Annotated in this window: 31 protein-coding genes; 12 read left to right on the top strand and 19 right to left on the bottom strand. The window is 70.9% G+C overall.

What is annotated here, in order from left to right; all coding sequences use genetic code 11:
- Positions 1 to 1,394: glycosyltransferase family 2 protein (locus AB0B89_RS09950; protein WP_358550571.1), on the top strand; the 1,394-nt coding region annotated here is incomplete at its 5' end.
- 138 nt (positions 1,395 to 1,532) lie between these two features.
- On the opposite strand, the gene AB0B89_RS09945 is transcribed toward AB0B89_RS09950, so the two are convergent.
- The 9 genes from AB0B89_RS09945 to AB0B89_RS09905 all read right to left on the bottom strand — a co-directional run bounded on the left by AB0B89_RS09945 (position 1,533) and on the right by AB0B89_RS09905 (position 15,742).
- The gene (locus AB0B89_RS09945) at positions 1,533 to 3,395 is read right to left on the bottom strand and encodes a glycosyltransferase (protein WP_358550569.1); all 1,863 of its coding nucleotides are present in this window, start codon (positions 3,393 to 3,395) and stop codon (positions 1,533 to 1,535) included.
- Positions 3,392 to 4,507, bottom strand: coding sequence for a glycosyltransferase (locus tag AB0B89_RS09940; protein ID WP_358550567.1), 1,116 nt, complete (start codon positions 4,505 to 4,507; stop codon positions 3,392 to 3,394). Before AB0B89_RS09940 ends, AB0B89_RS09945 begins: the two co-directional genes overlap by 4 nt.
- A 93-nt stretch (positions 4,508 to 4,600) precedes the next feature.
- The gene (locus AB0B89_RS09935; RefSeq protein ID WP_358550575.1) at positions 4,601 to 5,887 is read right to left on the bottom strand and encodes a homoserine dehydrogenase; all 1,287 of its coding nucleotides are present in this window, start codon (positions 5,885 to 5,887) and stop codon (positions 4,601 to 4,603) included.
- Positions 5,888 to 5,988: 101 nt separating this feature from the next.
- A complete protein-coding gene (gene lysA, locus AB0B89_RS09930) occupies positions 5,989 to 7,371 on the bottom strand; it encodes a diaminopimelate decarboxylase (protein WP_358550565.1) in 1,383 nt (460 codons plus the stop codon).
- 127 nt (positions 7,372 to 7,498) lie between these two features.
- Positions 7,499 to 8,353, bottom strand: coding sequence for an anticodon-binding protein (locus tag AB0B89_RS09925; RefSeq protein ID WP_358550573.1), 855 nt, complete (start codon positions 8,351 to 8,353; stop codon positions 7,499 to 7,501).
- 125 nt (positions 8,354 to 8,478) lie between these two features.
- A complete protein-coding gene (locus AB0B89_RS09920) occupies positions 8,479 to 9,066 on the bottom strand; it encodes a hypothetical protein (protein ID WP_358550563.1) in 588 nt (195 codons plus the stop codon).
- Positions 9,067 to 10,691: 1,625 nt separating this feature from the next.
- Positions 10,692 to 11,354: a hypothetical protein gene (locus tag AB0B89_RS09915; protein ID WP_358550561.1), complete on the bottom strand. Its 663-nt coding sequence runs from the start codon at positions 11,352 to 11,354 to the stop codon at positions 10,692 to 10,694.
- Positions 11,355 to 12,311: 957 nt separating this feature from the next.
- Positions 12,312 to 13,520, bottom strand: coding sequence for an ice-binding family protein (locus AB0B89_RS09910; protein ID WP_358550559.1), 1,209 nt, complete (start codon positions 13,518 to 13,520; stop codon positions 12,312 to 12,314).
- A gap of 230 nt (positions 13,521 to 13,750) precedes the next feature.
- On the bottom strand, positions 13,751 to 15,742 hold the full coding sequence (locus tag AB0B89_RS09905) for a hypothetical protein (RefSeq protein ID WP_358550557.1): 1,992 nt from the start codon (positions 15,740 to 15,742) through the stop codon (positions 13,751 to 13,753).
- A 113-nt stretch (positions 15,743 to 15,855) separates the two neighbouring features.
- On the opposite strand from AB0B89_RS09905, the gene AB0B89_RS09900 reads away from it, so the two are divergent.
- Entirely contained in the window at positions 15,856 to 17,598 is a 1,743-nt protein-coding gene (locus AB0B89_RS09900) for an asparagine synthetase B family protein (RefSeq protein WP_358550555.1), read from the top strand.
- Between the two features lie 307 nt (positions 17,599 to 17,905).
- Positions 17,906 to 19,594 carry a maltose alpha-D-glucosyltransferase gene (gene treS, locus AB0B89_RS09895; RefSeq protein WP_358550553.1) on the top strand — a complete coding sequence of 563 codons (1,689 nt, stop codon included), beginning with the start codon at positions 17,906 to 17,908 and terminating at the stop codon, positions 19,592 to 19,594.
- A gap of 39 nt (positions 19,595 to 19,633) precedes the next feature.
- Here the strand turns inward: treS and AB0B89_RS09890 are convergent, their stop codons facing one another.
- The 3 genes from AB0B89_RS09890 to AB0B89_RS09880 form a co-directional block, all read right to left on the bottom strand.
- Positions 19,634 to 21,910, bottom strand: a complete 2,277-nt coding sequence (locus AB0B89_RS09890; protein WP_358550551.1) for an FtsX-like permease family protein — start codon at positions 21,908 to 21,910, stop codon at positions 19,634 to 19,636.
- 28 nt (positions 21,911 to 21,938) lie between these two features.
- Entirely contained in the window at positions 21,939 to 22,685 is a 747-nt protein-coding gene (locus AB0B89_RS09885; protein ID WP_358550549.1) for an ABC transporter ATP-binding protein, read from the bottom strand.
- Between the two features lie 99 nt (positions 22,686 to 22,784).
- A complete protein-coding gene (locus AB0B89_RS09880) occupies positions 22,785 to 23,291 on the bottom strand; it encodes a PadR family transcriptional regulator (RefSeq protein WP_358550547.1) in 507 nt (168 codons plus the stop codon).
- 131 nt (positions 23,292 to 23,422) lie between these two features.
- Here AB0B89_RS09880 and AB0B89_RS09875 point away from each other — a divergent pair, with 131 nt between their 5' ends.
- From AB0B89_RS09875 to AB0B89_RS09850, 6 genes are all read left to right on the top strand, one after another.
- Positions 23,423 to 24,682 (top strand): ABC transporter substrate-binding protein, encoded by a 1,260-nt coding sequence (locus AB0B89_RS09875; RefSeq protein ID WP_358550545.1) that lies wholly within the window; start codon positions 23,423 to 23,425, stop codon positions 24,680 to 24,682.
- Positions 24,683 to 24,772: 90 nt separating this feature from the next.
- The gene (locus tag AB0B89_RS09870; protein ID WP_358550543.1) at positions 24,773 to 26,092 is read left to right on the top strand and encodes an ABC transporter substrate-binding protein; all 1,320 of its coding nucleotides are present in this window, start codon (positions 24,773 to 24,775) and stop codon (positions 26,090 to 26,092) included.
- An 11-nt stretch (positions 26,093 to 26,103) separates the two neighbouring features.
- Positions 26,104 to 27,645 (top strand): ABC transporter permease subunit, encoded by a 1,542-nt coding sequence (locus AB0B89_RS09865; RefSeq protein ID WP_358550541.1) that lies wholly within the window; start codon positions 26,104 to 26,106, stop codon positions 27,643 to 27,645.
- Positions 27,642 to 28,544 (top strand): carbohydrate ABC transporter permease, encoded by a 903-nt coding sequence (locus AB0B89_RS09860; protein ID WP_358550539.1) that lies wholly within the window; start codon positions 27,642 to 27,644, stop codon positions 28,542 to 28,544. The genes AB0B89_RS09865 and AB0B89_RS09860 overlap by 4 nt, the downstream gene beginning before the upstream one ends.
- A 90-nt stretch (positions 28,545 to 28,634) precedes the next feature.
- A complete protein-coding gene (locus tag AB0B89_RS09855) occupies positions 28,635 to 29,114 on the top strand; it encodes a hypothetical protein (RefSeq protein WP_358550537.1) in 480 nt (159 codons plus the stop codon).
- Between the two features lie 41 nt (positions 29,115 to 29,155).
- A complete protein-coding gene (locus AB0B89_RS09850; RefSeq protein ID WP_358550535.1) occupies positions 29,156 to 29,833 on the top strand; it encodes a uracil-DNA glycosylase in 678 nt (225 codons plus the stop codon).
- A gap of 134 nt (positions 29,834 to 29,967) precedes the next feature.
- On the opposite strand, the gene pgm is transcribed toward AB0B89_RS09850, so the two are convergent.
- Positions 29,968 to 31,626: a phosphoglucomutase (alpha-D-glucose-1,6-bisphosphate-dependent) gene (gene pgm, locus AB0B89_RS09845; protein ID WP_358550533.1), complete on the bottom strand. Its 1,659-nt coding sequence runs from the start codon at positions 31,624 to 31,626 to the stop codon at positions 29,968 to 29,970.
- A gap of 280 nt (positions 31,627 to 31,906) precedes the next feature.
- Between pgm and AB0B89_RS09840 the strand changes: the two genes are divergently transcribed.
- The gene (locus AB0B89_RS09840; RefSeq protein WP_358550531.1) at positions 31,907 to 32,677 is read left to right on the top strand and encodes an SAM-dependent methyltransferase; all 771 of its coding nucleotides are present in this window, start codon (positions 31,907 to 31,909) and stop codon (positions 32,675 to 32,677) included.
- Between the two features lie 7 nt (positions 32,678 to 32,684).
- On the opposite strand, the gene AB0B89_RS09835 is transcribed toward AB0B89_RS09840, so the two are convergent.
- Together AB0B89_RS09835 and AB0B89_RS09830 are read right to left on the bottom strand one after the other, a co-directional pair.
- Positions 32,685 to 32,987 (bottom strand): MTH1187 family thiamine-binding protein, encoded by a 303-nt coding sequence (locus tag AB0B89_RS09835; protein ID WP_358550529.1) that lies wholly within the window; start codon positions 32,985 to 32,987, stop codon positions 32,685 to 32,687.
- Positions 32,984 to 34,279: a deoxyribodipyrimidine photo-lyase gene (locus AB0B89_RS09830; protein ID WP_358550527.1), complete on the bottom strand. Its 1,296-nt coding sequence runs from the start codon at positions 34,277 to 34,279 to the stop codon at positions 32,984 to 32,986. Before AB0B89_RS09830 ends, AB0B89_RS09835 begins: the two co-directional genes overlap by 4 nt.
- Before the next feature lie 209 nt (positions 34,280 to 34,488).
- Here AB0B89_RS09830 and AB0B89_RS09825 point away from each other — a divergent pair, with 209 nt between their 5' ends.
- Both AB0B89_RS09825 and AB0B89_RS09820 read left to right on the top strand, forming a co-directional pair.
- Positions 34,489 to 35,430: a MerR family transcriptional regulator gene (locus AB0B89_RS09825; protein WP_358550525.1), complete on the top strand. Its 942-nt coding sequence runs from the start codon at positions 34,489 to 34,491 to the stop codon at positions 35,428 to 35,430.
- A 144-nt stretch (positions 35,431 to 35,574) separates the two neighbouring features.
- On the top strand, positions 35,575 to 36,099 hold the full coding sequence (locus AB0B89_RS09820) for a sigma-70 family RNA polymerase sigma factor (protein WP_358550523.1): 525 nt from the start codon (positions 35,575 to 35,577) through the stop codon (positions 36,097 to 36,099).
- A gap of 103 nt (positions 36,100 to 36,202) precedes the next feature.
- Here AB0B89_RS09820 and treZ read toward each other — a convergent pair whose 3' ends face one another.
- The 4 genes from treZ to AB0B89_RS09800 all read right to left on the bottom strand — a co-directional run.
- Positions 36,203 to 37,927 (bottom strand): malto-oligosyltrehalose trehalohydrolase, encoded by a 1,725-nt coding sequence (gene treZ, locus AB0B89_RS09815; RefSeq protein WP_358550521.1) that lies wholly within the window; start codon positions 37,925 to 37,927, stop codon positions 36,203 to 36,205.
- A gap of 80 nt (positions 37,928 to 38,007) precedes the next feature.
- Positions 38,008 to 40,275 carry a malto-oligosyltrehalose synthase gene (gene treY / locus AB0B89_RS09810; RefSeq protein ID WP_358550519.1) on the bottom strand — a complete coding sequence of 756 codons (2,268 nt, stop codon included), beginning with the start codon at positions 40,273 to 40,275 and terminating at the stop codon, positions 38,008 to 38,010.
- A 42-nt stretch (positions 40,276 to 40,317) separates the two neighbouring features.
- Positions 40,318 to 42,423 carry a glycogen debranching protein GlgX gene (gene glgX / locus AB0B89_RS09805; protein ID WP_358550517.1) on the bottom strand — a complete coding sequence of 702 codons (2,106 nt, stop codon included), beginning with the start codon at positions 42,421 to 42,423 and terminating at the stop codon, positions 40,318 to 40,320.
- A gap of 171 nt (positions 42,424 to 42,594) precedes the next feature.
- On the bottom strand, positions 42,595 to 45,044 hold a 2,450-nt coding region (locus tag AB0B89_RS09800), incomplete at its 5' end, for a hypothetical protein (RefSeq protein ID WP_358550515.1).

The raw sequence follows: 45,044 nt of genomic DNA, 5'->3' as shown, positions 1-45,044 counted from the left end.
GACTTCGGCGATTGGGCCGCCTACGTCAGCGAACTCGAAGGGAAGAACATGTCGTCCTACGTCAACCTGGTGAACACCGCCTACGACCGCTCCTCGACGCGGACATGGTGGTCTGCCGGGAGCACATCGAGGCCCTCATGCGCTGGCACCACCTCACCGACTACGTGGTGACGATCGGCGCCAAGGTCTTCGTGAAGGAGCCCGCCCTGACGGCGGCCGAGGTGCACGCGGCAGTGCGTGAGGGAGGGCTCGACACGCTCTTCGACATGTCAGGAGCCGTGCCCAGCTCGACCGAGTCGACCATCCGCCGCCTGGACGGGCTGCGTGCCAGCAAGAACCCGTACCACGTCTGCACCGGGCCCACGGTCTCGTTCCGCCGTTCCCTGTTCTACCAGGTGGGCGGCCTGGACCCCGAGGTCCTCAGGGGCGAGGACACCGAGTTCGCCTACCGGCTCGCGATGAGCGGCGCCGTGTTCGTCCCCGACATGGAGGCGCGGGCCGTCCACCTCGGGATCCCGGCGCAGCGCGTCGACAAGGAGGCGACCGTCCGGGTCGTGTCCCCGTTCCTGGCCCATCGGATTCCGCTCCGCCGCGACCTGCGCAAGGAGGGCGGCAGGAGCTGGCTGGTGCCGTACGTCGAGGTGGTGCTCGACGCGGAGGGCTCCACCGAGCCGGAGGTGCGCGCGGCCGTGAGCGCGGCGCTGGGCGGGAGCCTGCCCGATGTGGCGGTCACGCTCGCCGGCCCGTGGCCCGAACTGACCCAGGACCGCCACCCGGTGCTCGACGATCCTCACTTCGAGCTGCGACTGGTGCACGAGCAGTTCCGGTATGACAAGAACGTCCGCATCGCCCCGGCGGTCGTCCCCGACCCGGCTCCCATCCCGTTCCGGTACACCGGTCCCGTGGACGTGCCGCTGGGACGCCGTTCGCTGGAGCTGATGATCAAGGCGGTCACCGACGAACGGGCCGGGCTGCTCGTGGTGGAGTTCCCCGACGGCCGCACGGCGCGGCTGGAGCGCACCGACGCTCTCAACCGCGCCCGCCTGCTCGCCGCGCCCGGCGAGGATCTCGCAGAGGTGATCGAGCGGACCCACGGGGTACGCCGCGGCGAGGCCGGCCGATTCTGGCCCCTGGCGAACAGGCCCAAGACCAGGCCCGCCGGGGACGACACGGCTGAGGCCGCGCGGACCACATCGGCCGGAGAGCCGACGTCCGCACCGGCGGGAGAGCCTGCGGCCACGCCGGCCGGGGAGCCGCAGGTCAGCGATGCGGCCCCCGGTGACCGGCCAGGGCCGGAGTCGGCGGGGCATACGCGCCAGCCCGCCCGCGCCGCCTCGCGCCCGGCACGCGAGAGGCTGGCCAGCCGCCTGCGTACGGCCCTCCGCGGACGCTGAACACAGACGCCGGCCGGCAGGGGCGCTCACAGGCGGACGCCCGGCGGGCGGGACGCTCACAGGCAAGCGCCGGCAGGCGGGACGCTCACAGGCAGGCGCCGGCAGAGGTTCGCTGATCGGGGTCGGAGCGGTGAGGCGCTAACCGGCGGGCCGCGGTGAGGGGCCCTCGGTGCTCGGCGAGGTCTGCGGGCCGGTCTCCCCCTCGGGCGGCAGGGACGGCGCGGAGCCGTTGTCCAGGCGCGATGATCCGGCCCGCCTGGCGGAGATTCGTTTGATCATGGTGCGCAGGCGGCTCGCCTTGAGCGCCGCGACCTCCCTCCGCAGGCCGCCGACCTCGCGGCGAAGATCGACGGCGGTCTTGCGCCACCGGCCGGACTCCTCGCGCCACTTGCTCACCTGGCCGCGCAGCCGTTCGACCTCCTTGGTGAGCTTGACCACCTCGGCCTCGGTCTCCAGCCTGGCGCGGTAGGCCATCCGGCGGCCCTTGCCCGGGGAGCTCTCCGAGGCGGGCAGGAAGCCCAGCGTCTCACCGTCGATCCAGAGCGAGCCGAAGACGTCGTCCACCGCTTCGTCGTACCGCCGCGCGTCCGCCTCCCCGTACGGGCCGAGGTCCGCCTCACCGTACGGACGCGCGCCCGCCTCACCGTACGGGCCGGCGTCCGCCTCACCGTACGGACGCGCGTCCCCTTCCCCGTTCGGACGCGTGGCGGGGGCGGGGGCCGGGTGGGTGACTAGGGCGGCGCGGGCGAAGGCGGAGCGGCGCTCCAGCCGGGCCTCGGCCACGCCCTCAGGAGCCTCGGCGAGCAGCACGCTGACCAGGCCGTACCCGCCGTCCACCGCGAGGTCGAGCAGGCGGGCGAGGGTGTCCTCCCCCGGCACCCAGCCCGCCGGGAGGCGGAGCCGGAACGGCGCGAGTCGCTCGGCCTCGGACGGCATGAGCCGTACCCGGCTCTCGTGGGCGTAGTGGCCGTGGACGAGGGTCAGGTCGAGACGGGGGTCGGTGAGGGGGGCCCGGCGCTCGGGGACCAGGGTGTCCCAGGGGCCGGTCAGCAGCACCGAGACGTCGGGGACCGTGCCGGCGAGGACGGCGTCCACGGTGGCACGGGTCTCCTCGTAGCCCTCGGCCTCGACCACGACCTCCAGGTACGGCACCTTCCACTGGCGCGTCGGATGGGCGCGGAGCCAGCGGTACTGCGGGACGCGGTCGCCGATCAGGGCGTGGCTGACCCGGTCGATGGGCTGCTTGTCGCGCATCCGCATCGACGGCCCGAGGTGGAACCCCCTGGCCAGCGGCTCGGGGACGAACACCGCCCCCGCCTGTGCCAGGCGGTAGCCCATCTCGGTGTCCTGGCCGAGGATGAGCTCCTCGTCCATGGGCCCCGCGGCGTCGATGAGCCGGCGGTTCACGGAGGTGGCGCCGCCCACGTGGAGGCTGAAGGCGCGGTTGGGGGTCTCGGTGAGGCCGTTGGTGCGCTGGACCAGGTCGACCAGCCACTCGTGGGGCTCGGCGGGCTCGAAGAGCTTGGCGAGGTCGTCCGCCGCCGCCACGACCTCCGGCGGAGGCAGCGCGGCCGTCGTGAACCGCAGGTAGCTGGTCACCACCAGGTACGGCGCGAGGTGGTGCCAGCGCATGTGCGCCTCGACCTCGTGCCGGTCGGCGACCACGTCGGAGTCGAGCCAGTGGATCACGTCGCCGGTCGCGGCGGCGAGCCCGGCGTTGCGCGCGTCGGCCCTCCCGGGCGTGTCGCAGACGATCAGCCTGGTGCCGGGCGGGCGGATCTGCGGCAGGCGCAGGGCCGGGCTGCTGCCGTTGTCGACGACGACGACCTCGACCAGTTCCCCGGGATAGCTCTGGACGGAGAGACCGGCGAGCGCCAGGTCGAGCTTCTCCTGGCCGTTGTGGGCCGGAACCACGACGCTCACCCGCAGGGCCGGCGTCCAGGCGCCGAGCGCGGGCGGGTCGAGCACCGTGTAGTCGTTACCGCGGATCCGTGGTGTCATGAGGCTTCCAGGATCCGGCTCGGGCGGAAACCGCGCCACTGGTTCGCCGCGACGCGCAGGAAATGCGCGAGGGGAAGCTGCCAGGTGTGGCCGGCGGCGAGCGATCGGCGCAGGACGTAGCCGAGGCCCTGGGTTCGGTAGATGCGGGCGCCGGCGGCGTGGGCGGTCTTCAGGAACTGGGCGTCCACCGCCCGCGGCACCCCCTCAAACCCGCCTATTTCATGAAATTTCGCCCGAGCGAGGAAGATCGTGCCGCCGGCGACGTGGTCCGACCAGATCTCGCTGGTGTAGTCGGTGCGGCGGACCGTGACGTTCAGCGGCTCCAGGTAGAAGAACTCCGCCGTCGTGCCCACGATGTCGGCCCCGCTGTACCCTCGGGCCAGCAGCAGGTCGGAGAGGTGCTCCGGGGAGTACCAGTCGTCGTCGTCCCATTTGGCGATCTCGTCGCCGCTCGCCCTGGCCGCCGCCTGGTTGAGCACCTCGCCGAACGGCGTGGCCTCGTCCGCCTCCACCACCGTGACCGGCAGCGGGAAGCCGTCGAGCGCCCGGCGCACGTCCTGCTGAGAGGCGGGGACGCCGTGCAGCCCGAGCAGGACCTCCACCTCGACGTGGCGCTGGCGGGCGATCTGGTCGAGCGCCGACCCGAGCAGGTGCGGCCGTTTGCTCGACATCACCACGCTGACCTTCGGCACGGAGGCGCCGGACGGGCGCACGGGAGGCGTCGCGTGACGCCGCAGCCGCAGGCTGTGCTCCTCCCTGCGCAGGTCGCTCACCGACCGGAGCGACTCGTCGCGCGGGCCGGGTGCCCAGGAGGTGAGCAACCGGGCGAGCCCGGCATCGGCCTGCCCGACCCAGGCGGGCACCTCGCCGGCGTACACCGGGACCCCGGCCGAGGCCAGGCCGTGGATGGTCTCCAGCACCCCCGCCCGTCCCTCGGGCCAGCGGACGCGCAGCCCGTCGAAGGGACGGAGCCGTACGATGTCGGCCGCGCTCAGGGGGAGACCGGCGGCCTCACCGGCGAGCAGGGGCCGCCCGTCCTCGAAGGCCAGGTCGGCAGGGCCGGCCGAGGGAGTGCGTACGTAGCCGAGCGGTGTGGGGTCGCCCTCTCCCAACACGCCACCTCTCAATCCGGCCCCGCGGGGGGCGGGGGAAGACGGCCGTCGTCACCCAGGCCCGCCGTCCAGACCTGGCACCCGAGCCCGAGGTCAGCGCGTGTCGTCGCCCTCGACGCGCATCATGCTGGTCACGCCTCTGACGATGTCCAGCTCGCGCAGGTCGTCTATCGTGGCGGACAGCGCGGCGTCGTGTGCCCTGTGCGTGACGAGCACGAGCTGGGCGTCGTCGCCGTGGCCCTCCTGGCGCACGGTCTGGATCGACACGTCGTGCTTGGCGAAGATGTCGGCGACCCTGGCCAGCACGCCCGGCTTGTCGGCGACGTCCAGGGACACGTGGTAGCGCGTGACCGTCTCGCCCATCGGGTGCACGGGCAGGTCGGCGTAGGTCGACTCCTGCGGCCCGTGGGTGCCCGCGAGGCGGTTGCGCGCGACGGCCACCAGATCGCCCAGCACGGCCGAGGCGGTGGGCGCCCCCCCGGCGCCCTTGCCGTAGAACATCAGCTGGCCCGCGGACTCGGCCTCGACGAACACCGCGTTGTACGCCTCGCGGACCCCGGCCAGCGGGTGACTCCTCGGGATCATCGCAGGGTGGACGCGGACGCCGACCGAGCGGCCGTCGTCGGACCTGGCGCAGATGGCCAGCAGCTTGATGACGTACCCCATGGCCTTGGCGCTGGCCACGTCGGTCGCGGTGATCTCGGTGATGCCCTCGCGGTGCACGTCGGCGGCCGTCACGCGGCTGTGGAAGGCCAGCCCGGCGACGATGGCGGCCTTCGCGGCGGCGTCGAAGCCCTCGACGTCGGCCGTCGGGTCGGCCTCGGCGTACCCGAGGGACTGGGCCTCGTCGAGCGCGTCGGTGAACGAGGCGCCCGAGGTGTCCATCTTGTCGAGGATGTAGTTGGTGGTGCCGTTCACGATGCCGAGCACGCGGTGGACGCGGTCGCCCGCCAGGGACTCGCGCAGCGGGCGGACCAGCGGGATCGTCCCGGCCACGCTGGCCTCGAAGTACAGATCGACGCCGTTCTCCTTGGCGGAGCCGTGGATCGTGGCGCCGTCCTCGGCGAGCAGGGCCTTGTTGGCGGTGACGATCGACTTGCCCGTGGACATGGCGGCCAGGATGAGCGACCTGGCCGGCTCGATGCCGCCGATCACCTCGACCACGATGTCGACGTCGTCCCTGGTCACCAGGGCCTCGGCGTCGGTGGTCAGCAGCGCCGGGTCGACGTCGCCCTCGCGCTTGCGGCCGAGGCGCCTGACGGCCACCCCGGCGAGCTCCAGCGGGGCGCCGATGCGGGCGGCGAGGTCGTCGGCCTGCTCGTGCATCAGCCTCACGACCTGCGAGCCGACGACTCCGCAGCCGAGCAGCGCGACCTTCAGCGGCCTGCCGGCCTCGCCCGGCCTCTCGTGCCTTCCGCGCTTGTCGGAGGCCGGCTCGTGGACCTCCTGAGCGCCCTCGGACCCTTCCGGTGCGAAAGGTTTCACGCTTGCCCCCTCAACAGGTCGTCCTCGGTCTCCCTGCGGACGATCACGCGCGGCACGCCGTCCCTCACCGCGACCACCGCGGGCCTCGGGAGGTAGTTGTAGTTGTGCGCCAGCGACCGGCAGTAGGCGCCCGTGGCCGGGACCGCGAGCAGGTCGCCCGCCGCGATGTCCCTCGGCAGCCACACGTCGCGGACCACGATGTCACCGCTCTCGCAGTGCTTGCCCACCACGCGGGACAGGACGGGGCGAGCGTCGCTGGTGCGGGACGCCAGCACGCAGGTGTAGTCGGCCCCGTACAGCGCGGTGCGGAGGTTGTCGCTCATGCCGCCGTCGACGCTGACGTACGACCGCAGGCCCTCGACGTCCTTGACCGTGCCGACCTCGTAGACCGTGACGCCGCCGGGCCCGGCGATGGCCCGTCCGGGCTCGACCGTGAGCCGGGGGACGGGCAGGCCCGCGTTCTCGCAGACCCGGGCGACGATCTCGCGCAGGCTGTCGGCGATCACCTTGATGTCGGGCGCGTCGTCACCCTCGACGTAGGCGATGCCGTAGCCGCCGCCGAGGTCGAGCTCCGGCAGGACGACGCCGTGTTCCCGCTTGATCTGCGTCAGCAGCACCGCGAGGCGCCGGGCGGCGACCTCGAAGCCCGCCGTATCGAAGATCTGCGACCCGATGTGGGAGTGCAGGCCGACCAGCTCAAGCTGCGGCAGGGCCAGGATCCGGCGCACGGCCTCGGCCGCCGCGCCGCTGTTGAGCGAGAGGCCGAACTTCTGGTCGTCGTGGGCCGTCGCGATGAACTCGTGCGTGTGCGCCTCGACGCCGGTGGTCACCCGGATCTGGATCTTGGGCCGCACGCCCAGCTCCTCGGCGAGGTAGCCGACGCGGGCGATCTCGTCGAAGGAGTCGACGACGATGTGGCCGACCCCGGCCCGCAGGGCCCTCTCAAGCTCGGCGTACGACTTGTTGTTGCCGTGCAGGGCGATGCGCTCGGGCGGGAAGCCGACGCTCAGCGCCACGGCGAGCTCGCCGCCGCTGCAGACGTCGAGCCCGAGGCCCTCCTGGTCGACCCAGCGGGCGACCTCCTTGCACAGGAACGCCTTGCCCGCGTAATAGACGTCGTCGCCCTGGAAGGCGGCCTTGTAGTCGCGGCAGCGGGAACGGAAGTCGTCCTCGTCGACCACGTACAGAGGGGTGCCGAACTCACGGGCGAGATCGCGGACGTCCACGCCGGCGATCGTGATCGCTCCGTCCACACGGCCGGACATTCGCGGCCAGATGGTGGGGACGAGCATGTTGAGGTCGGCGGGGGCCTGCGGAGGCCGCTCCTCGGGCAGCACCTCCGCGTGCCGGTCACCGGCGGGATGGGCGAATCGACTCACCCGCATGAGGCTATCCGACCCCGTGATCCCACCGCGCCCGTTGCCCAACCAGCGAGACGACGACCTGAAAGATCTCCAGAACGGTAAGCCGCCAGGCATACCGCTTCCGGCGTTTTGCCCGCTTTATTCATATTTTGTGGGGAGCGGTCTGACGCAACTCCGTCAACCCCTCGCCGATGACCCGTCGTACGGCCGCCGCCATCCACAGCCGGGCTCCGTGGGCGGCGGTCGGCGCCTCGTCTCCCTTGGGAAGCGCGGGCGCGTGCTCGAAGGCGTCGTGGTAGGCCTCCGCCAGCCGCTCCAGGTACGCCTGCCAGCCCGGATCCCGGCTCTCGCGCCTGCTCGGCAGCTCGGCCAGCACCCTCAGCACCGCCCGATCACGAGGATCGGCGAGCGCCTCGGGCCGGAAAACGGCGGGCTTGCACGCCTCGGCATCGTGTTCCGGCTCGCTCAGGGCATGATCGTCGAGCCGCCCGTGGTCCGGCGCTCCGGCGCTCTCACCCGCCGTGAAGCCGTGATCGTCGTGCTCGTACCCCAGATCGTCGTCCCGCGCCCCCGTCCGGCGGCCCTCCACCCCCCAGAGCCCCAGATCACGCGCCCAGCGCAGTACGGCTCCCGCCCGTACATAGGCGTATCTGACGACAAATCCAGGGTTGTCCCATGTACGGGGGAAGTCCGGCCACGGACCCGCCTCATCGGCACCCTGCTCACAGGCTCCCCGTGGCGGGGAGAGGGGTTCGGCCAGGATCTCGCGCACGATCTCACCCGGTACGGCCACCTCGATGACCAGGAAACCGTTAGCCCGGACGTCGACCGCCCGGACCCCGGCCAGCGGGCGAAGCCGTACCGCCAGCTCCTCCGCCACCTCGCGCGGGGCCCTGTCAGCCCTCCGGAGCGCCACGGCGGAGACGTACTCCGCCCGGCGCTCCCAGGAACCCTGCGGAACGGGCGGCGACCCGAGCACCACGCCCAACGCGCGCATGAACACCCACGCAGCCTATTAGGACCCACCGAGATGCCCGGGGTCAGCGCACCCCTCCCCCCGGCGGTTCGGCCGGGGAAGGGGTGGGGGGGTTCGGCCGGTTCGTGGATCTATGCGCTGATCTTTCACCTTTTCGACGCGGGTTTCGCGGCCTCGCCCGGCACCGGCGCGGGCACCAGGGCCGTCTTGCGCACTCCGAAAGGCTCGAAGTCATAGATCGTGTTGTTCACCTGCAGTCCGTCGATCGCACCTATGAAGGGGCTGCCCATGCCCTTGGCGAACCCCAGGCTGAGGGTGATCACCGCGTCCGGCAACCTGGACTTGAGCACGTCGAACGAGCATGGAGAGGAAATGGTGCAGTTGATCAGGCTGCCCGTCGCTCCGCTGGCGTACCACTGGCTGCCCGCCGCGCCGGTGTCGTACTGCTGCCAGGTGTTGGGAAGCTGGGGGGCGGGGGCCGAGGGGCTGGTAGAGGTATCGGGCAGATAGATCAGGGTCGCGTAGTCCGTCGAACCCACATTGGGGTCCACCTCTATGTTGATCCCCGGTGGTGAGACGTCAGCGGGAGAGTTGGTTCCGGCGAACGCCCAGTACTTCAGGATGGTGATGTCACTGATCGGCAGCTCCGCGAAATCCGTCTCGTTGCCGAAGGCGATCGTGTCGGTGTCGCTGACGATGATTCCCAGGCTGCCGACGCCGTAGGGCGGCGGCACGGTGGCCGCGGAGTTCCCGGCAGGGTTTCGGCCGTACGGGCCGGTGCGGTAGACGGCGCTCGGCCCACCCGACGAGTTCCGGCCGATGACACCCCACTTGTCGCCGGCACACGTCAGCTGACAACTCCCCGGCGGCCCCTGCGGCCCCACAGGCCCCTCCGCCCCCGTGGCACCCGTGGGACCAGCAGGACCAGCAGGACCCTCCGGCCCCAACTCCCCTGTCGCACCGGTTGCCCCCGTCGGACCCGTCGGACCGATCGGACCCGTCGGACCAGCTGGCCCAATAGGACCCACCGGGCCCACCGCTCCTGTCGCACCAGTGAGACCTGTCGGACCAGGAGGACCCGCAGCCCCTATCGGGCCCTGCGGCCCCGTTTCGCCCGTTGCGCCTACTGGACCCTCAGGACCTGTTGCACCTGTTGCACCTGTTGCACCCGTTGCGCCTACTGGACCCTCAGGACCTGTTGCACCTGTTGCACCTGTTGCACCCGTCGCGCCCACCGGACCCGCAGGCCCTGCCACACCCTGAGGCCCTGCTGGCCCGACCACACCCTGCTGCCCGGCAGGACCAACCGGCCCCGCAGGGCCGGTGGCACCTGTCGCGCCGACCGGCCCCGCAGGACCAGTCTCACCCTGCGGCCCCGCGGGACCAACAGGGCCCGTCGCACCTGTTGCACCCACGGGGCCCGGATCGCCGGTCTCACCCTGAGCACCCGCAGGACCCACCGGCCCTGCGGGACCCTCGGCACCTGTGGCACCCGCAGGCCCCGCCGCACCCACCGGACCCGCAGGCCCTGCCACACCCTGAGGCCCGGCCGGACCAACCGGACCCGTCGCGCCTGTCGCACCTGTCGCGCCGACCGGACCCGCAGGACCAATCTCACCCTGCGGACCCGCAGACCCCGCCACACCCTGAGGCCCGGCCGGACCGACTACACCCTGCGGCCCAGCCGGACCAAGCGCACCCGGAGGACCGGCCGGACCCGTTGCACCTGTCTCGCCCACTGGACCCGCAGGGCCTGCCACACCCTGAGGCCCTGCTGGCCCGACCACACCCTGCGGCCCAACCGGACCAACCGGACCCGCAGGACCAATCGGACCCGTCGCACCTGTCGCGCCTGTCGCGCCCACCGAACCCGCAGGACCAATCTCACCCTGCGGCCCAGCAGGACCAAGCGGACCCACAGGACCGATCGGACCCGTCGCACCCGACGCGCCCACCGGTCCCGCAGGACCACTGGGACCCGTCGCGCCTGTTGCGCCTGTTGCGCCTGTTGCGCCGACCGGGCCCGCAGGACCAATCTCACCCTGCGGCCCAGCCGGACCAAGCGCACCCGCAGGACCAATCGGACCCGTCGCACCTGTCTCGCCCACCGGACCCGCAGGGCCTGCCGCACCCTGCGGCCCTGCTGGCCCGACCACACCCTGCGGCCCTGCTGGCCCGACCACACCCTGCGGCCCAGCCGGACCAACTGGACCCGTCGCACCCGACGCGCCCATCGGTCCCGCAGGCCCAATGGGACCCGTCGCGCCTGTTGCGCCTGTTGCGCCGACTGGGCCCGCAGGACCAATCGCACCCTGCGGACCCGCAGGCCCCGCCACACCTTGAAGCCCTGCTGGACCGACTACACCCTGCGGCCCAGCCGGACCAACCGGACCCGCAGGACCAATAGGACCCGTCGCACCTGTCGCACCGACCGGACCCACAGGACCAATCTCACCCTGAGGCCCAGCAGTCCCCGCCACACCCTGAGGCCCAGCCGGACCGACCACACCCTGAGGCCCAGCCGGACCAACCGGACCCGTCGCGCCTGTTGCGCCGACCGGGCCCGCAGGACCAATCTCACCCTGCGGCCCTGCGGGACCAATCGGACCCACAGGACCCTCGGCACCTGTGGCACCCATCGGCCCCGCCGCACCCACCGGACCCGCAGGCCCTGCCACACCCTGAGGCCCTGCTGGCCCGACCACACCCTGCGGCCCAGCCGGACCAACCGGACCTGGGGGACCCTGCGCACCTGTGGCACCCGTCTGACCTGCAGGACCTGCGGCTCCCGTTGCCCCGGTCGCACCTGTGGGACCCGCAGGTCCGGTGGCGCCTTCGGGTCCCGCAGGGCCGGTCTCACCCTGAACACCTGCAGGACCGATCGGTCCAACGGGACCCACCGGACCCGCTGCACCCACTGGCCCTGCCGGCCCTGCCGGCCCTGCCGGCCCTGCCGGGCCTGCCAGGCCTGCTGGGCCTGCCGGGCCTGCTGCACCTGTCGCACCTGTCGGTCCGGGGACACCCTCTGGTCCTGGCGGGCCCGCAGGTCCAGTCGTACCTGCCGGGCCTTCTGGCCCTACGGGTCCTGCCGGGCCTGTCGCGCCTATCGGGCCCGCCGCGCCTGCCGGCCCCGCCGGCCCTGCCACGCCTTGTGGACCTAGTGGGCCCGCCACCCCTTGTGGACCTAGTGGTCCCGGCAGGCCTGCGGGTCCTTCTGGTCCGATCGATCCTTGTTGTCCCGTAGGTCCTTCGGGTCCGATGGGTCCTTCGGGTCCGATGGGTCCTTCGGGTCCGATGGGTCCTTCGGGTCCGATGGGTCCTTTAGGGCCTTCGGGTCCCAGAGGGCCTTCGAGGCCAACGGGGCCTTCTGGTCCGATCGGACCTTTCGGACCGATCGGACCTTTCGCGTTTTTTGTTCCCTTTGGGCTCTTCGGGCTCTTCGGGCTCTTCTTGGCTGTAGGGAGGCGGGGGCCGCGGGGGCATGCGCAGTGGGCCTTTTTGCCCTTGCATCGTTTACAGCAGGTCTTCCGGCAGTGGGGCTTCACATGGAGGTGCGGCTTTTGGGAGGTCGCGCCGGAATGGCGGTAGGGAACCGTCTCGTCGTATTTGGCATCTGAATTGAGTCGAATGGTTCCCGGCTTCTCCGTGAGGGTGTACTCCCGACACGATGCCGCGAGGAAGGACCCGACCATGGCGGCGACGACACCCCACGTCTGGGCGCGCCTGCCGGACTGCGCGATCAGAATATGCCTGTTACCACTCGAATTCATTTCATTCCGTGTCTATTGGGGCCGCGAGGGCGGCCTCTGTGACGCTTCAGCGATGGCCACAGCGAGATACCCGATAGATCCTTTGGAATGCGCCCGCCCGATGCCCGGATGTTAAATTAACACCATGAAGACGGAAAAAGCCGATATTCTATCGCACATAAACGGGTTTATGCCGCATTCCTCGATAGGTGCCACAGAGAGTTCTCGGCCTAAAGGCTGCCCGTACTCCGAGTAGCGCCGCCCTGTCCGAGGAAGGGCCGGCCGGAAGAGAGGCCCGTACGAGGCGCCGGCCGGCTGCTCGCTTTGGTGGACAGGCCCGTTGCCGGCGACGTGCATGTCTGGCACCCGCAGGGCTGTATCAGGCAGAAACCCTGGGAGTCCACGCCCTGGACGAACACCGGTGAGGTGCTGGGATCCAGGTCGGCCGAGCCGGAGTAAGTGGCGACGATCTGGTGCGTGCCCTCGGCGAGGTTCGCGACGGTCAGCGTGGCGTGGCCGGTCGCGTCCACCGGGGCCGTGCCGATGCTCACTCCGTCGCTGAAGAATTCGACCGAGCCCGTCGGGATGGTCGAACCGGAAGACGTGACCGTCGCGACGAAGGTGATCGGACTGTTCTGGTTTATGGCGCACGTCGAGTTCAGCGTGGTCGTGGTGGACCTGTCGGGAGGGGCCTGGCAGACGGCCAGGGTGACGGTGTTCGTGTCCAGGGTGACGACCGCGTCGCGGGCCAGAGCCCGGCCGTTCACGGTCGCGCCGCTCGTGACCGTGATCGAGGTCTGGGCGAGGATGTCGCCGGCGAGAGCGCTGCCGACTCCAAGGGTGGCCGAGCTTCCGACCTGCCAGAAGACGTTGCACGCCTGCGCGCCGCCGATGAGGGTGACCGTGCTGGCGGCTGCGGTGATGAGCGTGGAGGCTGCCTGGAAGATGAAGACCGCGTTCGGGTCGCCCTGGCCGTCCAGCGTCAGGTTTCCGGTGATCTGGAAGGTGCCCGAGGCGGAGTTGTAGACGCCGGGCGTCAGAGTGGTTCCGCCGAGTTCCGTCGGGATGGTGGCGTCGGGAGTGCGGGAGGCGGCGTCGTCGTAGGCGACGCCCAGGTCGATCCCGGCCTGCACAGCCGTTGCGTCGGCGGTATGGATGGTTCCGACCACGACGCCGGGCGGGAAGCCCGTCACCGCCGCGCTCGCGGTGAGCCCCAGATCTCCGGTGACGACGCTCGCGCCGCTGTTCGTCACGGCCGTCTGGGCCAGTACCGCGAAGTTCGCGGCCGTACCCAGCGCGACCGGCGGCGTGGCCGCCGCACTCGCCGTACGAGGGCTCGCCGTCACCGCGCCCATCGCGACCAATACCGTGAGAGCTCCCGCCAGCGTGGAACGGACGATTTTCCTCGGCACGACGCGAGGGCGACCGGAGTCCAGCATCGAACTCCCCCTTCTTTCGGTATTGCCCAGTCCAGACGCATTACCGATGCCGCGTCACACCTTCCGACCTTACTGATCACTCGCCAGGCCATCGTCGTCCGACATGCGGAAGTCCTGAGCCGGGGGCCGTTTCTGGAAATACACGAAACGATCCTGAAACAGCAGGTTTTTCCGTACGGACCGACATAGAAGAATCGGCGCATGAGGGGCTCACGCCGAGCACGGGAGAATCAGATCATGGCAAGGGGTTCGGCGGGGAGATAGCCGGTGAGGGTGGAGGAGGCCAGGAGCCTGCTCTCGGCGGCGCCTCGGACGCACACATACGAATAGCGGTCGGCCGAGTAGACGCGGATGCCGTCAGTGCGGCACTGGCGCATCAGCACGTCGTCCCATTCTTCCGAAACATCGGCGATGCCCAGATCGACCAGAGTCTGGCGGCGGCCCAGCAGCGTTCCGCCGGCGAGCTCGGGCAGGAAGCGGTGCTCGGCGCCGGGCCGGCGCAGCAGCGTCGCCCCCGTGGCCGGGATGTGCGCGTAGAACGAGGCCTTGCCGAGGATCTCGGCCTCCACCGCCGAGAAGTACCGCGCCAGGTCGGCCAGGTGGTGCTCGCCGTACAGGTCGCGGGGGTCGAGGACGGCGACGAGGTCTCCGTCGGCCAGCCGGAGCGCCCGGTCGAGCGCGGCGCCCCGGGTCACCGGCGAGCCCGTGTCACGTACCACCACCTCACCGCCGTACACCGCTCGCGCGGCCTTCTCGACTACGGCGGCGTCCAGGCCTTCGGCCACGATCACGAGCTGGCCGGGGGCATGGGCCTGCCGCCGGAGCTGGGCGAGCAGGTGGTCGAGCTCCGTGGCGTTCGTGACCGCCGTGACGGCCGTGACCGTGGCGGAGTTCCGTACGGAGGGCAGCCCGGCGGTGTCGAGCAACGGGTCGAGCAGCGGGGTGACCGGGACCGTGGCACGCCAGGCCACGTGGGCTTCCGACGCGCACTCGAAGTCGGCCGCCAGGTACTCGCCGATCGAGTCCACGGCCCGCCGCAGCGAGGCCTCGTCCCCGGCGACCGGGGCGGCGAGCTGCATGATCGGGGTGCCGCAGGCGTACAGCTCCTCCACGGTCCGCGCGTCGGCGTCCGGGCCGGCGAGCACCATCGAGACCGAGCGGTACGCGGTCAGCAGGTCGTCATAGGTCGCCTTGTCGGTGATCAGCGGTCGCCATCCGGTGTCCGGCGGCGGGTAGCCCAGGACGGCGGTGCCGAGCAGCCCGACGCCGGCCCGTGCGGTGGCCGCGGGGATGAGGTTGTGGACGCGGGGTTGCACGGCGTGGGAGAGGATCCCGACGCGGTCGTGGCGCAGCGCGGCCCGCCACTCGCGCGCCCTGGCCTCCGAGGTCGCCAGCACGTGGTCGAAGAGCGAGGCCACGGGCACGCTGGTCGAGATCGGGCCGCCGGAGTGCCAGAACATCGTCCGGATGCCCCTGCGGCCGCACTCCTCGACCAGGTCGCGCAGGCCCCGGGACCGTCCGGCGAGCTCCTCCAGCCACCGCCCGCCGTTGCCCTGCCGGGGCCCCGGCCGTACGGACTCGACGAACAGCAGGTGGGGCCGGTGCTCGTCCAGCATGGCCCGCCAGTTGTCGGGCCCGAAGTTGGTGACCTGGCGCCACTCGTAGCGGAACAGGGCCTCGGACTGCCGGTCCACGATGGCGGCCACGGTGAGGTACGGCCGCGCGAGGGGTCCCTTGGGCACCACGAAGCCCTCGGCCATGGCCGTGGACACCACCGGCCCCGCCGTCTCGGGGACGACCGGAGCGACGGGCGGGACCTCGACGGGCGGCGGGACCGGCGAGAAGTCGGACCGCCTCGGCGCCGGGCGCTTGCTGACAGGGGTGCGGAGGGTGCGGGCGACCTCGCCGGGCTTCTTGGTGTGGATGGCGTCGCCCAGCTTGGACCACCGGCTGGCCTGCACGGATTCCAGGCGCCACTGGGCCACCTCTGTCTGGTAGCGCTGCTCGGCGAGGCTCTTCGCCAACTGCGCCGCCTGCCGCTCGGCGGCCTTCAGCCGGGCCTCGGCCTCCCGCATGCGCGTCACGGCCTCGGCCTCCGACACGGCGGCCCGCGCGAGCCGTTCCTGGTAGTCGGCCAGCAGGCGGGTGAGCTCGGCGGCGCCGGAAGCCGCCGCCACGGCCGCTTCGAGAGCCGACCGGGCGCTCTCCAACTCTTCACTCATGCCATCACCGTGTCCCCAGACGTCGAGCAAGAATAATCGCAGATCTGGGCCGACCATCTCGAACCCCGACAAGTCCGTACACTCGGCAGGTACTCGCTGAGGGGGGAGATCCAGTGCGCAAGGGCAAGTGGCCGGAGTACGCGGCGCGGCCGTACGTCTGCGGTGCGATCGGGGCCTACGACCCGGCCAGGCTGGAACTGCTCCGTGAGGCGGGCCCCGAGGTGCGCGAGGTCCACCGTGCGCCGGACGCGGCGCTGCTGAGCTCCTCGCCCCTCGCCCCTTACGGCGACGACAGGCGCCTCCCCCCGGACGGCGGCGGCGATCGCCCCGCTCCGGACGGCGGCGACAGGCGCTTCGCCGCGGACGGCGGCGGCAGGCGCTTCGCCTGGGCGGAGCGGCGGCCGGCGGAAGCGATGTCCTGGTGGGCGGCGGGCGAGACGTGGGAGACCCCCGGGCTGATCGACGAACCCGGTGCCGTCACCCTGCACACGGGCGCGTTCGGGCTGATCGACGTCTACTACCTGTCCGACGGCGACGCGATCTACTTCGCGGGCAACATCGAGCCGCTGCTGGCGCTCGCCCGCAGGCCGTACGAGGTCAACTGGGACGCCTGGGCGGCCATCCTCAAGCTGACCTACCCGCTGCTGGAGGACACGCCCTACCGGGAGGTCAGGCGGCTGCCCGGTTCGACCGCCCTGATCTGGTCGCGCTCGGCCCGCAGGATCACCGTGGAGAAGCGGACCCCCCGGTGGGTGCGGGAAGAGCCGTTCGACCGGGGCGTCACGGCCGGGGACATCGTCGCGCTGCTGCACGAGGCGCTCAAGCCCTTCGACGACCGGCCGCTGCTGGTGCCGGTGAGCGGCGGGTACGACTCGCGGCTGCTGGCCTCGGTGGCGACGGCCCGCAAGATGGACGTCGAGTCGTGGACGACCAGCCCGGACGACGGCCTGGACAACGACATCGACTTCGCCCGCTACATCACCCGCGAGCTGGGCATCTCCCACCGGATCGTCCCGCAGGACCCCTCCGCCTACCCCGGCGAGGCGCGGTGGGCGGCGCGCAGGCTGGAGTACCTGACCAGCCACCACGCCTGGTACTCCCCCTTCGCCAGGGAGGTGCACCAGGCGGGGCGTGCGGTCGTGGACGGCCTGGCGGGCGGGCCGCTGATGAAGAACTTCCTGATCACCGCGGACGCGGTGGGCGCCGGATCCTCCGCCGACAGGCAGGCCGCCCTGCTCGCCGCCCTCGCGACCGGAGAGCCGCACCTGCCGATGCTGTCGGAGCCCGCGCTCGCCTTCGTGGACGACCGGGTCGGCGCGGCGTTCTCCCAGGCGACCTCGATGCTGCGCGGCCACAGGTCGGAGCTCCCGCTGAGCGTGCTCCACACCCGTACGGCCCGGGGGATCGCCCGCTCCCCCGTGAACCTCGTCGGCCCCGAGGCCACCCCGGTCTTCCCCTTCCTGTATCCGGACTTCTTCGACGCCACGCTGTCGGTACCCGTGGAACGGAAGGAGGGCGGGAAGTTCTACCGCGAGATCCTCCGCGCGGCGAACCCGCGCGTGGCGGCCCTTCCTTCCACCAACGGCGCGCTGCCGCACCGCCGGGTGCCGCTGCGGTCCAGCGGCCCGGCCGCCCGCGAGTGGAACCACCGGATGCTGCTGAAGGCCGCGACCGTCCGGGGGCTCATGTCGGAGGGGATGCTCGACGTGATCGCCGGCGGGCCGGACGCGCTGACCGCCTTCGGCTCGTGGAACTCGCGTTTCTGGCTGCGGGGTCTGGTGCTTTTCGGTTCCTGGCTGACGGACTACGAGGACGTGCTCGGCGACCTCACGCCACCGTGGCCGGGCACGCCGTGAACCCCTTTGCCACCCGCCCCGGAACCGCCTTCCGACCTGCGGAGACACGGAGGGTACGCGGGGCGTTACGTGGGCGATCTCGGGACTGTGACCGATTACGCGGTTGGGACGCTGCCCGTCCCAGGCTGATCGTCTTCGGATGACCCTTATGGCCTGCTAGTCTTCCGCGAAACAGCGCCGAAACACGCTGCGCACCGAGCCACCCCTTCGGTGCCGACGTGGGGCGGGAGCCGCAGGGATGACGGCTCCGACGGCGCGAGCCCCCTTGTGTTTGCACCGCCCTACTCTCTTGATGCGAGCGATACCTATGAGCGCTTCACCATGCCCGGAATCCGTTTCTGAAGACTTCATCTCGTCCGACCCCCGGTGGTACAAGAGAGCCGTCTTCTACGAAGTGCTCGTGCGCGGCTTCCGTGACTCCAACGGCGACGGGACCGGGGACCTGCGGGGTTTGATCGAGAAGCTCGACTACCTGCAGTGGCTCGGCGTCGACTGCCTGTGGCTGCTGCCGCTGTACGAGTCGCCGCTGCGCGACGGCGGCTACGACATCGCCGACTACATGAAGATCCTCCAGGAGTTCGGCGACCTCGGGGACTTCGTGCAGCTGATCGAGCAGGCACACCAGCGGGGCATCCGCATCATCACCGACCTGGTGATGAACCACACCAGCGACAAGCACCCCTGGTTCCAGGCGTCCCGGCACGACCCGGCCGGGCCGTACGGGGACTTCTACGTGTGGTCGGACGATCCCACCCGCTATCCGGACGCTCCCATCATCTTCGTGGGCGCCGAGGAGTCCAACTGGACCTACGACCCGGTGCGCGGCCAGTACTACTGGCACAGGTTCTTCCACCACCAGCCCGACCTCAACTACGAGAACCCGGCCGTTCAGGACGCGATGCTTGAGGTTCTGAGGTTCTGGCTCGACCTGGGCATCGACGGCTTCCGCCTGGACGCCGTGCCGTACCTCTTCGAGCGCGAGGGCACCGCGTGCTCCGGCCTGCCGGAGACCCACGCCTACCTCAAGCGGGTCAGGGCCGAGGTGGACCGCCTGTACCCCGACCGGGTGCTGCTCGCGGAGGCCAACGGCTGGCCCGAGGACGTCGTGGAGTACTTCGGCGACCCGACCGTGGGCGGCGACGAGTGCCACATGGCGTTCCACTTCCCGCTCATGCCGCGGATCTTCATGGCGGTGCGCCGGCAGTCGCGGGAGCCGATCTCGGAGATCATGTCCCGCACCCCCAAGCTCCCCGAGACCGCCCAGTGGGGCATCTTCCTCCGCAACCACGACGAGCTGACGCTTGAGACGGTCACCGAGGAAGAGCGCGACTACATGCACGCGGAGTACGCCAAGGACCCGCGCATGCGGGCCTACCTGGGCATCCGGCGCAGGCTCGCCCCGCTGCTGGAGAACGACCGCGACCAGATCGAGCTGTTCACCGCGCTGCTGCTGTCCATGCCGGGCTCCCCGGTCATGTACTACGGCGACGAGATCGGCATGGGCGACAACATCTGGCTGGAGGACCGCGACTCGGTCCGCACGCCGATGCAGTGGAGCCCCGACCGCAACGCCGGCTTCTCCAGCGGCGACCCCGGCCGCCTCTACCTGCCGGCCATCATGGACCCGATCTACGGCTACCAGGCCGTCAACGTCGAGGCCCAGATGAAGAGCGGCTCGTCCCTGCTGCACTTCACCAAGAAGATGCTGGAGGTGCGGCGGAGGCACCCGGTGTTCGGCACCGGCGCCTACACCGAGCTGTGGTCGCCGAACTACAGCGTGCTGGCGTTCGTCAGGGAAGAGGGCGACGACCGCATGCTGTGCGTCAACAACCTCTCCAAGCACCCCCAGCCGGTGGAGCTGGACCTGCGGCGGTTCGCCGGCATGACGCCGGTGGAGTGCCGGGGCGACGTGGCCTTCCCCGTGATCGGTGAGCTTCCCTACCTGCTCACCCTGCCGGGGCACGGCTTCTACTGGTTCTCGCTCACCGAGCGCTGAGACGGCGCGCGGAAACGCGACGCACCGGCCCGGTGACCCTCAGCGGGGGGTCACCGGGATCCGGGCGCGGGCGGCCCTGCGAGCGGGGATCAGCGCGACCAGCAGGGCCGCGCCGACGACCGTCACGATCGCGACGAGCAGGGCCAGCGGCGCCGGCGAGCGGCCGATGCCCGCCCCGATGCCGCTTGAGGCGCCCTGCAGGTCGATCAGCCCCGACGACACCAGGGCCCCCGCCGCCGCGCCCGCGCCGACGCCGAGCACGGCGAGGAGCCCCGTGCCGGTCACCAGGGTCGCCATGACCTGGCGCGGGGTCAGCCCCATGGCCTTGAGCACGGCGAGGTCCAGCGCGTGGTCACGCAGTCCGAGCGCGCTCGCCGTCAGCAGGTTGGCCAGGCCGAGCAGTGCCAGCACCACCACGAGCGCGACGATGATCACCCGGATGACCGAGAGCCGGTCGGCCGGGTTCACCACCTGGGACACCTCCAGCGACTGCGCCTGGAGCCTTGACCGTACGGCCGCGGGGTCGGCCCCCTGGCGCAGCACGAGGCCGTAGAACTGCGGCGGGAGGGCGTCCTTCGGGGCGAGGCTGTCGATCGCCACCGAGAGCACCTCACCGTCCTGCTCGGGCTCAAGGACGCGCCCGACGATGCGCACGATCAGGGGCGTGCCGCCGATCGTCAGCCGCGTGCGGTCGCCGATGCGCACGTTCAGCAGGTCGAGCAGGCCCTGGCCCGCCACGGCCTCTCCCCGGTCGCGGTACGGGCGTCCCTCGACGACCGAGAAGGGGTAGGGGTCGGTGATGGTGCCGATCGCCCTGGTGCGCACGGTGCGGGTCTGGCCGGGGACCAGCGCGTCCACCTCGGCCCCGGGGTAGGCGGCCACCACGTCCGCGTCGGCGAGCGCCACCCGGTTGGCCCTTTCGGAGGTGAGGCTTCCGGGCCGTACGGTCAGCGCGGCGGCCTGGCCGACCTGCTCCGGATGGCTCTTGAAGGCGTCAAGCGACGCCCAGCAGCCCAGGCCGATGGTGATCATCATCATCGGGATCGCGAGGCCGAACGACGTCAGCAGGGCCGGGAGCCTTCGCGTGAAGGCGTCCCTGGCCCCGAGCACCAGCGCGGGCGGCAGCCGTACGAGAAGGGCCAGCCGGGCCATGCGCGACAGGTGCCCGCGGGGCGGGGCGGCCGGGGCGGCGGGGATCGGCGGCGTGCGGCCACCGCGCCACGCGGGCAGCCAGACGGCCACCAGCACCATCAGGGCCGTACCGAGGGCGATGGCCAGCAGCGGGGCCGAGGAGAGCGGGACCACCACGGTCTCGGCCATCGCGTACACGGTGATCAGCCGCCCGCAGACCACGCCGAGCACGATGCCGGCCAGCCCGAGGGTGCCGTGCTCGGCGAGCAGCATGCGGACGACCTGGCGCCGGGTGAATCCCAGCGACTTCAGCGTGGCGATGTCGCGCTGCTGAGTGAGCACCCGGCCGCCGGTCGCGTTGGCGATGGCAAGGGCCGCGGCCACGAGCCCGGCGACGCCGAAGAGCGCGAGCAGCACCCCGAGCAGCCGGTTGTCCAGCGCCATGGAGGCCTGGACCTCGCGCCAGGTGGACACCCGCTGCACCTGGCCCGCGAGCTTGGTGATCGTACGCTGGACGATCAGGGAGGTCGCCGCCGGGTCGGCCAGCCGCAGCCCGGTCACTGACTCGCTGCGCCCGAGCGCGGGCTCCACCTGGTCGAGCGTCCCGGCGAGCGTCCAGGCGAGCCCGGGGGTCCACTCGGGGTAGAAGCCCTGGTCGCCGCTCTCGGCGAGCCCGGTCACCCTGAGCGCGTGCGTGGCGCCGTTGAGGCCGATGACCGTGAACGAGCCGCCGGGGCGCAGGCCCGTCGCCTGCGCGAACGACCGCTCCACCACCACGCCCTCCGGGTCGCCCGGGTCGAGCCAGCGGCCCTCCCGCACGAGGGGACGACCCACCGCGGGAAGCACGGCCGCCATCTCCTGGAGGGCGACCGGGGTCTTCTTCCCGCCCTGGACCAGCGTCGCGGGAGCGCTGCGGTACGGCCCGGCCACATCGGTGACGCCGTCGAGGGCCCTGAGCGTCGCGGGGTCGGGGGCGTCCTTGGTGTGGATCCACACGTGGGCGCCGTCGCCACGTTCGAACAGGCCGCGCCAGGGGTTGGTGCCGTCCTCCAGGAGGGTGGCGGCGGTGATGAGCGCGCTGACGATGCCGGCCACCGCGAGCACCGTGAGCAGCGCCTGTGCCCGCCTGGCCCGCAGGTCGGCCCGGATCCACCGGTACTCGGCCCTGGTCGTGCTGTAACTCATCGAGCCTCGCCGTGCCTCATCGTGTGCCCTATCCCCGCAACTCGACCACGTCGCCGGCCCCGCCCTTGGGGCGGCGGCGGACATGGCCGACGGCTCCGTCGTCGACGATCTGGCCGTCGAGGAGGGTCACCACCCGGTCGGCCAGCCCCGCCACCCGGGCGTCGTGGGTGACCATGACGATCGTCTGGCCCTGCCGGTGCACCTCGGCGATGAGGCGGAGCACGTCGCGGGTGTTGCGGCTGTCGAGGTTGCCGGTGGGCTCGTCCGCCAGCAGCACGTGGGGGTGGTTGGCGAGCGCCCTGGCCAGCGCGACCCGCTGCTGCTCGCCGCCGGACAGCTGGGCGGGGGCGGCGTCGGCCTTGTCGGTCAGCCCCAGCTCGCTGAGGAGGTACTCCCTGCGCTCGCGGGCGTGCTTGGGGGACGCGCCGCCCAGCAGCGCGGGAAGCTCGACGTTGTCGGCGACCGTCATGTTGTCGACGAGGTTGAAGAACTGGAAGACGAAGCCGATCTTCTGGCGGCGCAGGATCGCCCACGCGCTCTCGTTGAGGGTGTCGGCGCGCCTGCCCTCCACCCAGATCTCCCCGCTGGTGCGCGTGTCGAGGCCGCCGAGCATGTGGACGAGCGTGGACTTGCCCGAGCCGGACGGGCCCATGATCGCCACGAACTCCCCGGGCTCGACCCGCAGGTCGATGCCCCGCACCGCGGGCACGGGCAGGCCGCCGGTCTGGTAGATCTTCACCAGGTTCACCGTGTGGATGGCACTGGGCGCGGTCACCGCGGTGGTTCCCTGTGCATGGCGTGCATGGTGTGCATGGCGATCGCTCCGCTCACGCGGGATGAGGGCGCCGTTGCCCTCACCCGCGACTTCACTCAGTCAGGCCAGGTCCTCCTGGCAGCGTTCCAGCCAGTCCAGGTCCGCTTGGAGATGGAGCATGGCACCTTCGATCAGCAGCTGCGCGGGGCGGTTCTCCCGGTCGGTCTGCTGGGCGAGTTCTACCAGATCGCGCATGATAGCGAGATAATGTCGGCGCTGCCGGTTGATCAGCGCCATGCGGTCGGCGATACCGGTCAGGGGCGCGAGCACGAGCTTCATGAAGAACTCGTCCCTCACCCTCGGCCCCTCGGTGGGCGAGTCGACCCACTCGTCCAGGGCCTCACGGCCCTCGGCCGTGCAGTAGTAGACCTTCTTGTTCGGGCGGTTCGACTGCTCGACGTCGACGCTGCGGACCAGGCCGTCCTTTTCGAGCCTGCCCAGCGTGACGTAGATCTGCCCGATGTTGGGGGAGGGGTAGGCGGAGCCGAACACCTGCTCAAGGGCCTGTTTGAGCTCGTACCCGTGGGCAGGTTCCTTTGACAGGAGCGCCAGCAAATGGAGCCGCACGCCCCACCTCCCTCGGGCTTCACGTTACCTGAGTGTTACGGGGTAATCCGTTGACGTTCACATTATCGCTATGCATAACATGCATGCATCTACATAACACGCATGTAACCTAATCAAAACCCGGAGGACACGTGCGACGCTTGGCTCCCCTTCTGCTGGCGGCGGTGCTGCTCAGCGGCTGCGCGGGGCTCGGCGAGCGCCATGAGGTCCAGAGCGGGGACACGGACGGCACAGGTCCGATGACCTTCGCGACCGGGCGTGACACGACCGGCTACATCCAGCCGCTGATCGACCGGTGGAACCGCGCGCATCCCAGGGAGCAGGTCACCCTCCTTGAGCTTCCCGAGGCCGCCGACGAGCAGCGCGCGCAGATGGTCGCCAACCTCCAGGCCAGGAGCGAGCGCTACGACGTGCTCGGCCTGGACGTGGTCTGGACGGCGGAGTTCGCCGACGCCGGCTGGATCGTGCCCCTCGACCGGAGCATGTTCCCGCTCGACAAGTTCCTTCAGCCGGTCGTGGACACGGCTCTCTACCAGGGCAAGCTCTACGCGGTGCCGTACACCAGCAACGCGGGGCTGCTCTACTACCGCAAGGACATCTTGGACGCCGAGCACCTCAAGCCGCCCAAAACCTGGGCCGAGCTGCGCGACCAGGCCACACGCCTTGGCAAGAAGTACAAGCTGGAAGGCTACGCCGGCCAGTTCCTCCCCTACGAGGGCCTGACCGTCAACTACGCCGAAGCCGTGCAGTCGGCGGGCGGCCAGATCCTCAGCCCGGACGGCACCAGGGTCACCCTCGACCTCGCGAGCGCCAGGACCGGACTCGACTTCCTGGTCGACGGCGTCCGCCAGGGCTGGATCCCGCAGGACGCGCTCTCCTTCAAGGAGGAGGAGTCGCGGCTGGCGTTCCAGCAGGGCGAGCTGCTGTTCGCCCGCAACTGGCCGCACGCCTACGGCCCCGCCACGCGGTCGGGCATCGCGGGCAAGTTCGCGGTGACGCGGCTACCCGGCCTCACCGGGCCGGGGTCGAGCACGCTGGGCGGCCTGAACCTGGCCATCAGCGCGTACTCCAGGCACCAGAAGTCGGCGCTGGAGTTCATCCGCTACTTCACGGGCCTTGAGAACGAGCGGAGCGTGCTCACCGACGGCTCCTTCCCCCCGGTGTGGTCGGAGCTGTACGACGACCCCGCCCTCATCAAGCGTTATCCCTATCTCCCGGTGCTCAAGCAGAGCATCATGTCTGCCCGGCCGAGACCGGTCAGCTCCAAATACGACCAGGTCAGCCTGGTCATCTCAAGCGCCGTCTCCGACGCGCTCAACCTCAGGAAACCCAGCGACGAGACAGTCGCATCCCTGAAGCAGGAACTCAGCGAGATCATCCGCACCCAATAGGCGGGGGCGACCCCCCCGCCCATCATCCCGAATCACCTCATCCCAAAAAACTCATCCTTCATTTCGGGGCCTTCAACAGGAGGTAGCACCATGCGTGCCAAGACGACTGCGGTGGTGGCCGGGCTCATGCTCGCGGCCGCCGCGTGCGGCGGTCAGTCCAGTGACACCACCACCCCCTCGGGCAGCGCCAGCGCTCCGGCCGCCAAGTCCCTGGCCGGCACGACGATCGAGATCGCGGCCAAGTGGACCGGTGACGAGCAGAAGAGCTTCCAGAAGGTGCTCACCGCCTTCGAGGAGAAGACCGGCGCCAAGGTCACCTACGCCTCGACCGGTGAGGACACCGGCGCCTACCTCGGCCCGCGCATCCAGGGCGGCAACCCGCCGGACGTCGCGGTCCTGCCGCAGCCCGGCCTCGTGCAGCAGTACGCCGACCAGAACTCCCTCAAGCCCCTGTCCAGCGAGGTCCAGGCGCAGATCGATCAGAACTACACCCCGTACTGGAAGAGCCTCGGCTCGGCCAGCGGCCAGGTGTACGGCGTGCTGGTCAAGGCCGCGCACAAGTCCCTGATCTGGTACCGCGCCCCCGCGTTCGACGACGCCGGCACCCAGCCCGCCACCACGTGGGACGAGCTGATCGGCAAGACCGCGCAGGCCCTGGCCGACTCCGGCACCGCCCCGTTCGCCCTCTGCGGCGCCTCCGGCTGGACGCTGACCGACCTGTTCGAGAACGTCTACCTGTCCACCGCCGGCCCGGAGAACTACGACAAGCTCTCCAAGCACGAGATCCCGTGGACCGACCCCTCGGTGACCACGGCCCTGGAGAAGATGGGCCAGATCTTCGGCAAGAAGGAGTTCATGCTGGGCGGCTCCTCCGGCGCCCTGCAGACCGACTTCCCGACGTGCGCCACCCAGGTCTACGGCCAGAAGAAGGCCGCCATGGTGATCGAGGCCGACTTCGTCGCCTCCTCGGCCGCGCAGTCCGGCGCGAAGATCGGCGAGGACGCCAAGATCATGCCGTTCCCCAAGGCCGGCGACACCGCCCCCGTCGTCCTCGGCGGCGACGTCGCGGTGGCGATGAAGGACTCCAAGGGCGCCATGGCCCTGCTGGAGTACCTCGCCTCCTCCGAGGGCGGCTCGATCTGGGCGAAGAACCCCGGCTACCTCTCCCCGAACCGCAACGTCTCCCCCGACAACTACCCGGACGACCTGACCAAGCAGCTCGCGCAGACGATCATCTCCGCGGGCGATGCCGTCCGGTATGACATGTCCGACCTGGCGCCGAGCGCCTTCGGCGGCACCGACGGCAAGGGCGAGTGGAAGGCCCTCCAGGACTTCCTGCGCAACCCCAAGGACATCAAGGGCACGCAGGAGAAGCTTGAGGCGGACGCCGCCAAGGCCTGGAAGAAGTAGGGGCGAAGGCCGTGACCGAACGGTTGGACGGCCCGCAGACCCCGCGTGGCGACGGCGAGACCGCCGTCGCCCGCGGGGCCTCCCCCGGACCAGACGCGACCACAGAGGCGACGGGTGGCACCACGTCCGCCGAAGCGAGACCATCCGGCACCCCCCACCCCGTCCTTGAGGACGTCGCCACCGGCGAGGACGGGACCACGAGCGGCGCTCCCCCGGCGATCGTCACCGGCGGCCCCGCCACGGCGAAGGCCGCCTACGGCGGCTCGGGCAACCTCGGTCCCTCCCCCAAGGTCGCCGTGTTCTTCCTGCTCCCGGCGTTCATCCTGCTCGGGGCATGGGTGGTCTATCCGATCATCTACTCGATCATCCGCAGCCTGTACGACGCGAACGGCGGCACCTTCGTCGGACTGGACAACTACGGGGCCATCTTCAGCGACTCGGGCACCCTGAGCACGATCAGGAACAACCTGATCTGGGTCGTGGTGGCCCCCAGCCTGGTGACCGTGCTCGGCCTCATCTTCGCGGTGCTGACCGAGCGGATCCGCTGGGCCACCGCCTTCAAGCTGATCGTGTTCATGCCCATGGCGGTGTCGCTGCTGGCCTCCGGGGTCATCTTCCGGCTGGTGTACGAGCAGGACCCCGACAAGGGCGTGGCGAACGCCATCATCACCTCGGTGCACGACGTGTTCGCCCCGAGCAGCGGCTATCCCGGCGCCCGGCCCCGCGAGAACGACCAGGCGCCCGTGCTGGTGGACAAGGGCGCGGTCGTCAGCAGGCAGCCCGCCCAGGCCGGGCAGCAGGTGCTCATCCCGCTGGTCGGCATGAAGCCGGACGCCCTCCCGTCCGGCGCCGCCGCCGCCAAGCCCGCTTCCGCGGCGCCGGGCGAGATCGCCGGCACGGTGTGGCTCGACTTCACCCCGGGCGGCGGCACGGCCAACCAGATGGACGGCAACGAGAAGGGCCTTCCGGACGTGACCGTGGAGGCGGTCTCCGGCGGCGCGGTCAAGGCGACCACCACGACCGCTCCCGACGGGAGCTTCCACTTCGCCGGACTGCCGGCCGGCTCGTACGACGTGCGGCTGCCGCAGTCGAACTTCGCCCAGCCGTTCTCGGGGGTCACCTGGCTCGGCCCCGCGCTCATCACCCCGGCCATCATCGGCGCCTTCATCTGGGTGTGGGCCGGGTTCGCCATGGTGCTGATCGCGGCGGGCCTGTCGGCCATCCCGCGTGACGCGCTGGAGGCGGCCCGCATCGACGGCGCGACGGAATGGCAGGTGTTCCGGCGCATCACCATCCCGCTGCTCTCGCCGGTGCTCCTCGTCGTCCTGGTCACGATGATCATCAATACGTTGAAGGTCTTCGACCTGGTCTTCGTCATCGCTCCGGGATCGGTGCAGCCGAACGCCAACGTGATCGCGCTGGAGATGTGGCGCGTGTCGTTCGGCGGCGGCGGGAACCAGGGCCTGGGCAGCGCACTGGCGATCTTCCTGCTCGTGCTGGTGCTGCCGTTCATGGTCATCAACATTCGGCGGTTCCGGAGGGACCAGGCATGACGACTCTCACCGCGTCCCAGCCGGCCAGGGCCGGCAGCGCGGGCGCACCGCAGCGGGGAGTTCTCAGCAGGGTCGTCGACCGGCTCGGCGGCGGGCTTGTCCAGATCGTCCTGATCGTGCTGGCCCTGTTCTGGCTGCTCCCCACGCTCGGCCTGCTGGTGGTGTCGCTGCGCGGCGACACCGACAACAACTCCAGCGGGTGGTGGACCTTCTTCACCAAGCCCGCGCAGCTGACCTTCGAGAACTACGGCAACCTGCTGGCGAGCGGGTTCACCTCGTCGTTCTGGAACACCGTGGCGATCACGGTGCCGGCGACCGTCCTGGTCATCGGCATCGCGGCCATGGCTGGGTACGCGTTCGCCTGGATGGAGTTCCCGGGGCGTGACGGGCTGTTCCTGGTGGTCATCGCGCTGCTCGTGGTGCCGATCCAGATCGCCCTGATCCCCATCGCCAAGATGTACGGATTTCTCGGGATTTTTGGGTCGATTCCCGGTGTGGTGTTGTTCCACGTGGCCTTCGGACTGCCCTTCGCCATCTTCCTGCTGCGCAACTTCTTCGTCGGCATCCCCAAGGAGTTGCTCGAAGCCGCGCGCATGGACGGCGCGGCGGAGTGGAAGATCTTCGCGACGGTGGTGTTCCCGCTGGCCAAGCCCGCGGTCGCCTCGCTCGGCATCTTCCAGTTCCTGTGGGTGTGGAACGACCTGCTCGTCGCCCTGGTCTTCGCCGACACCGGCTCCCAGCCGATGACCAAGGCCCTGCAGTCACAGATGCGGCAGTTCGGCACGAATGTGGACATCCTCGCGCCGGGAGCCTTCCTGTCGCTGATCATCCCCCTGGTGCTGTTCTTCTCCTTCCAGCGCTACTTCGTCCAGGGCCTGCTCGCCGGTTCGGTGAAGTAGGTCGTCTTCCCGGGCGCCCGTCTCTCGGGGGCAGACGGGCGCCCAGGAAATCCAGCCTCCGACACGGCGAGTGACGATATAGTCACGCTCATGGTTGAAGCACCGACACCCCCCGAGGTCGTCGTCAGGGCTCACGAGCTCGACGACCTGCGTGCCCTCCTCGCCACGACCGCGCAGGAGTCGCATCGCACCGCCACAGAGGCGATGAAGCACTCTCACCTGCTCGACGGCGTCTTCAGCGAGCTCAAGCACCTCAAGGACGGCCAGCACGACCTCGTCGTGCAGGTCCACGACATCAGCAAGCGCATGGTCAACGTCGAATCCGGGCTCAACGACCTTCGCACCCGGTTCATCGACCTCCGCCTGGATGTCAGCGACATGAAGGCCGAGATGGTCACCAAGTCCGAGCTCGCCGAGGTCCAAGCCGAGGTGACCGAACTCCGAACCGAGGTGACCGGACTCCAAGCCGAGGTGACCGGACTCCGAACCGAGGTGACCGGACTCCGGACCGAGGTAGCTGGTACCCACGGCAAGCTCGACCTGCTGCTGGTCCACTTCGGACTCGACTAGTTCCCCGTCCGTCCGCTCCACGGCGCGGCTAAGATCCGGACATGACCGGTCGTCCATTGAACGAAGTCGTCGAATCCGGGTGGGCAACCGCCCTGGAGCCCGTCGCCGGGCGCATCGCCGCGCTCGGCGACTTCCTCAGGCAGGAGATCGCCGAGGGCAGGCAGTACCTCCCCGCAGGGGCCAACGTGCTGAGGGCGTTCCAGCAGCCCCTCGACCAGGTGCGCGTGCTGATCGTCGGGCAGGATCCCTACCCCACCCCCGGCCACCCCGTCGGCCTGAGCTTCTCCGTCGCCCCGGACGTGCGCCCGCTGCCGGGCAGCCTGGTCAACATCTTCAAGGAGTACACCGCCGACCTCGGCTATCCCCCTCCGGGCAACGGCGACCTCACCCCGTGGACCGAGCAGGGCGTGCTGCTGCTCAACAGGGTGCTCACCGTGGCCCCCGGCAAGCCCGCCTCCCATCGCGGCAAGGGCTGGGAGGAGGTCACCGAGCAGGCCATCCACGCGCTCGTGGCCCGTGGCGGCCCGCTCGTCGCCATCTTGTGGGGCCGCGACGCCCGGTCGCTCAAGCCGATGCTCGGGCAGGTGCCGTGCATCGAGTCCGCGCACCCGAGTCCCCTGTCCGCGCGCAACGGCTTCTTCGGCACCCGCCCGTTCAGCCGGGCGAACCAGCTCCTCGACAAGCAGGGCGCCGGCCCCGTCGAGTGGAAGCTCCCCTGACCCGTACGCCCCGCGCTCGCTCACCGAGGTGAGCGAGCGCATCAAGGTGAGCGAGCGCGTCGACCGAGCCGCACAGCCCCACCCAAAGGCCGAAGTGAGCGATCCCCGCCCAAACCGAGCCGTACACGTGCCGCCTACGAGGCGACGTCTCCCGCTTGGCCAAGTGTCGCGCTGACCAGGGCTCGTGCCTCCTCCTGCACCTGGGCGAGGTGATCCGGTCCCTTGAACGACTCCGCGTAGATCTTGTACACGTCCTCCGTGCCGGACGGGCGGGCCGCGAACCAGGCGTTCTCGGTGGAGACCTTGATCCCGCCGAGGGCGGCGCCGTTCCCCGGGGCCGAGTTCTGGACCGCTCTCACCGGCTCGCCCGCGAGCGTGGCCGCGGTGACGTCGTTCGCCGACAGCCGTGCGAGCGCGGCCTTCTCCTCCCGCGTGGCGGGGGCGTCGACGCGGGCGTACGCCGGTTCGCCGGACCTGCCCACCAGGTCGGCGTAGTGCTCGCTGGGCGACCTCCCGGTCACCGCGACGATCTCCGACGCCAGCAGGGCGAGGATGATGCCGTCCTTGTCGGTGGTCCAGATCGAGCCGTCGCGGCGGAGGAACGAGGCGCCCGCGCTCTCCTCGCCGCCGAAGCCCAGCGACCCGTCGAGCAGGCCGCCGACGAACCACTTGAACCCGACCGGCACTTCGTACAGCTCGCGGCCGAGGTCGGCGACCACCCGGTCGATCATGCCGCTGCTGACCATCGTCTTGCCGACCCGGGCGCCGGACGCCCACCCGGGACGGTGGCTCCACAGGTAGGAGATCGCGACGGCCAGGTAGTGGTTGGGGTTCATCAGCCCGGCGTCCGGCGTCACGATGCCGTGCCTGTCGGCGTCCGCGTCGTTGCCCGTGGACACCTGGAAGGCCGACCGGTTCGCGATGAGGGAGGCCATCGCGTACGGGGAGGAGCAGTCCATGCGGATCTTGCCGTCCCAGTCGAGCGTCATGAACCGCCAGGTGGGGTCCACCTCGGGGTTCACCACGGTCAGGTCCAGCCCGTGCCGCTCGGCGATCTCCCCCCAGTAGGCCACGCTCGCGCCGCCCAGCGGATCGGCTCCGATGCGCACCGATGCCCCGCGGATCGCCTCCACGTCGATCACCGAGGGCAGGTCGTCCACGTACGAGCCGAGGAAGTCGTACCGGCCGGTGGTCTCGGCCGTCAACGCGCGCTCGTACGGGATCCGCCGGACCTCCTTCAGCCCTCCGGCGATCAGCGCGTTGGCGCGGTCCTGGATCCAGGATGTGGCGTCGGTCTCGGCCGGGCCTCCGTTCGGCGGGTTGTACTTGTACCCGCCGTCGCCCGGCGGGTTGTGCGAGGGGGTGACCACGACCCCGTCCGCCAGGCCTGTGGTACGCCCCCGGTTGTGGGCGAGGATCGCGTGCGACACCGCCGGGGTCGGGGTGTAGCCGTCGCGGCTGTCGATCAGCACGGAGACGCCGTTGGCGGCGAAGACCTCCAGCGCGGTGACGCGCGCGGGCTCCGACAGCGCGTGCGTGTCCACGCCGAGGAACAGCGGCCCGTCGACGCCCTGCCGCGCCCTGTACTCGCAGACGGCCTGGCTGGTGGCGAGGATGTGCTCCTCGTTGAACGCGGTGGCGAGGGACGATCCCCGATGGCCGGAGGTTCCGAAGGAGACGCGCTGTCCCGGGCGGCCCGGGTCGGGGTGCAGGGCGTAGTACGCCGTCACGAGACGGGGCACATCCACCAGATCGGACGCCTGCGCCGGCTTCCCAGCGCGCTCGTGCACCATGAGAACTCCTCGTCCCACGCTCGTTCCGGTCAGATGGGCACTACCCGCGTGACATCCGGTTCATACGGCTATCAATCGTCCCGAGATGCGCCAGGGCCGATGGTACTCAGCCCGTCCGATCAGCGGCCGTCGCCTCCACGTACTCAGGATGTCCGACACCATACGATCCGGGCATTTGTGCCGGTCTGTAAGGAATGTTTCCGGTATCCTCGAAGCCGCCGCACCACACGCATACGGGGGGCTCGTGCGGACGGCGTCGGCGCGAGGCTTGGAGGACGCGATGATCGGTGAGGCCCCGGGTGGAGTCGACGTCCACACGGCCAACTCGGCGCGTATCTACGACTACATGCTCGGCGGCAAGGACAACTTCGCCGCCGACCGCGAGGCGGCCGAGCGGATCGTCAGGGTGTTCCCCGAGTCCCGCGACGGCGTCCGGGGCAACCGGGAGTTCCTCGGCAAGGTGGTCCGCCACCTGGCCGGGGAGATCGGGATCCGGCAGTTCGTCGACATCGGCGCGGGCCTGCCCACCCGGAACAACGTGCACCAGGTGGCCCACTCCGTGGATCCCGCGGCCCGCACGGTGTACGTCGACAACGATCCCGTCGTGTGCGTCCACGGCAGGGCGCTGCTGGCCAAGACCTCCACGGTCGCCATGGTCAACGGCGATGTCCGCAAGCCCGAGGACATCCACGCCAAGGTCTCCCAGACCGGGCTCATCGACTGGAACCGGCCCGTCGGCCTGCTGATGGTGGCGATGCTCCACTTCGTCGACGAACCGCACGAGCACGTGGCCAGGCTCCGCGAGATGGTGGCGCCAGGCAGCTACCTGGCGATCACGCACCTCACCACGACCGGCGAGCGCGGGGACGACACCGAGCGGCTGCGGCAGATCTACTCCCGTACGAACACGCCCGTGCTGCCACGGTCCACCGAGGAGATCAACCTCTTCTTCGGAGACTTCGAACTCCTGGACACCAGCCACTTCATCCCGCCCCACCTGATCAGACGCTTCGCGTCCCTGGGCTGGGGCGGGGTGGCCCGCAAGCGCTAGCGGCCGGTCACTCCGGCCGTCCGCCGAGGTGGCGTTCGAGGGATTCGACCTTGGAGGTCATGGCGTCGTCCACGCCCGGTCGCACGTCCGCCTTGAGGACCAGGCTGACGCGGGGGGCGACCTCGGCGACGGCCTCGACGGCGCGCTTCACGACGTCCATGACCTCGTCCCAGTCGCCCTCGATCGTGGTGAACATGGCGTCGGTGCTGTTCGGCAGGCCGCTCTCGCGGACCACGCGGACGGCTCTGGCCACGGGTTCGGCCACGGCCTCGCCCACGCCGAGCGGGGTGACGGAGAATGCGATGATCATCTGTCCATTGTCCACGACGGGACCAGCGGGGGCGGATAGGAGGGCACCTTGGGCGAGGCCTTCCACGGCTCGTGGATCAGCGGGGCGGGCAGCGCGGCCAGCTCGGGGACGTACTGCCTGACATACGCGCCGTCCGGGTCGAACCTGTGGGCCTGGCGCAGGGGGTTGAGCACGCGGTTCGGCCTCGTGTCGTTGCCCGTGCCCGCGACCCACTGCCAGTTGCCCCAGTTGTTCGGGATGTCCCCGTCCAGCAGCAGGTCGGCGAAGTGCTCCCCGCCCACCCGCCAGTGGATCATCAGCCGCTTGGTGAGGAAGGAGCCGACGATCATGCGGGCGCGGTTGTGCATCCACCCCTCGGCGAGGAGCTGGCGCATCCCGGCGTCCACGATCGGCACCCCGGTCATGCCCTCCCGCCAGGCCTGGGCGGCGTCCTCGTCGTCGTTCCAGTCCCTGGCTCGCGGCCGGTAGTCGCGCCGCGGCAGGTCGGGGAACGCCAGGGCCACCTGGTAGTAGAAGTCGCGCCAGCACAGCTGCCTGACGAACTCCTCGGCGCCCGGCCGACCCACGGCTCGGGCGGCGACCTCGGACGGCGACACGCAGCCGAACCGGAGATAGGGGCTGAGCATGGAGGTCTGGTTCTCCGACAGCGTGTCGTGCCCCTCGGCGTAGTCGGCCAGGCAGAGCTTCAGCCACAGCTCCAGGCGCCGCCTGGCCAGCGTCTCGCCCCCGCGCAGGTTCCCGAACGGCCGCTGAGGCCGCGCGGGCAGCTCCCCCGGGTCGATCCCGTCGGGCAGGGAGACCACCCTGGGCGGACCGAGGACCGGCCGGTGAGCCGTGCTCGACCAGGCCCGCCAGTACGGGGTGAACACGCGGTAGTGGTCGCCTCCGGCGGGCAGCAGCTCGCCGGGCGGCACGACGGTCACGCCCGGGAACAGCCGGAACCCCAGCCGGTGGGCCTCGCACGCCTCCTTCAGCCGCCGCTCGCGCCGGCGCGCGTACGCGCTGACGTCCGAGGAGGTCCAGATGGCCGACGCGGGCAGCTCGGTCGCGAGACGTACGGCCTCGGCCACCGGGTCGCCCCGGCGTACCACGAGGTCGCCTCCGAGGTCGCGAAGTGACGACCTCAGGTCCGCAAGGGCCTCGGCCAGGAACCCCTGACGGTGGTGTCCACGTATCGCCGGGTCCAGGACGAACAGGGGGACGACCGAGCGCGCCCGCGCGCAGGCTTCGGCCAGCACCGGGTGATCGTGCACCCGGAGATCCCTGGTGAGCAGCACGATGACAGTGTCCACATCCAACTCTTCGGAGATCACCGGCAGGCGGTTGCGTCCGGCGGCGGATACCTTGCGAAGGACTCAGCGAGAGGGGAGCCGAGCGCGGCCGGACGTACGAGCGGTGGCATGGCCGTCCGGGCAGGGGCCGAACGGTTCGGGCAGGTGCCGCCACCTGGCAGGCTGTTACCTCGACGGGCGGCCACGAAAGCGGGGCCTGGACAGAGCGAATGGACGAGCGCACAGGTGAGATGACCGGCGAGCCGATCGACGAGGGGCCGAGCTACGGCATCGGCGCCGTCGCCCGGCGGCTCGGCGTGCCCGCGCCCACCCTGCGCACCTGGAACCTCCGCTACGGCATCGGGCCGAGCCACCGCAGCCCCGGCGGGCACCGGCGCTACGACGCGGCCGACCTGCTGCGCCTGGAGGAGATGAACCGGCTGATCAGAGCCGGGCTGCCTCCCGCCGAGGCCGCCCAGGCCGCCCTCGGGCGGACTCCTGCGGACCTCGGGCGGACTTCGGGGCCGGTGGACCGAGCGGTGCCCGAGGCGGGGGCCGTGCGGGTTCCGAGCGCCGCCGTCCTCGCCAGGGCGGCGCTGAACCTCGACGGTGACGCCGTCGTCTCGGGCCTCGGCGCGGCCCTGGACGAGCACGGGGTCGCCTGGACGTGGGAGCGGCTGGTCCTGCCGGTGTTCGACGCGATCATCAGGAGGCAGGACGCGACGGGCGCGGGCATCGAGATCGAGCACCTGTTCTCCGAGCGGCTGCTGAGCGCGCTGAGCGAGCGTGCCGGCAGGCCCGCCCGTCCGTCGCATCCCCGCGCGATCCTGCTGGCCTGCGCCGAGGACGAGCAGCACAGCCTGCCGCTGTACGCGCTCGCGGCGACGCTCACCACGGCCGACCGCCTGGAGACGCGCATCCTCGGGCCGCGCACGCCCTACCACGCCCTGGCGGACGCCATGCGCCGCATCGGGCCCATCGTGGTCTTCGTCTGGTCACAGCTCGACGCGACGGGCGATCCCGCGCCCCTCCGGGCGCTGCCGGCGCTGCGTCCGGCGAGCCGGATCATCGTGGGGGGGCCCGGCTGGTGGGACGAGCGCATTCCCGCCGGGGTCGCCCGCGCGTTCTCCCTGCGGGACGCCGTGGCCCAGGTCCGCGCCACGCTTCACTAGATCATCCTCGGGCCGCCGGGCCTGTTCGTCGATCCTTCTTGACCTGTCCAGGCCCTCGTTTTGGGTCTTCTTGGGTTGCGCGCCGCACTCTCGGAGGTCTATGAATAGGTTTTGAGTAAGTTTTCCGCCCCCGAGGAGGGTCCAATGACGGACACACTCGGCATCCGTCTGGCGAGCGGTGACGACGCCGCTCTCGCGGAGTGCTACCGGACATACGGGTCACTGGTCGCGGCCTACCTGCGCAGGCTCGTTCCCGCGCAGGACATCGAGGACGTGCGGCAGGTGGTCTTCTCAGAGGTGTGGCGCTCGCGGCACCGCTATGATCCGAGCCGCAGCCTTGAGGCCTGGCTGCTCGGCATCGCCCGCAAGCGCGCCATCGACCACCTGAGGGTCCGGGTGCTCGCGACCGTCCCGCTGGACAGCGTGTCGGAGCCGAGGGACGGCGACGGCCGCGAGACGGCCGACGCGTTCGGCAGGCGTGACCAGATCCAGCGGGCGCTCGCGGTCCTGCCCGGGCCGCAGCGCGAGGCGATCGAGCTGGCCTACTACGGCGAGCTCACCCAGCGGGAGATCGCCGAACGGCTCGACGTGCCCCTCGGCACCGTGAAGGCCCGCACCGCACGCGGCCTGCACCGCCTCTCGACGATGCTCTCGCCGATCGCGGCGTGAACGAACGGCGTGAACGAACGGCGTGAACGAACGGCGTGAACGGCGAGGGCTCGCGGCCGTCCGGGGCCGCGAGCTCACGCCGCGCGTGGTCATACGGTGAAGGTCAATCCGGCCGGACCACGGCCAGGGAGTGCGGCGGCAGGGAGAGGCCGTCGCCGGTCAGCGCCACCTTAGGGTCGGAGGCGATCAGCATTGCGCCCGGCCCGAGCCCCACGGTCACCGGGGAGTCGCCGAGGTTGGCGGCCACACGGAACGCGCCCCGGTGCACGACGATCGAGCGGTCCCGCTCGCTGAACTCGACGGACACGCGGTCGAGCCGGGGGTCGGCGAGGTCGGGAACCGTCTTCCTGAGCCTGATCAGATCGCGGTACCAGCCGAACAGCTCCTCGTGGACCGGCGACGACAGCTCGCTCCAGTCGAGCTTCGAGCGGTGGAACGTCGCCTCGTCCTGCGGGTCGGGAGCCGTGGTGCCCCAGTCGTCGTAGCCGAAGCCGACGAACTCCCGCTCCCTGCGCTCGCTCTCGCCCTGCGCGAGGTGCGGCTCCACGTGGTCGGTGAAGAACAGGAACGGTGTTCTGGTCCCCCACTCCTCCCCCATGAACAGCATCGGGGTGAACGGCGAGGTCAGCAGCAGGCCGGCTCCGACCTTGAGCGCCTCGGGCGAGAGCCGGTCGCCCATCGCCCTGTTGCCGATCTGGTCGTGGTTCTGCAGCGAGCACACGAACCGGTAGCCCGGGACGCGGTGCCGGTCGACCGGACGGCCGTGCTTGCGCCCCCGGAAGGTGGAGTACGTGCCGTCGTGGAAGTAGGCCGAGGTGAACACCTTGGCGAGCACCTCCATCGGCCCGAAGTCGCAGTAGTAGCCGTGCCGCTCACCGGTCAGGGCGGAGTGCAGGGCGTGGTGCACGTCGTCGTCCCAGGTGCCGGCCAGGCCGTAGCCCCCGGCCTCGCGCGGGGTGATCAGCCGGGGGTCGTTCAGGTCGGACTCGGCGATCAGCGTGAGCGGCCGTCCGAGCGCGGCCGACAGCGCGTCGGTCTCCTCGGCGAGCTCCTCCAGGAAGTGCAGGGCCCGCTTGTCGTGCAGGGCGTGCACGGCGTCCAGGCGCAACCCGTCGATGTGGTAGTCGCGCAGCCACTGCAACGCGTTGCCGATGAAGTAACGGCGCACCTCGTCGGAGTGCTTGCCGTCCAGGTTGACCGCCTGCCCCCAGAACGAGGACGCGGACTCGTGGAGGTAGGGCCCGAACTGGGCGAGGAAGTTCCCGGACGGCCCGAGGTGGTTGTAGACCACGTCGAGCAGCACGCCGATGCCCGCGCGGTGGCAGGCGTCCACGAACCGCTTGAGCCCGTCCGGCCCGCCGTACTCCTCGTGCACCGCGTAGAGGTCGACTCCGTCGTACCCCCAGTTGTGGCGCCCGGGGACCGGCGGGACCGGAAGCATCTCCACGAAGTCGACCCCGAGCTCGGCGAGGTGGCCGAGCCTGCCCGCCGCCGCGTCGAAGGTGCCCTCCTTGGTGAACGTGCCGACGTGCAGCTCGTAGATCACCGATCCGGGGAGGTCGCGCCCGCGCCAGGCCTGGTCGCCCCAGGTGAAGCGGTCGTGCTCGTAGACCCGGCTCGGCCCGAAGACACCGTACGGCTGCCGGCGCGTCCTCGGGTCGGGGAACGCCTCGCCGCCGTCGACGCTGAAGGCGTAGTCGGTGTCGTGGGAGGCGCCGGGCACCTCCGCCGTCCACCAGCCGTCGTCCCGCCGGACCATCTCGTGCCGGCGCGCCTTGTCGATCTCCACCTCGACGCGGCCCGCCGTCGGTGCCCAGACCTCGAACATGTTCCTCCCCGCAGTGCATCCAGAACCGTGCTCCAGAAAGGAGTGTCCCCGAAGGACGTGACGCCGTTGACCGCCGCCCGCTATTCCCTTTCCAGCAACGCCACGGGATAACGTGCGAGCAGGTGGGCGAACGGGACGCGCCCGGCGTGGGAAGTGCCGGCGAGCACGTCGCGCCACCGGCCCGCAGGCAGGGTCAGCGTCTCGGCACCCCAGCCGCCGCGCCGCTCCAGACCGGCCGGGAACCGCGTGGCCACCGCCACCGCCTGGTCTCCCCGGGCGAACGCGATGACGTGCTCGCGGCCCGCCCCCTCCTCGTCGGCTTCGAGCGGGATGTACGGCGCGGCGGGGTCGAGCCTCGCGCGCAGCTTCAGGGCGGACGTGGTGACCAGGAGCTTGGCCGCGTCCCAGGTGTCGCCCGCCGGTGCGTCGAGGAGCGAGCGCCGGTAGGCGAAGTCCACCGGCCGCCGGTTGTCGGGATCGACCAGCGAGAAGTCGGTGGTCTCGCTTCCCTGGTAGACGTCCGGGATGCCCGGCATCATCAGCTGCACGAGCTTCTGGCCGAGGGAGTTCACCTGGGCGTACCGGTCGACGCGCTCGGTGAACGCGGCGACCGAGAGCCCGCAGACGTCGATCGCCCGCGCGGCGAAGTCGCGGACGCCCTTCTCGTACGCGGCGTCAGGGGCCATCCACGAGATCGTGGTCTTGGCCTCCCTGGCCGCCTTGTAGAGGTAGTCGCCGAAGCGCTCGACGCTGATCGGCCAGGCCGCCATGAGGTTCTGCCAGGCGAGGTAGTCGAGCTTGGGGTCGAAGGAGACCCGCTCGGACCAGCCGGCCACCGCCTCGGCCCACTCGCCGGGAAGCTCCGACAGGACGGCGAGGCGGGCGCGGACGTCCTCCGACCGCTTGGTGTCGTGGGTCGAGAGCGTGGTCATCGTGTACGGCGCCATGCCGGCGCAGAACGCGTGGAACTCCTCCGCCGAGACGCCGAAGCGGTCGGGCTCCCCGCCGACCTCGTTCAGGCAGGCCAGCGGGTACCAGCGGTACAGCGCGGTGTCCTCCACGCCCTTGGCCATGACGGGACCGCAGGTCTGCTGGAACCGGGTGACCGTCTCGGCCGGGCCGGACAGGACCAGATCGGCCGCCCTGGCCACCGCCTCGGGATCGGCACGCCGGGCGGCCTCGGCGGCGGCCGCGCGGATCAGCCTCACGGTCTTCGCGGGAGGCTCCTCGCCGGGGACGGCGTACGCCCGGTAGACCGGCATCGCCGCGAGCAGTTCGACCATGGCCGCACGCAGCTCGGGCACGTCACGGGTGAGCCGGTCGATCTCACTACCGAAGAACTGCGCCAAGACCTGCTTTTTCGCCTCATAGCGCACGATGTCGTAGTCGGCCGGGAAGGCGGTGTGCTGGAGGAACGTGCCGACCAGCGGCGCGGCCCCCGCCGGATCGACGAACAGCCGCGTGACCATGTTGAGCGCGTCGTAACCGGTCGTGCCGTCGCACGCCCAGTCGTCCGGCAGCCGCTCGTCGTCGATGAGGATCTTCTCGGCCACCGTCCACACCGGGGCCAGCTCCCGCAGCCGGGCGAGGTAGGCGCGCGGATCGGCCAGCCCGTCGGGATGGTCGACCCGCAGCCCGGTGATGACCCCCTCCGCCACCAGCGAGAGGATCAGCCGGTGGGTGGCGTCGAAGACCTCGGGGTCCTCGACGCGGAGCCCGATGAGGGAGGAGACGTCGAAGAACCGCCGGTAACCGGGGCTCTCCCGCCACGGCACCAGCCGGTAGAACTGGTCGTCCAGCCTGCCGCCTCCCCGCCGCACGGGGAACTCGTGGTCGTAATAGCGCAGGACGTCGCCGTCGGCCACCACCTCGGCCTCGACGTCGGTGTCGTCGCCGAGCACGGGCATCGCCACCTTGCCGCCGGACCAGTCGATGTCGAACCACCGCGCCGAGGGCGACTCGGGGCCGTCCCTGAGGACCTCCCAGAGCCGGGCGTTGGCCGACTCGGGGACGGGCACGGTCATGTGGTTCGGCACGATGTCGGCGATCAGCGGGAGCCCCTCGGCCGCCAGCTCGCGCAGGCCGGCGACGCCGCCGAACTCCTCCCTGATCCGCGAGTGGTCGGTCACGTCGTAGCCGTGGAGCGAGGCCGGCACCGCCTGCAGGATCGGCGAGAGGTAGAGGTGGCTCACCCCCAGCTCGGAGAGGTAGCCGACCAGGCCGGCCGCCTCCCCGAATCCGAAGTCCGGGGTGAGCTGGAGCCGGTAGGTCGCCGTGGGCTTCGCGGGGGCCGTGGGACCGGCCGCCCCCGGCCCCCCCGACGCCGCGGGCTTCACCGATTCGGTCACGTCGTGTCCTCCGAATGTCAGACGGGCATGCGTGGGAACCGCTCAGGCACGGCGTAGCACCCGGACCGACCTACCCGCGACGGGCACCTCCTCACCCGCCCGGTACAGCTTGGAGTCGATCGAGATGGGCACCGCGGTGTCGATCTCGGGCACCCACACCTCGCCGAAGTCCTTCGGGATGGTGAACCGGATGATGTCGTGGTGGGCGTTGAACATCAGCAGGAACGAGTCGTCGACGACGCGCCGCCCCCGCCGGTCGGGCTCGGTGATGGCCTCGCCGTTGAGGAAGACGCAGAGAGACTTGGCGTACCCGTTGTGCCAGTCGCCGTCGGTCATCTCCTGGCCCGACGGCGTGAGCCAGGCGATGTCGGTCAGCTCGTCGCCCGACCCGCGCACCGCGCGCCCGAAGAAGAACCTCCTGCGCCGGAACACCGGATGGTCACGGCGCAGCCGCGCGAGCTGCTGGGTGAACTCCAGCAGCAGCCAGTTCTCGCGGACGTCGGACCAGTCGACCCAGCTGATCTCGTTGTCCTGGCAGTAGGCGTTGTTGTTGCCCTCCTGCGTACGGCCCAGCTCGTCCCCGTGGGAGAGCATCGGCACGCCCTGCGACAGGAACAGCGTGGCCAAAAAGTTGCGCTTCTGCTGCTCGCGCAGCGCCTCCACCGCGCCGCTGGCCGGGCCCTCCTCGCCGCAGTTCCACGACCGGTTGTCGTCGGTGCCGTCGCGGTTGCCCTCGCCGTTCGCCTCGTTGTGCTTGTCGTTGTACGACACGAGGTCGCGCAGCGTGAAGCCGTCGTGGCAGGTGACGAAGTTGATCGACGCGGCGGGACGGCGGCTGTCGTCCTGGTAGAGGTCGCTGGAGCCGGTGAGGCGCGAGGCGAACTCCGGCAGCGCGGCGTGCTCGCCCCGCCACATGTCGCGGATCGTGTCGCGGTAGCGGCCGTTCCACTCGGTCCACCGTGGCGGGAAGTTGCCCACCTGGTAGCCGCCCGGCCCGACGTCCCACGGCTCGGCGATGAGCTTGACCTGGCTGAGCACCGGGTCCTGCTGGACGAGGTCGAAGAAGGCCGACAGCCTGTCGACCTCGTGCAGCTCCCTGGCCAGGGTCGAGGCGAGGTCGAAGCGGAACCCGTCGACGTGCATCTCGATGACCCAGTAGCGCAGCGAGTCCATGATCATCTGAAGCGTGTGCGGTGAGCGCATCAGCAGGCTGTTGCCGGTGCCCGTCGTGTCCATGTAGTAGCGCTGGTCGTCGTCGACGAGCCGGTAGTAGGCCTCGTTGTCGATGCCGCGCATGCTGAGGGTCGGCCCGAGGTGGTTACCCTCGGCCGTGTGGTTGTAGACGACGTCGAGGATGACCTCGATGTCGGCCTCGTGCAGGGCCTTCACCATGGCCTTGAACTCCAGCACCTGACCGCCCCGCTCACCCGAGCTGGAGTAGGCGTTGTGCGGCGCGAAGAAGCCGATGGTGTTGTAGCCCCAGTAGTTGGTCAGCCCCCGTTGCTCCAGCGTGTCGTCGGTGACGAACTGGTGCACCGGCATCAGCTCGACCGCCGTGACCCCGAGCCCCGTCAGGTGATCGATGATCTCGGGGTGCCCGAGCGCGGCGTAGGTGCCGCGGATGCGCTCGGGGATGCGGGGGTGCTGGATGGTCAGCCCCCGGACGTGCGCCTCGTAGATCACCGTGTCGTGGTACGGCGTCGCCGGCGGCCGGTCGTGGCCCCATCCGAAGAAGGGGTTCACCACGATGGACTTCGGCACGTAGGCGGCCGAGTCGGTGTCCTCGCGGCTGTCGGGGTCGCCGAAGCGGTAGCCGTACACGGCCTGGTCCCACTGCACGCCGCCCTCGATCGCCTTGGCGTACGGGTCGAGGAGGAGCTTGTTCGGGTTGCAGCGCTGCCCGCGCGACGGCTCGTACGGGCCGTCCACGCGGTAGCCGTAGCGCTGGCCGGGGCCGATGCCCGGCAGGTACCCATGCCAGACGAACCCCTCGCACTCGGTGAGCGCGACGCGTTCCTCCTTCTGGTCCTCGTCGAAGAGGCAGAGCTCCACGCGCTCGCCGACCTCGGTGTAGAGCGCGAAGTTCGTTCCCGCGCCGTCATATGTAGCCCCGAGCGGATAGGGGTCGCCGGGCCAAGTTTCGATCATGTCACCACCCGGATAGGGATTTGCCCCATGTTCCCCCGACCATGCCACCCAGCGCAGCTTGGTGAGTCAATCACTTGTCCAAGGGGGACAATGTGCGCTTCTATGTCAAGGACTCTGTGTCACGGTGCGGCTCCGCACGTGTCGCCACGTGGTCGTGCGGCACGAGCCAGGCTACTCGACCTCGCCAGGCCGGCCCGCGCCGGACACTCGCCCGGCGGCGGCGCGCGCTGCTTCCCCGCGGATCTCCGCATCCCCTGTGACCTCGGCGAGCAGGGCCAGCACCGGCGCCTCGTACAGCCGGGCGCCCGAGCTCGTGACGAAGGCCAGCCCCTCTCTGAGGTGCCGTTCGGCGAGGGCGGTGTCGCCCAGGACCATGGCCAGCCTGCCGAGGCAGAGCCCGGCCAGCGACCAGCCGAACAGGCCGTCCTTGACGGTGATCCGGTCGTACAGCGCGCGAGCGGCGGCCGTGTCGCCCACGGCCAGGCAGATCTCGCTGAGCGCGTCGGCGATGAACCGGTAGTACAGGTCGTGCTCGACCGCCTCGAACCCGTCGGCGGCCAGTTCCGCGAGGACGGCCCGCGCCTCGTCGCGCCGTCCGCGATCGTCTCCGGCGGCGTCGAGGTCGTCGCCTGCCTCGCTCAGCCCGTCGCCTGCCGCGTCGGGGTCGTCGCCGGCCTCGTTGAGGTCGAGCAGGGCCAGGCAGCGCACGAGCCGCCGGCTCAGGTCGTCCGGCGCTCCGGCCGGCATCCCGTCGGCCACCGCGAGCGCCTCCGCCGCGCGATCACGGCACCGCAGGACGAGCGACCTGAACAGCTGGGTGCGGGAGTCCGGGTCCCCCCGGCCGAGGGCGCCCTCGGGATGGGCCAGCCCCGACTCCTCCGCGCCGGCGAGCGCCTCGTCGAACCGGCCGCGCAGGTACGCCGTGACCGCCTTCTGCCAGGCCGCGAGGCTCAGCATGGCGGGCTGGCGCAGGCTCAGGGCGGTCTCGTACAGCCAGGTCAGGAGCTCGTCGGCCCGGTCGAAGTCGCCCGCCGAGACGCGCATGATGTAGTCGGCCTCGCGTCCGAGCCACTCGTACGGAAGGTCCCCGATCCTCACGCCGATCTCGATGATCTCGTCGACGAGCGCCTGCCGCTCGCGGGGGTCCGCGTCGCCGCGCAGCAGCATCTCGTGGGCGACCAGCGTGCGGAGCAGCGACCGGTCGTCCCCCGACCGCCTGGCCATCCGTACGGCCTCCATGGCGAGGCCGGCGCTCTCGTCCAGCGACCGCCTGTAGTACCCCGCGACCGCCAGCGCCGCCAGGAGTTGCGGCGCCCAGGGCGAGTCGCCGGGCTGGTCGCGCAGGACCCGTTCGATGCGGGCGGCGAACCGGTCCATGCCGGCCCACTCCTCGAACATGAGCCAGTAGATCAGGTCGGAGAAGCCGAGGGCGGCCCGCGCGAGCCTGTCGATGTCGCCCATCTCCTCGGCGAGGGCGGCGGCCTCGTCCAGCGTGGCCCGCACCGCCGTGCTCATCCCGGCCGCCGCCTGCGCCTCCGCCAGGTCGAGGAGCAGGTCGCAGCGCAGGGCAAGGTCACCGCCGGCGGGCTCGCCGGTCAGCCGTACGGCGTGCCCGAGGTGCTCCACCGCGTCCTCGTGGGCGAGCTGGCCCGTGGCGTGCGCCGCGGCCTGGCGGGAGTACTCGATCGCCTTGGCGGCCGTCCCCGTGAGGACCAGGCCCTCGCGGTAGTGGTGGGCGATCTCGGCCGGGGGCGCGTCTCCGCGGCGCTCCAGCACGGCCGCCACCTGGGCGTGCAGGCGGCGCCTGCGCAGCGGCGCGAGACCCGCGCGCAGGACGTCCCGGACGATGTCGTGGACGAAGCGGTGGCCGATGGGCGGCTCGGCCCGCTCGGCGAGCAGCCTGGCCCGCACCGCCGCGTCGAGGATGTCGAGCACCTGGTCCTGGGGCACGCCGGCGGTGTCGGCCAGCACGTCGAGCAGCACGTCCAGCCGGGCCTCCCGGCCGAGGAGCGCCGCCGCGGTCAGGACCTCGCCGGTGTGGGGAGGCAGCGCGGCGACGCGTCCCATGACCACGTCGGCGACGGCATCGGGCGCCGCGACGCCCTCGCCCAGCCGCACGACCTCGCCCAGGAAGAAGGGGTTGCCCGCCGTCAGCCGCGCCATCCGGCCCGCGAGCGCCGGATCGGCGCCTTCACGGCCGAGGTACTCGCCGATGTCCCCTTCCGACAGGCCGGCCAGCGTGATCCGCTCGGCGTGCGGCAGCCGTACAAGGGCCGGGAGGTGGCGCGAGAGCGGCTGTGCCACGTCGGTGTCGCGGTAGGTCGCCACCACGGTGAGCCTCGGACAGGCGCGGGTCGTCGCCAGGAACTCCAGCAGCCCGAGCGAGGAGGCGTCCGCCCACTGGAGGTCGTCGAGGACGACCAGCACGCGGCCGTACCCGTTCACCAGCCGGACGACCGCCTCGTACAGCGGGAAGCCCTCCCCCGCGCCCACCAGCTCGGCCAGCTCGCCGTCGCGCCCGGTGAGCTCCCGCACGGCCTGCGCCCACGGCCAGAACGGCGGCGCGCCGCTGCCGTCCCAGCACCGGCCGAACACGACCGTACGGCCGGCCGCGCGGGCGG

It is taken from the genome of Sphaerisporangium sp. NPDC049002 (assembly GCF_040649355.1).
Lineage (GTDB): Bacteria > Actinomycetota > Actinomycetes > Streptosporangiales > Streptosporangiaceae > Sphaerisporangium.
Note: the sequence above shows the minus strand (reverse complement) of the source record. Positions and strands in the feature narration are given on the sequence as shown.

Bases quoted from the DNA above. Each gene is read 5' to 3' on its own strand.
- AB0B89_RS09945 (WP_358550569.1), bottom strand. From the start codon at position 3,395: ATGACACCACGGATCCGCGGTAACGACTACACGGTGCTCGACCCGCCC.
- AB0B89_RS09925 (WP_358550573.1), bottom strand. From the start codon at position 8,353: ATGCGCGCGTTGGGCGTGGTGCTCGGGTCGCCGCCCGTTCCGCAGGGT.
- AB0B89_RS09910 (WP_358550559.1), bottom strand. From the start codon at position 13,520: ATGCTGGACTCCGGTCGCCCTCGCGTCGTGCCGAGGAAAATCGTCCGT.
- AB0B89_RS09905 (WP_358550557.1), bottom strand. From the start codon at position 15,742: ATGAGTGAAGAGTTGGAGAGCGCCCGGTCGGCTCTCGAAGCGGCCGTG.
- treS (WP_358550553.1), top strand. From the start codon at position 17,906: ATGAGCGCTTCACCATGCCCGGAATCCGTTTCTGAAGACTTCATCTCG.
- AB0B89_RS09890 (WP_358550551.1), bottom strand. From the start codon at position 21,910: ATGAGTTACAGCACGACCAGGGCCGAGTACCGGTGGATCCGGGCCGAC.
- AB0B89_RS09870 (WP_358550543.1), top strand. From the start codon at position 24,773: ATGCGTGCCAAGACGACTGCGGTGGTGGCCGGGCTCATGCTCGCGGCC.
- AB0B89_RS09860 (WP_358550539.1), top strand. From the start codon at position 27,642: ATGACGACTCTCACCGCGTCCCAGCCGGCCAGGGCCGGCAGCGCGGGC.
- AB0B89_RS09855 (WP_358550537.1), top strand. From the start codon at position 28,635: ATGGTTGAAGCACCGACACCCCCCGAGGTCGTCGTCAGGGCTCACGAG.
- AB0B89_RS09850 (WP_358550535.1), top strand. From the start codon at position 29,156: ATGACCGGTCGTCCATTGAACGAAGTCGTCGAATCCGGGTGGGCAACC.
- pgm (WP_358550533.1), bottom strand. From the start codon at position 31,626: ATGGTGCACGAGCGCGCTGGGAAGCCGGCGCAGGCGTCCGATCTGGTG.
- AB0B89_RS09840 (WP_358550531.1), top strand. From the start codon at position 31,907: ATGATCGGTGAGGCCCCGGGTGGAGTCGACGTCCACACGGCCAACTCG.
- AB0B89_RS09835 (WP_358550529.1), bottom strand. From the start codon at position 32,987: ATGATCATCGCATTCTCCGTCACCCCGCTCGGCGTGGGCGAGGCCGTG.
- AB0B89_RS09825 (WP_358550525.1), top strand. From the start codon at position 34,489: ATGGACGAGCGCACAGGTGAGATGACCGGCGAGCCGATCGACGAGGGG.
- AB0B89_RS09820 (WP_358550523.1), top strand. From the start codon at position 35,575: ATGACGGACACACTCGGCATCCGTCTGGCGAGCGGTGACGACGCCGCT.
- treZ (WP_358550521.1), bottom strand. From the start codon at position 37,927: ATGTTCGAGGTCTGGGCACCGACGGCGGGCCGCGTCGAGGTGGAGATC.
- glgX (WP_358550517.1), bottom strand. From the start codon at position 42,423: ATGATCGAAACTTGGCCCGGCGACCCCTATCCGCTCGGGGCTACATAT.